The organism is Kitasatospora sp. MMS16-BH015, assembly GCF_002943525.1.
Classification (GTDB): Bacteria; Actinomycetota; Actinomycetes; order Streptomycetales; family Streptomycetaceae; genus Kitasatospora.
Window position 1 is genome coordinate 2692619 of sequence record NZ_CP025394.1, and the last position, 57159, is coordinate 2749777.

Sequence of the window (57159 nt, forward strand, 5' to 3'; positions counted from 1 at the left end):
CGACGCCCAGCTGCTGGACGGCGATCAGCTGCTCGGCCAGCTTCTTGGAGTCGACCAGGTCGGTCTTGGTGACGATGGCCACCTTGGGGGTCTTCTTGACCTCGGCGAGCTCCTTGGCGATGAACTTGTCGCCGGGGCCGAGCTTCTGGTCGGCGGGCAGGCAGAAGCCGATCACGTCGACCTCGGCCCAGGTCGAGCGGACGAGGTCGTTGAGCCGCTCGCCCAGCAGGGTGCGCGGCTTGTGCAGACCGGGCGTGTCGACCAGCACCAGCTGCGAATCGGGGCGGTGGACGACCCCGCGCACGGTGTGGCGGGTGGTCTGCGGACGGTCGGAGGTGATCGCGACCTTCGTCCCGACCAGCGCGTTGGTCAGGGTCGACTTGCCCGCGTTGGGGCGGCCGACGAAGCACGCGAACCCGGAACGGTACGGGGTGGAAGGGGCACTCATGCCCACCATTCTCCCTGATCGCTAGCGGCGCCCGCGCCGCGAGGTCAGCCCGCCGATCAGCGTCAGCACGAAGAGCGCGATCGAGCCGCCCAGCCACCAGGGCGAGCCGGTCTCCTCCCAGCGCCCCATTCCCATCACCACGACCAGCAGCGCGGCGAAGAATCCCAGTGCCCCCACAGCACAACACCCCCTCCCGGTCAGACTATCGACCTGGAGGGGGTGTGCCCACCGTCTCACTCGGCCCTGGCGCTCACTCCGCCTTGGCGGCGACCTTCAGCTCTCCGTCCGGCCCGGCCAGCAGCACCGGCGTGCCGGCCCCGCCCAGGTCCCGGACGGCGGCCAGGTCGGCCGCGGCGGGCTGCTCGGCCTCGGAGACCACGGCGGCCGCCTCCAGGCCGCGCGCGCCGCTGGCCACGGCCATCGCCACGGCCGTCTGGAGCGCCGACAGCTGCAGCGACTCCAGGGCGACGGTGCCGGCCACGTAGGTGCGGCCGGTCTCGTCGCGGACGGCCGCACCCTCGGTGACACCGTTCCGGGCCCGGGCGGAGCGGGCCAGGGTGATGATCTTTTTGTCTTCCGGGTCAAGGTCAGTCATGTGCCGAGCATAGGGCTCAGTGCCCGATCGGGTTCGGCGGCCCGGGCTTGAAGATCTTCACGAAGGCGGGCGGACCGGAGGGCAGCGGGGTCTCCTCCGCGTGCCGCTGCTTCCAGTAGGGGTTGTCGTGGGGCAGCCGGCTGCCCACCCGGCCGTACATCCCGAAGGTCAGCACCACGAAGCCGAAGACGAAGCTGAAGAGCACGTTCGACATCCGGAAGTTCAGGAAGTTGCCGCCCGGCGTGCCGAGCACGATCAGGCCGTAGAAGCCCGCCAGCAGGAAGAGCCCGCCGACGGCCATGTTGAGGTTCGAGGCGAAGTTGCCACCGATCACCGCCCCGGCGATCAGCACCAGGCCCACCACCACCGAGATCACGCTGAGCGCGCCGTTGGTGGTCATGCCGGCGATCTTGTCGCCGTGGGTGCTCAGGAAGCCGGGGTGCGAGGTCATCCCGAGGATCCCGAAGACCAGCAGGAAGACACCACCGAGGCCCGCGCCCACCCGGTAGACGGACGCGAGCTTGTGGTCCATGGGGAGTTCGTCTTGGAGTTTCATGTAGGCCTCCCACCAACACGGACGGGGTCGTCCGCACCGTCTTCCAACGTACGTCGGAGCGGGGTGGGCAACCACTCGTCAGCGGTGCGGGTCGCCCGGGTAGTGCGGGGCCTCGTGCATGTAGAGCGAGCCGCACTGCTGGCAGCCGCGCAGCCCGGTGCCCCACTCGGCCTCGTCCCGCGCCTCGGCGTCGGCCGCGATCTCGCGGCCGCACATCGCGGTCGGTTCGGCGTCACGCACGACGTGCCACTTCAGGACCTGCCCGTCGGGGCCGAGCTCTGCTCGTAGTTGGTGCGTCATGGCCCCATCGTGGGCAGCCCGGCCCGGCTCGGCAATCCGAACTGGTCCTTCCGGGCTGGTCCTTCCGGGCCCCGCGACCGGGCCCGGAAGGACCGGTCCGGCAGCCGGGCCCGGAAGGCGCCTCACTCCGGTTCGGGGGCCTGCTCCGGCTCGCCGCCCGGGCGGACCGGGGAGACCAGCACGGTGCCGATGCGGTTGCGCCGCCCGGCCGAGCTCTCGGCGGTCAGCCGCAGTGCGGCCAGCTCGCCCTCGGACTCCTCGGGCACCGGCACGTCGCAGGAGGAGCCGGGGATGGGCACCCGGCCCAGGTGCTTGGCCAGCAGGCCGCCCACCGTCTCCACGTCCTCGTCCACCAGGGCCAGGCCGAAGAGCTCGCCGAGGTCCTCCACCAGCAGCCGGGCGGTCACCCGGTAGCTGCCGTCGCCCAGGTCCTCGACCGGGGCCACCTCGCGGTCGTACTCGTCGGTGATCTCGCCGACGATCTCCTCCAACACGTCCTCGATGGTGACCAGACCGGCGGTGCCGCCGTACTCGTCGATCACGATCGCCACGTGCGAGCGCATCTGCTGCATCTCGCGCAGCAGGTCGCCGGCCGGCTTGCTGTCGGGGACGAAGACCGCCGGGCGCATCACGGCGGAGACCGGCTCGGATTCGGCGTCCCGGTTGATGTGGGTGCGGCGGACCAGGTCCTTGAGGTAGACGATGCCCACCACGTCGTCCTCGTTGTCGCCGACCACCGGTATCCGGGAGAAGCCGGAACGCAGCGCCAGGGTGAGCGCCTGGCGGACGGTCTTGTGCCGCTCGATCATCACCAGGTCGGTGCGCGGCACCATGACCTCGCGGACGATGGTGTCGCCCAGCTCGAAGACCGAGTGCACCATCCGGCGCTCCTCGTCCTCGATCAGGTCGTCCTTCTCGGCCAGGTCGACCAGCGCCCGCAGCTCGGCCTCGGAGGCGAACGGCCCCTCGCGGTAGCCCTTGCCCGGGGTCAGCGCGTTGCCCAGCAGGATCAGCAGCCGCGGGATCGGGCCGAGCACCCGGGCCAGCGGCAGCAGCACGAAGGAGGCCGCCGTGGCCGTGGTCAGCGGGTGCTGGCGGCCGATCGTGCGCGGGGAGACGCCCACCGCGACGAAGGAGACCAGCACCATCACCCCGAAGGCCAGCAGCACGGCCTGCCAGGTCTCGTGCAGGCTGCGCACGCAGACCACGGTGACCAGCACCGCCGCCGCCATCTCGCTGGCCACCCGGATCAGGGTGGCCAGGTTGAGGTAGCGGATCGGGTCAGAGGCCAGGGTCAGCAGCCGGTCGGCCCCGCGCCGGCCGGCCCGGACGGCCTCCTCGGCGCGGAACCGCGAGATCCGCGAGATCCCGGCCTCGGCGCAGGCCGCCAGCCAGCCGAGCACGACCAGCAGCAGAGCCCCGACCAGGAAGCTCGTACTCTCACCACTCACAGCGCGGGCCTCAGTGGACGGTCGGCGCCGGGGAGATCCCGGACAGCCCGCGACCGGCCCGCCAGTCGTCCAGGATCCGCTTCTGGAGGGCGAACATCTGCCGCTCCTCCTCCGGCTCCTCGTGGTCGTAGCCGAGCACGTGCAGCACCCCGTGCACGGTGAGCAGCTGCAGCTCCTCGTCCATGGTGTGCTTGGAGGGGGCCGCCAGGCCCTGGGCCTTGGCCACCTCGGGGCAGAGCACGATGTCGCCCAGCAGGCCCTGCGGGAGCTCCTCGCCCTCCTTGCCGGGGCGCAGCTCGTCCATCGGGAAGGACATCACGTCCGTGGGCCCCGGGAGGTCCATCCACTGGATGTGCAGCTCCTCCATCGCCGCGCCGTCGACCAGGATCACGGACAGCTCGGACTGCGGGTGGATGCGCATCTTGTCGAGGGCGAAGCGGGCGACGTCGAGGATGGCGTCCTCGTCGGCGTCCCAGCCGGACTCATTGGCGATGTCGATCGACATGGAGGGTTCGGTACTCAGCTTTCGGTGCGATGGGACTGTCGGGGGGTGCGGGCGCCCTTGCGCTGGACGGGCTTGCGCGGCTCGGCGGCGCTCGCCTCCTGCTGGGCGTCCCAGCGCTCGTACGCATCCACGATGCGGCCCACCAGCTTGTGGCGCACCACGTCGGTGCTGGTGAGCACGGAGAAGTGGATGTCGGGGACGTCCACCAGGATCTCCTGGACGACCTTGAGACCGCTGCGGGTGCCACCGGGGAGGTCGATCTGGCTGGTGTCGCCGGTGACGACCACCCGGGAGTTGAACCCGAGGCGGGTGAGGAACATCTTCATCTGCTCGGGCGAGGTGTTCTGGGCCTCGTCCAGGATGATGAAGGCGTCGTTGAGGGTGCGGCCGCGCATGTACGCCAGCGGGGCGACCTCGATGGTGCCCGCGGCCATCAGCCGGGGGATCGAGTCCGGGTCCATCATGTCGTGCAGCGCGTCGTAGAGCGGGCGCAGGTACGGGTCGATCTTCTCGTAGAGGGTGCCGGGCAGGAAGCCCAGCCGCTCCCCCGCCTCGACCGCCGGGCGGGTCAGGATGATCCGGTTGACCTCCTTGGCCTGCAGGGCCTGGACGGCCTTGGCCATGGCCAGGTAGGTCTTGCCGGTGCCCGCCGGGCCGAGCCCGAAGACGATGGTGTGCTTGTCGATCGCGTCGACGTACTTCTGCTGGTTGAGCGTCTTGGGCCGGATGGTGCGGCCGCGGTTGGAGAGGATGTTCGCGGTGAACACCTCGGACGGGGCCGGGTGGGCCGGGTCCTCGGCGGCGCTCCTGAGCATGCTGATGGAGCGCTCCACGGCGTCCTCCGTCAGGGGTTGGCCGGTGCGCAGCACCAGCATCATCTCGTTGAACAGCTGCTTGACCAGGGCGACCTCGGCGGGGCTGCCGGTGGCCGTCACCTCGTTGCCGCGGACGTGGATGTCGGCCTCGGGGAAGCCCTGCTCGATCACCCGCAGGAGGGAGTCGGTGGCTCCGAGCAGGGTGACCATCGGGTGCTTCTCGGGGATCACGATCCGGGCGTTGGCCGCACGGTCGGGGCGCGGCTGTCCGTTGGCGGGGGTCTGCGTTGTCTCAGTCATGGGTCGGCGCTGCGGCCTGCCTCATCCCATCCGTCGTCGGGGTGCCGCCCGGTCTGCCCGGGGTCACCAGGGTACGCCGCACGGATGATCGCCGCGGCGGCGCGTGGGGCCGCCGCGGGGGCCGGCGGCCTGTCGATGCTGCGTCACCCGCACGGGTGTGCGCGACTGGTTTTACCCGCCGCCGGCCCTATCCACCGGGATGGCGTGGGGCCGGGCTCACCGGTCTGCCCGGCGTGGCGGCACCGAAACCCGCATCAGGTCCTCGGCGACCACCAGCCGGCCGTCGAAGTGGGCCCGGGCCTCGGCCAGGTGGCCCTCCAGGTCCGGGTAGCGCTGCGAGAAGTGGGTGAGCACCAGGGTGGAGACCCCGGATTCGGTGGCCACCTTGGCCGCCTGGGCGGCGGTGAGGTGGCCGTGCTCCTCGGCCAGGGCGGCGTCCGCGCTGAGGAAGGTCGCCTCGATCACCAGCAGGTCGGCGCCCTCAGCCAGCTCGTACACCCCGTCGCAGAGCCGGGTGTCCATCACGAAGCCGAACCGCTGCCCCGGCCGGTGCTCGCTGACCTCGGCCAGGGTGACCCGCCGCCCGTCCACCTCGACCGCGCCCTCGCGCTGGAGCCGGCCCACCGCGGGGCCGCGCAGGCCGTGCGCGGCGAGCCGCTCGGGCACCAGGCGGGTGCCGTCCGGCTCGACCAGGCGGTAGCCGAAGGAGTCGACCGGGTGGGAGAGCCGGGCCGCGTGCAGCTCGAAGGGCGCGCCCGGGGCGGCCAGCCGGCCGGGCTGCTCGATCGGGCGGGGGCGCAGCTCGGCGGTGCGGTGGAAGGCGCTCGCCTGGGTGAGGCGCTCGTAGAACGCCTCACCGGTGGCCGGGTAGTACACGTCGACCGGGTGCGGCACCCGGTCCAGGTTGATCCGCTGCACCACGCCGGGCAGGCCCAGGCAGTGGTCGCCGTGGAAGTGCGTCACGCCGATCCGGGTGATCCCGGTAGCGGAGACCCCGGCGTGCAGCATCTGCCGCTGGGTGCCCTCGCCCGGGTCGAACAGCAGGCCCTCGCCGTCCCAGCGGAGCAGGTAGCCGTTGTGGTTGCGGTGCCGGGTGGGCACCTGGCTGGCGGTGCCGAGGACGACGAGTTCGCGCACGGACACCGAATCAGACCATGTTCTCGGTCATCGGCTTGCCGCCCAGCAGGTGCACGTGCGCGTGGAAGACGGTCTGGCCCGCGCCCGCACCGGTGTTGAAGATCAGCCGGTAGTCCTTCAGGCCCGCCTCCTCGGCCACCCGGCCCGCCTCGGCGAGCAGCTCGCCGGCGACGGCCGGCTCGGCGGCGGCCAGCTCGGCGGCGTTCGGGTAGTGCAGGTGCGGGATGACCAGCACGTGGGTGGGGGCCTTGGGCGCGATGTCGCGGAAGGCGAGGGTGCGCTCCGTCCTCCTCAGGACCGTCGCCGGGATCTCGCCCGCCACGATCTTGCAGAACAGGCAGTCGGACTGTGCCTCGCCGGCCATCTCGCTCTCCTCACACAGGTTCAGGACACAGGCTCAGGGGCCCGCCAGTGAAAGCCTATCGGGCCAGCCGGGCCAGCTCGGCCGGGTCGTGGGCGCAGAACAGCGTGACCTCCCGCTCGTGCTCCCGGCGCAGTGCCCGCAGCCGCTCCTGGTTGTGCCGGCGGGCCGCGTCGTCCACCGCCAGCGCCCGCTGGAAGAGCGCCAGCCCGAGCGGGGCCCGGCCCACCGCCGGGTCGGCCTCGCCGTGGTGGAAGTAGGCGTCGCCGCAGTGCAGCAGCCAGGAGTCGCCGCTGCGCACGGCCACCGCGCTGTGGCCCCGGGTGTGGCCGGGCAGCGGCACCAGCAGCACCTCGGGCGCGTCCAGCACCCGGGTGGCCGCGAAGCCGTACCAGTGCTCGCCGTCCGGCTCGTGCGCCACCCACTTCGGGCCGTGCGCCCACTGGGCCGTGCGGTAGCGCTGCCGCTCGTTCCGGTTGCGCGGCACCACGGCCGCCGCCAGCTCCTCGCCGAAGACGTGCACCCGCGCCCAGGGGAAGTCGGAGAGCCCGCCCGCGTGGTCCGGGTCGAGGTGGGTCAGCACGATGTCCCGCACGTCCCGGGGGTCGTGGCCGAGCGCCCGCACCTGGTGCAGCGCGGTGCGGGCCAGGCTCAGCCGGGGCCGGGACATCACGGTCAGCCCCGGCCCGAGCCGCTTCGGGTCGGCCACGTCGGCCGTGCCGAAGCCGGTGTCCACCAGCACCAGCCCCTCCGGGCCCTCGACCAGCAGGCAGTGCCCCACCAGGTGGTCGCCGCCCAGCAGGGCCCGGCCGCCGCGCGGGCACATCGTCGCGCAGTCCAGGTGATGGATCGTCATGCTCTTCTCCCCCGAGTCTCCGGCCGGGGCACCACCTTGCCCGTGCCCCGGCGGCTTGGCAACGGGGTCAGGGCAGCGGCGGCGGGGTGAGCGCCGGACGCTCGGCCAGCGCCGCCAGGGCCAGCCGGACGCCCTCGGCCAGCTGGGTGTCGCGGCCGGCCACCCAGTCCTGCGGGGCGATCGCCACCTCCACGTCCGGGTCGACCCCGTGGTTCTCCACGCCCCAGCCGTAACCCTCCAGCCAGTACGCGTACTTGGGCTGGGTGACCAGGGTGCCGTCGACCAGGGTGTACTTGCTGTCGATGCCGATCACCCCGCCCCAGGTGCGGGTGCCGACCACCGGGCCGATGCCCAGGGCCTGGATCGCCGCGTTGACGATGTCGCCGTCCGAGCCGGAGTACTCGTCGGCCAGCGCCACCACCGGGCCGCGCGGGGCGTCGTGCGGGTAGGAGTCGGGGTGGGCCAGGTCGCGGCCCCGGTCCCAGCCGACGATCCGGCGGGCCAGCTTCTCGACGATCAGCTGCGAGGTGTGGCCGCCCTGGTTCTCCCGCAGGTCCACGACCACGCCCTCCTTGGCCATCTCCACCCGCAGGTCGCGGTGGAGCTGCGCCCAGCCCGAGCCGACCATGTCCGGCACGTGCAGGTAGCCCAGCCGGCCGTCCGAGAGCGCGCGGACCTCGGCCCGCCGCCCGGCCACCCAGTCGTGGTAGCGCAGCGCCTCCTCACTGGCGAGCGGCACCACCACCGGGTGCCGCTCCACGCCGTCCGGCCCGGCCACGGTCAGCTCGACCGGCTGCCCGGCGGTGCCGGCCAGCAGCGGCGCGGGCCCGGTGACCGGGTCGACCGGGCGGCCGTTGACGGCCAGGATCGCGTCCCCGGCCCGCACGGCCACCCCGGGCGCGGCCAGCGGCGAGCGGGCCCGCGGGTCGGAGGACTCGCCGGGCAGCACCCGGGCCACCCGCCAGCGCTCGCCGTCCCGGGCCAGGTCGGCGCCGAGCAGGCCCTGCCGGCGCAGTGCGTCGGCGCCCCGGCCGGGCGGCACCACGTAGGCGTGCGAGGTGCCCAGCTCGGCGACCACCTCCCAGAGCAGGTCGGTCAGGTCGTCGTGCGAGCCCAGCTTCTCGACCAGCGGCCGGTAGCGCTCCAGCGTGCCCGCCCAGTCGAAGCCGCCCAGGTCGGCCCGCCAGTAGTTGTCCCGCATCAGGCGGCCGTTCTCGTCGAACATCTGCCGCCACTCGGCCGCCGGATCGACGGCCACCCGCAGCCGGGCGAGATCGACCTCGATCTCCTCCTCCTCGCCCGCCTTGTGCCCGGCGGGCAGCGAGCGCAGCGCGCCGTGGTCGTAGACGGTCAGCCGCTGGCCGTCCCCGCTGACCGCGAAGTCGTCCAGCTCCGCGACGAGTTCCTCCACCTTGAGCTTCTTCAGGTCGTACCGCTCCAGGCTGGCCCGGGGCTGCTCGTCCTCCAGCGAGGCCGCGCCGTCGCCGAGCTCGCCGACCAGCGGCAGCCTGGTCCAGAGCACCGCGTCCTTGGCCGCGAGCAGCTGGCCGAACCGGCCGCCCTCCACCGGGAACGGGATGATCCGGTCGGCGATCCCCTCCAGGTCGACCCGGGTGGCGGGCGGCGCCTCGGCGGCCTCCTCCTCGCCCTCCTTGACCTCCTTCTTCGGCTCCTCCTCGTCCCCCACCGGGCGGCCGGCCCGCTGCGGGCCGAACGGCGAGGGGGTGTCGGCGGCCAGCGTGATCAGGTACGGGCGGCAGCCGGTCGGGAAGGAGAGGTCGAAGACGTGGGCGTCGTAGACCGGGTCGAAGTGCCGCACCGAGAGGAAGGCCAGGTGCCGGCCGTCGGCCGTGAAGGCGGGTGCGTAGTCGACGAACCGGGCCGGGGTGGCCTCGGCCACCGTGCCGGCGGCCACCTCGGCGAGCATGATCTGCCGCAGGCTCCACGGCCCGAGCGCGGGCTGCGACCAGGCCAGCCAGGCGGAGTCCGGTGACCAGACCAGGCCGTGCACCTCGCCCTCGGTGCTGCGGGCCAACTCCCGCACCTCGCCGCCGTCCAGGCCCACCACCAGCACCCGGCCGTCGTGCGAGGCCACCGCCAGCCGGGCGCCGTCCGGCGAGACGGCCAGCTCCACCGCGCGGCCCAGCTGCCCGGCGGCCAGCCGCCGCCGCTCGGCGCCGAGCGCAGCCGGGGCGTACTCGACCGCGTCCTCGCCCTCGGCGTCGCTCACCCAGAGCGCGCCCTGCTCGCCGCCCTCCGGCGGGGCGGGCACCACGGCCACCAGCCGGGCCCGCACCCCGGGCTCCTCGCTGATCACCCGGGCCGGGCCCTCCCGGTGGGTCAGCCAGTGCACCGTGCCGCGCACCTGGGCCACCGAGGCCCGCCCGGTGTGGTCCGGCGCCGATTCGTCCAGCTGCCCGGCAAGCGGGTGCGGGCGCCGGCCCGTGCGCGGGCCGGCCAGGTCCACCTCGATCCGGCGCGGGGCGGCTCCCGCCAGGTCGTCCAGCAGCCAGAGCTCGCCCGCCCGGTGCCAGACCACCCGACGGCCGTCGGTGGTCGCGTCCCGGGCGTAGAACTCCGTGGAGTCGCCGTGCCGGCGCAGGTCCTCGCCCTCCGGCGTGCTGGAGTACAGCTGCCCCACGCCCTCGTGGTCGGAGAGGAAGGCGATCCGCTCGCCGATCCACATCGGCGCGGCGATGTTGCCGCCGAGCCCGGCGTGCACCCGCTCGAACTCGCCCGCCCCGATCCAGAGTTTGCCGACCTGCCCGCCCCGGTACCGCTTCCAGCGGGCCGGGTCCGTGCTCGACGCACTCAGCAGCAGCGCCCGCGGCCCGCCCGGCTCCAGCGCCAGCCCGCCGATCGGCCCGTACGGCAGCCGCTCCGGCTCGCCGCCGTCCAGCGGCAGGGCGTACGACCAGGTGCGGCGGGCCGTGCTGTGCCCGGCCGCCGTGACGGCGACCGGGCGGCCGTCGGGCAGCCACCCGCGCAGCGCGGTGGTCGCGCTCCCCCAGTACGTCAGCCGCCGCACCTCGCCCCCGGCCACCGGCGCCACGTGCACCTCGGGACGCCCGTCCCGCAGCGAGGTCCAGGCCAGGCTGGCCCCGTCCGGCGAGAACCTCGGCCCACGCACCGGCACTTGATCCGCCGTCACCCGCCAGGCCCGCCCCCCCTCCAGCGGAGCCAGCCAGACATCGTCCTCGGCGACGAAGGCGACCAAGTCGCCGGACACGTGCGGGTATCGCAGGTAAGAACTCACGAGCGCCACTCTAAGCAGCAAGTGTTTGCCGTATCCAGGAGTTGCACCATCCAGGGGCGCGGGGAACGGCGCGGCCAGCCATGCAAGGTCCGCACTCTTACACTCATGCCCTCGTTGCACTATCCGTTGACGGTGCAACTGGCTGCGCGGGCGAGATGACTCGAAGGCTTCTTCCGACTTCGCGCAGTTCCCCGCGCCCCTGATGTGCTGACCCAGAGTGCCTATTGCCAGCGTCCGGAGTGGGCCAAGAGCAGGGCACCCGCCGCCACGCCTGCCGTGGAGGTACGCAGGACGGAGGGGCCGAGGCGGTGGGGGTGGGCGCCGGCCTCGGCGAAGGCCGCCAGTTCGTCCGGGGAGATGCCGCCTTCGGGGCCGACGATCAGGACCAGGTCGCCGGCGGGCGGGAGGGAGGCCGTCGCCAGGGGGAGCGAGCCCTCCTCGTGGAGGACGGCCGCGAAGGCGGCCCCGGCGAGCAGGGGGGCGAGCTGACGGGTGGTCATGAGGTCGCGGACCTCGGGGAAGCGGAGTCGGCGGGCCTGCTTGCCGGCCTCCTTCGCGGTGGCGCGCCACTTGGCCAGGGCCTTGGCGCCGCGGTCGCCCTTCCACTGGGTGATGCAGCGGGAGGCGGCCCAGGGGATCACCACGTCGACACCGACCTCGGTCATGGTCTCGACGGCGAGTTCGCCGCGGTCGCCCTTGGGGAGGGCCTGGACCACCACGATCCGGGCCGGGGCCGGCGGCTCCTCGCGGACCTCGGCGACCAGCACGTCCAGCGCGTCCTTGCCGTGCACGGCCGCGACCGAGCCGTGCACGCCGAGGCCGAGGCCGTCCGCCAGGGTGACGGCCTCGCCGGGCTCCAGGCGCTTCACGGCGGCGGCGTGCCGCCCCTCGGGGCCGTCGAGCCGGAGCAGCACGCCGGGGGCGGCCCCCGCCAGCCGCTCGGTCTCGACGACGAACACGGGCGCGGTCATGGCACTCCTCGGTGCAAGGGCATCGGTACAGAAAAAACGGCCCCCGCACCGGACGTGCGGCGCGGGGGCTCGAAGCGGGACGGACAGCGGCGGCCTACCGGCCGTTGAACGCGTCCTTCAGCCGGGAGAACAGGCCCTGCTGGCCGGGGGCGAAGGTGCCCGAGGGGCGCTCCTCGCCGCGCAGCAGCGCGAGGCGGCGCAGCAGCTCCTCCTGCTCGGGGTCGAGCTTGGTGGGGGTCTGCACCTCGACGTGCACTATCAGGTCGCCCCGGCCGCCGCCGCGCAGGTGGGTGATGCCCCGGCCGTGTAGCGGGATGGACTGGCCGGACTGGGTGCCGGGCCGGATGTCCACCTCCTCGACGCCGTCCAGGGTCTGCAGCGGCACCTGGGTGCCGAGCGCCGCGGCGGTCATCGGGATGGTGACCGTGCAGTGCAGGTCGTCGCCGCGCCGCTGGAAGGTCGGGTGGGTGGTCTCGGCGATCTCGACGTAGAGGTCACCGGCCGGGCCGCCGCCGGGGCCGACCTCGCCCTCGCCGGCCAGCTGGATCCGGGTGCCGTTGTCGACACCGGCGGGGATCTTGACCGTGAGGGTGCGGCGGGCGCGGACGCGCCCGTCGCCGGCGCACTCGGGGCACGGGGTCGGGACGACGGTGCCGAAGCCCTGGCACTGCGGGCAGGGGCGCGAGGTCATCACGTTGCCGAGGAAGGAACGGGTCACCTGGGAGACCTCGCCCTTGCCGCGGCACATGTCACAGGTCTGCGCCGAGGTGCCGGGAGCGGCGCCCTCACCGGAGCAGGTGGTACAGGTGACGGCGGTGTCGACCTGGAGCTCCTTGGTGGTGCCGAACGCGGCCTCCTCCAGGCTGATCTCCAGGCGGATCATCGCGTCCTGGCCCCGGCGGGTCCGCGAGCGCGGTCCGCGCTGACCGGCCGCCGCGCCGAAGAAGGCGTCCATGATGTCGGAGAAGCCGAAGCCCGCCGCGCCCGCGCCGAAGCCGCCGGCGCCACCGCCGCCGTTCGGGGAGAGCGGGTCGCCGCCGAGGTCGTAGACCTGGCGCTTGGCCGGGTCGGAGAGCACCTCGTAAGCGGCGTTGATCTCCTTGAACCGCTCCTGCGTCTTCGGGTCCGGGTTGACGTCCGGGTGCAGTTCACGGGCGAGGCGCCGGAACGCCTTCTTGATCTCGTCCTGCCCCGCATCCCGTCGGACGCCGAGTACCGCGTAGTAGTCCGTGGCCACCAAATGCTCCGCTTGTTCCGCCTGTTGAAGTGCTGCGACTGGTCACCGGGCCCCACGGCCCGGTTGGTCCTCTACGATTCGGCCAGGATCTGGCCGACGTACCGTGCCACCGCACGCACCGCCCCCATTGTGCCCGGGTAGTCCATCCGGGTCGGGCCGATCACGCCCAGCTTCGCCACGCTCTCGTCGCCCGAACCGTAACCGACGGACACGACCGAGGTGGAATTCAGGCCCTCGTAGTCGTTCTCCCGGCCGATCCGGACCGTCACCCCGGCGTCGGGCGTCTCACCCAGCAGGCGCAGCAGCACCACCTGCTCCTCCAGGGCCTCCAGGACGGGCTGGATGGTGAGCGGGAAGTCGTGGCCGAACCGGGTCAGGTTGGCCGTGCCGGCCAGCATGATCCGCTCCTCGTTCTGCTCGGCGAGCGTCTCGAAGAGGGTGGCCAGCACGGTGGTGACGGTGGCCCGGTCGGGCGGCTCGAAGGCGGCCGGCAGGTCGTCGAGCAGGGCCGGCACGTCGGGCAGCCGCTGGCCGCCGGCCCGGCTGTTGAGCCGGGCCCGCAGGTCGGCCAGCACCGTCTCGCCGACCGGGCCCGGGCAGTCGACCATCCGTTGCTCGACCCGGCCGGTGTTGGTGATCAGCACCAGCATGACCTTGCTCGGGGCCAGCGCCACCAGCTCGACGTGCCGCACGGTGGAGCGGGAGAGCGAGGGGTACTGGACCACGGCGACCTGCCGGGTGAGCTGCGCGAGCAGCCGCACGGTGCGGGCCACGGTGTCGTCCAGGTCGACCGAGCCGTCCAGGAAGTGCCGGATGGCCCGGCGCTCCGGGGCGCTCATCGGCTTGACCTCGGCCAGCCGGTCGACGAACAGGCGGTACCCCTTGTCGGTGGGGATCCGCCCGGCGCTGGTGTGCGGCTGGTGGATGTACCCCTCCTCCTCCAGCGCCGCCATGTCGTTGCGCACGGTGGCCGGGGAGACGCCGAGGCTGTGCCGCTCGACCAGCGCCTTGGAGCCGACGGGCTCCTCGGTGCCGACGTAGTCCTGCACGATGGCGCGCAGCACCGAGAGCTTGCGGTCGTCCAACGGCCGCTCGCTGAACATGGCACGCACCTCCGTCTTCGTCCGTTGAGCTGACAGCGCTTCCTACTGCTTGCAGCGTCTCCTCTGGCACTCCGGAAGGCAGAGTGCCAGCACCGTACCAGCCAGTGTAAGGCCCGCCCACCACCGCAGGAACGGCCCGCCCGCGTGATCCTCGTCCGATTCGCGCTCGTTCCGCGCGGCATTCCTCCCGCTTTCGCCCGGCCCGGGCGCACCCCGGGATCCGTCCGGCGCGGGGCGGTGCCCGCGCGGTCGCGGGGTGGCAGCATCGAAGACGGACAGTGATATCGGCAGTTCTCACGAAGGAGCAGCGATGTCGGCGTCACCTCAGCACTCCCGTTTCGCCCCCGACCGCGGACTCACCGGTCGGATGGTCCTCACCATGTTCGTGATCGGGCTGCTCTATGTCGGCTTCACCGGGGTGCTGATCGTCCTGCTGCGCGGGGCGTGGCCGCTGGTGGTGCTGATCTCCGGCGGGCTCTTCGTCGCCCAGTTCTGGTTCAGTGACAAGATCACCGAACGGGCGATGGGCGCCCACGAGGTCACCCCCGAGCAGTACCCGCAGCTGCACGGCACCATTGACCGGCTCTGCGCCCTCGCCGACATGCCCAAGCCCCGGGTCGCGGTGGCCGACACCGACATGCCGAACGCCTTCGCCACCGGCCGCAACCCGCAGAACGCGGTGGTCTGCGTCACCACCGGCCTGCTCCGCCGACTGGAGCCGGAGGAGCTGGAGGGCGTGCTCGCCCACGAGCTCTCGCACGTCGCGCACCGGGACGTGGCGGTGATGACGGTGGCCGGCTTCCTCGGCGTGCTCGCCGGGATGATGACCCGGATCGCGCTCTACGGCGGCTTCTACGGGGGCAACAACCGCAACAACAACGACCAGAACGCGGCCATCGCGATGCTGATCATCCCGCTGGTCAGCATGGTGGTCTACGCGATTAGCTTCCTGCTCACCCGGCTGCTCTCCCGCTACCGCGAGCTGGCCGCCGACCGCGCCGCCGCCCAGCTCACCGGACGGCCCAGCGCGCTCGCCTCGGCGCTGACCAAGGTGACCGGCCAGATCGCCGCCATCCCGAGCAAGGACCTGCGCGCCTCACAGGCGTACAACGCCTTCTACTTCGCCCCCGCGCTGAGCGCCCGGGAGGCCGCCACCCAGCTGATGTCCACCCACCCCTCGCTGGAGAAGCGGCTGGCGCAGCTGGGCAAGATCTCCGCCGAACTCGGTCAGTGAGGATCACTTCATGGGTTTCCTGGACGCACTCTTCGGCCGCACCAAGCCGGTCAAGCCCGATCTCGACCAGCTCTTCGGCATCCCCTCGGCCGCCCTGACGCTCGAGGCCGGGGCCGGCTTCAAGCCCACCGGCCTCGGCTCGGTCTGCTTCGCCGCCGTCGAGGGCGGCGCCTTCGTCGAGGTCCAGCGCCAGGTCAGGGCCCTGCTCGACGCCGACACCGCCACCGGCGGCGTCCCGGTCGAGGCCAGCCAGGACGGCTACGGCTACTCCTGGCTGCTCGCCCGCCACACCCCCGAGGAGCTCCCCGACCTGGTCAACGACCTGCACGCCGTCAACAGCGAGCTCGAGGCCAACGGCTTTGGCCCCCAGCTGCTCTGCTCGATCGTGGGCTTCCGCAACGACTCCGGCCAGTCGCTCGGCCTGGTCTACCTCTACAAGCGCGGCAGCTTCTATCCCTTCGCCCCGATGCCGGGCGGCGGCGAGAAGCGCAACAGCCCCCTGGAGCTCCAGATCAAGGCCCTCCTCCCCAACGACCTCCGCCTCGAACCGGACCTCACCCGCTGGTTCCCGGTCTGGGGCGCACCGGGGCTCTGACTCATGACCCAGGTTGACCCTGACACGGTGTGAGGCGGTTGGCTGCTCCCACCGCCCGGTGACCACCGGCGCGGCTCCGACCGCCTCGAAGGGTCTCCCCGTGCTCGGCTACACCGGCTCCGGTCCGTACTGCTTCACCAACTCGCTGGCCATGGTGCTGGGGGCGGAGGCACCCTCCACCGCCGTGATCGAGACGCTGACCGGCTCGCCGTTCGGCGCCCAGCTGATCGCCGGCGAGCTGCCGCTGTTCGACCCGTACGGCTGGCACCCGGAGATCGGGCTGGACTCGGCGATCGAGCTGCTCGGCTGGGTCTGCGAGCGCAGCGCGGGCGGCGGCCCGGCCGGGGCGCTGGAGCGGCTGCGGGCCGCCTGCGCGAGCGGGCCCGCGCTGGTCGGGCCGGTGGACATGGGTCTGCTGCTCTACCAGCCGGGCACGCCGAACGCCGAGGGCGGGGACCACTACGTGGTGGTGCTCGCGGCCGACGAGCGGGAGGTGGAGCTGCACGATCCGCACGGCCACCCCTACGCGACGATGCCCACCCCGGCCTTCCTGGCCGCCTGGGAGGGGAAGTCGGTCGGCTACCTCGACGCGCCGTACGTGCTGCGCACCGGCTTCACCCGGGTGCGCGAGGTCACCGTCGCCGAGGCGCTCCGGCGGTCGCTGCCGGCCGCCGAGCGGTGGCTTGCGGGCCGCAGCGAGCTCCCGATGCCGCCCGGCTCGCTGGGTGGGGCGGCTGCCGTGGCGGCGCTGGCCGACCGGGTCGAGCGGGGGCTGCCGGCCGGCATCCGCACGCTGCTCACCGCCTTCGCCGTCCGGGTCGGCGCCCGGCGGCGCAGCGACGCGGCGGGCTGCCTGGCCGAGCTGGGGCTGGCGGAGGCGGCCGCCGTGCTGGGGCGGCAGGCCCGGCTGCTCGGCGGCCTCCAGTACCCGCTGGTGCAGGGCGAGGACGCGGTGGCGGCGGCCCGGCTGCGGGAGCTCGCCCCCAGCTTCGAGGAGTTGCGCGGCGCGTTGGGTCTCTGACGGGCCGTCGGTCGGCTCGTATGATCGCCGGGTGCGCAGCTACGGACCGGACCTGACCCCGCCCTGGAAGAACCAGGCCCCTGCCCCCGAGGTGGCCGCCGAGCGGGACCTGGTGGTGGAGGAGGCCGCGAGCGGGTTCTGCGGGGCGGTGGTGCGGTGCGAGAAGACGGCCGAGGGCTTCACCGTGACGCTGGAGGACCGCTTCGGCAAGCTCCGGGTCTTCCCGATGACCCCGCGCGGCTTCCTGCTCGAGGGCAAGGTGGTCACCCTGGTCCGGCCGGTGACGGCCGCCGCCCCGGTGAAGCGGGTGACGGCCTCCGGCTCGGTCGCCGTGCCCGGAGCCCGGGCCCGGGTGGCCCGGGAGTCGCGGATCTACGTGGAGGGCCGGCACGACGCCGAGCTGGTCGAGCGGGTCTGGGGCGACGACCTGCGGATCGAGGGCGTGGTGGTCGAGTACCTGGAGGGCATCGACGACCTGCCGGCGATCGTCTCCGCCTTCTCCCCCGGCCCGGGCCGCCGCCTCGGCGTGCTGGTCGACCACCTGCTGCCCGGCACCAAGGAGCACCGCATCGCCGCCCAGGTCACCGGCTCCGCCGTCCTGGTGGTGGGCCACCCCTACATCGACATCTGGCAGGCCGTGAAGCCCGCCAGCGTCGGCATCCCCGGCTGGCCCGACGTGCCCTACGAGGAGTCCTGGAAGGAGGGCATCTGCCGCCGCCTCGGCTGGCCGGTGGACACCCCCGCCGCCTGGAAGCGCATCCTCGCCTCCGTGAACACCTACAAGGACCTGGAGCCCGCCCTGCTCGGCCGGGTGGAGCAGCTGATCGACTTCGTGACCGCTCAGGACGAGTAGGTCTGGAACTCCGTGGTGTCGAGGGTGATGCCCAGCACCTCGACCGGGATGTCCGCACCGAACCGACTGGTCCGCTCGGAGCAGTAGTCGGGCAGCCCGGACACGGTCTCCTCGCTCGGCTCGGTGAGCAGCACACAGACGCCCTGGAGCGGGTCCACGATCAGGTAGACCGGGATCGCACCCTCGGCGTACATCAGCCGCTTGGTCCGGTGGTCACGGTCGACACTGGTCTTGGAGACGACCTCCACGACCATGGTCACAGCCGCTGCCGGGATCAGCCGCCCCGGGCCCTCGACCGCACCGCGCTCGTAGACCACCAGATCCGGCTGCGGCTCGCTGGCCTGCCCGGGAATGGCGATGTCCTGCGTCTGGGCCCGGTGCCAGCCCGCGCGGGGGATCTGATCGAGGATGGACTCCACGATCCAGTTGTGAACCCGATCGGGCCCGGCCAGCATCACGATTTCCCCCTTGATGAGCTCGGCCTTGAACCCTTCGGGGACTTCCAGGTTCTCGTAGATCGCTGTCACGCGGTCATCGACGGCAGTCATCACACGCTCCCTCAGACGGCTGCATACACCGTAACGACTATCAGTCCACGAGGTCACGCACGACGCCGTCCGCCAGCAGCCGCCCCTGGAGGGTAAGCACGGCCCGGCCGGCCGCGAAGGCCGTCTCGTCCAGCAGGCCGACCTTGACCGCGCGGCCAGCGGCGGCCAGGCCCTCGGGCGCCAGCAGGCCGAGCGGGATGCCCTCGCGCAGGCGCAGTTCGAGCAGGATGCGCTCGACCCGGCGGTCCTCCTCGGGCAGCACCTCGCGGCCGAGCGCCGGCGTGCGGCCCTCGGCCAGGGCCTGGGCGTAGGCGGCGGGGTGCTTGGCGTTCCACCAGCGGACGCCGCCGACGTGGCTGTGGGCGCCGGGGCCTGCGCCCCACCAGTCGGCGCCGGTCCAGTAGAGCTCGTTGTGGCGGCAGCGGCCGGCCTCGGTGGTGGCCCAGTTGGAGACCTCGTACCAGTGGAAGCCGGCCTCGCTCAGGGCCTCCTCGGCGATCAGGTACCGGTCGGCGTGCACGTCGTCGTCGATCATCGGCAGCTCGCCCCGCTTGACCCGGGCGGCCAGCTTGGTGCCCTCCTCGACGATCAGCGAGTAGGCGGAGACGTGGTCGGGACCGGCGCCGATCGCGGCGTCCAGCGAGGCCCGCCAGTCCTCGTCGGTCTCGCCGGGGGTGCCGTAGATCAGGTCGAGGTTGACGTGCTCGAAGCCGGCCGCGCGGGCCTCGGCCACGCAGGCCTCGGGGCGGCCGGGGGTGTGGTGGCGGTCGAGCAGCTGGAGCACGTGCGCCTTGGCGCTCTGCATGCCGAAGGAGATCCGGTTGAAGCCGCCCGCGCGCAGCTCGGCCAGGTAGGCCGGGCTCACCGTCTCGGGGTTGGCCTCGGTGGTGACCTCGGCACCGGGGGCCAGCCCGAACTCGTCGCGGATCGCGGCCAGTGCCCGGACCAGGTCGGCGGCGGGCAGCAGGGTCGGCGTGCCGCCGCCGAAGAAGACCGTCTGCACCGGCAGCTCGGCCTCGCCGAGCACCCGGCGGGCCAGCCGGATCTCGCTCACCAGATTGCCGGCGTAGGTCTCCTGGGAGGCGACGGCGCCGGAGGAGCGCAGCTCGGTGGCGGTGTAGGTGTTGAAGTCGCAGTAGCCGCAGCGGCTGGCGCAGTACGGCACGTGCAGGTAGAAGCCGAAGGGCCGCTCGCCCAGCCCGGTGAGGGCGTGGGCGGGCAGGGAACCGTCGTGCGGCACGGCTTCGCCGTCGGGGAGTGCGGAGGGCATGCCCCCATTGTCCGGTACGGCGCGCCGTGCTCCTCCAAGCCGACGGCCGGACCGGACCTCGGGACGGGCTCAGGCCTCGTTGGTGCCCGCGTACATCCCGGCCACCGCCTCGGCGTAGTTCTTCTCGACCACCGGGCGCTTGATCTTGAGGCTCGGGGTCAGCTCGCCGTGCTCCACGTCCAGGTCGCGCGGGAGCAGGGTGAACTTCTTGATCGTCTGCCAGCGCTGGAGCTCGCCGTTGAGGCGCTTGACGAAGCCATCGATCAGCGCGACCACCTGCGGGTCGGCCACCACCTCGGCGTAGCTCTTGCCGGCCAGGCCGTGCTCGGTGGCCCAGGCCATGATCACCGGCTCGTCCAGGCCGATCAGCGCGGTGCAGAAGTTGCGGCCGTTGCCGATCACCAGGATGTTGCTGGCGAACGGGCAGATCGCCTTGAACTTGCCCTCGACCTCGCTGGGGGCGACGTACTTGCCGCCGGAGGTCTTGAACATGTCCTTCTTGCGGTCGGTGATCCGCAGGTAGCCGTCCTGGACCAGCTCGCCGATGTCGCCGGTGTGGAACCAGCCGTCGGCCTCCAGCACCTCGGCGGTCTGCTCCGGGAGGTCGTGGTAGCCGCGCATCACGCCGGGGCCGCGGAGCAGGATCTCGCCGTCCTCGGCGATCCGCACCTCGGTGCCGGGCAGCGGCTTGCCGACGGTGCCGACCCGGACGTCCTCGGCCCGGTTGACGGTGGAGCCGGCGCTGGTCTCGGTGAGGCCGTAGCCCTCCAGGATCGGCACGCCGGCGCCGAGGAAGAAGTACCCGATCTCGGGGGCCAGCGCGGCCGAGCCGGAGACCGAGCCGCGCAGCCGGCCGCCGAAGGCGGCGCGGATCTTGGCGTAGACCAGCTTGTCGGCCAGGGTGTGCTGGAGCCCGAGGGCGAACGGCACCTGCTCCCGGCCGGTGGCCACCCGGGTCTGCTGGGCGGTGCGGGCGTGCTCACGGGCGACCTTGGCGGCCCACATGAAGATCTTGTACTTGGCGCCGCCCTCGGCCCGGGCCTTGCCGGCGATGCCGTTGTAGACCTTCTCGAAGATGCGCGGGGCCGAGGCCATCAGGGTCGGGCGGATCAGCGGCAGGTTGTGGATGATCCGGTCGACCCGGCCGTCCACCGCCATCACGTGGCCGGTGGCGATCTGGCCGGAGATCAGCGTCTTGCCGAAGACGTGCGAGAGCGGCAGCCACATGAACTGCACGTCGTCCGAGCGCAGCAGCCCGCTCTCCTGCTGGGCCACCCCCTCGTACGCCCAGCAGTCGTGCACCAGGCGCACGCCCTTGGGGCGGCCGGTGGTGCCGGAGGTGTAGATCAGGGTGGCCAGCTGCTCGCGCTCCAGCGCCGCCACCGACTTCTCGATCGCGTCGGGGTGCTCGGCCAGGTACGCGGCGCCGGCCGCCTCCAGCTCGGCCAGCGAGAGCACGGTGAGGCCGGGGGCCTCGGGCAGCTCGGCCGGGGCGTCGAAGAGGATCACGGTGGCCAGCTCGGGCAGCTGCTCGCGCTGCTCGATCACCTTGGCCAGCTGGCCGACGGTGTCGACGAAGAGCGCGCGGCTGCCGGAGTTGGCCAGGATGAAGGCCGTCTCCTCGGCGTTGGTGCTCGGGTAGACCGTGGTGGTCGCGGCCCCGGCACACATGTTGCCGAGGTCGGCGATGACCCACTCGACTCTGGTCGCCGAGGCCAGCGCGACGCGGTCCTCGGCACCGATGCCCAGCGACATCAGGCCGGCCGCCACCGCCTTGACCCGCTCGGCGGTCTGCGCCCAGGTCAGCGAACGCCACTGCTCGGCGCCCGGGGTGCTGTCGGCCGCGTGTTCGTCGACCGGAGCGGGGTACCGGTAGGCCTCACCCTGCGGAGTGGCCTCTACCCTGCTGAGGAACAGGTGCGCCACGGACACCGGGCGTCGCTCGATCATGGACTGCGCGGAACTCAACGAGGACCTCCGGGGGGCGGGTGGCCGAGGGTGAGCGGCGGCGGAAGGAAGGGGGGCCGGCCGGCCATCCTGTCAGCCGCTGTAGTTAACCAGCGAGTAACAAGAGGGCAATCAGCAGCCTAGGGGGTACGGAGCCGTTCCGTAAGGGGGTAGCCACAGCTGACACCTGAGCGGACCGGCAGTGCAGAGGACAGGCAGAGGACAGTACAAGGCCAGCGGGTCGGGCCCGGGTAAAGGCCCTCTGAAGCCCGCACACCGTATGAAAATGGGATGCGAATCACCGTGCCGACAACGAGAGTGTCTCAGTGCTGATCACAATCCTCCGGGCCAGGCTGGCCCGGTACCAGAAACCGATCATCCTGCTCGTCCTGCTCCAGCTCGTCGCCACCATCGCGGCGCTCTACCTCCCCACGCTCAACGCCGACATCATCGACAACGGCGTGGTCAAGGGCGACACCGGATACATCCTGGCCATCGGCGGAGCCATGATCGGGGTGACCGTCGTCCAGGCGCTCTGCTCCGTCGGCGCCGTCTACTTCGGCTCCCGCACGGCGATGGCCGTCGGGCGCGACCTGCGCGCCGAGGTCTTCGACCGGGTGCAGAGCTTCTCGGCCCGCGAGCTGGGCCAGTTCGGCGCCCCCTCACTGATCACCCGCACCACCAACGACGTCCAGCAGGTCCAGATGCTCACCCTGATGGGCTTCAACCTGATGGTCGCCGCGCCGATCATGTGCTTCGGCGGCATCATCATGGCGCTCAACCAGGACGTGCCGCTCTCGGCCCTGCTGCTGGTGGTCGTCCCGGTGCTCGGCACCGTGGTCACCCTGCTGGTGCACCGGCTGCGCCCGCAGTTCCGCACCATGCAGACCCGGGTCGACAAGGTCAACCGGGTGCTGCGTGAGCAGATCACCGGCATCCGGGTGATCCGCGCCTTCGTCAAGGACGGCCACGAGCAGGCCCGCTTCGGCGAGGCCAACACCGAGCTCACCGAGGTCTCGCTGCGGGTCGGCCGGATGCTCGCCTTCATGTTCCCGGCCGTGATGCTGGTGGTGAACGTCTCCAGCGTGGCCGTGATGTGGTTCGGCGGCCAGCGGATCGACAGCGGCGGGATGCAGATCGGCGCGCTCACCGCCTTCCTCTCCTACCTGATGCAGATCCTGATGAGCGTCATGATGGCCACCTTCATGTTCATGATGGTGCCGCGCGCCGAGGTCTGCGCCGAGCGCATCCAGGAGGTGCTCGGCACCGAGAGCTCCGTCGTGCCGCCCGGCGCGCCGGTCACCGAGCTGCGCCGGCGCGGCCACCTGGAGCTGCGCGGGGTCGACTTCCGCTACCCGGGCGCCGAGGCCTCGGTGCTGCGCGAGATCGACCTGCTGGCCGAGCCCGGCCGCACCACGGCCGTGATCGGCTCCACCGGCTCCGGCAAGTCCACCCTGCTGGGCCTGGTGCCCCGGCTCTTCGACGCCACCGGCGGCAGCGTGCTGGTGGACGGCGTGGACGTGCGCGAGCTCTCCCCCGCGCTGCTGGCCGAGACGGTCGGGTTCGTGCCGCAGAAGCCGTACCTGTTCTCCGGTACGGTCGCCAGCAACCTGCGCTACGGCCGTCCCGACGCCACCGACGAGGAGCTCTGGCACGCGCTGGAGGTGGCCCAGGCCAAGGACTTCGTCGAGAAGCTCGACCTCGGCCTGGAGGCCCCGATCGCCCAGGGCGGCAGCAACGTCTCCGGCGGCCAGCGCCAGCGCCTGGCCATCGCCCGCGCCCTGGTGCGGCGGCCGGAGATCTACCTGTTCGACGACTCCTTCTCGGCCCTGGACTACGCGACCGACGCCAGGCTCCGCAAGGCGCTGGCCCGGGAGACCTCCGAGGCCACCGTGGTGATCGTCGCCCAGCGCGTCTCCACCATCCGCGACGCCGACCGGATCATCGTGCTCGACGAGGGCGCGGTGGTCGGCAGCGGCACCCACCACGAACTGATGGCCGACAACCCGACGTACCGGGAGATCGTGCTCTCCCAGCTCACCGAGCAGGAGGCGGCATGAGCGAGCGCACCGGCGGTGGAGCCGGTCCCTCGAAGGGCGGCCCCGAGCTGTCCAAGGGCGGCCCCGGGCCGTCCAAGGACGCGCCCAAGGCGCCGTCCGACTCCCAGACCGCCGCGGCCCGCCGCGGCCCGGCCGGCCCCGGCCGGTTCATGGGCGGCCAGGGCGCCGAGAAGTCGATGGACTTCAAGGGCTCCAGCCGCCGCGTCCTGAAGCTGCTGCGTCCCGAACGCGGCACCCTCTACGGGGTGTTCACCCTCGGCGCGCTCAGCGTGGCCTGCGCGGTGATCGGCCCGAAGATCCTCGGCCACGCCACCGACCTGATCTTCGCCGGCTACATCGGCAAGCAGCAGCCGGGCGACGTGACCAAGCAGCAGGTCATCGAGGGCCTGCGGGCCAGGGGCCAGGGCACCATCGCCGACGTGCTCAACGCGGTGCCCTTCACCCCCGGCCACGGGATGGACTTCGACGCCATCGGCTCGGTGCTGCTCTGGGTGCTGGCGATCTACGTGGCCTCCGCCGTGCTCGGCATCCTCCAGGGCCGGCTCGCCGCCCGGGTGATCCAGCGCACCGTCTTCCGGCTCCGCGAGTCGGTGGACGCCAAGCTCTCCCGGCTGCCGCTGAGCTACTTCGACCAGCAGCCGCGCGGCGAGGTGCTCAGCCGCGTCACCAACGACATCGACAACATCGGCCAGTCGATGCAGCAGTCGATGGGACAGATCGTCAACTCGCTGCTGACCATCGTCGGCGTGCTGGCGATGATGTTCTGGATCTCCCCGATCCTCGCGGTGATCGCGCTGGTCTCGGTGCCCGCCTCGGTGGTGGTGGCCACCAAGGTCGGCAAGAAGGCGCAGCCGCAGTTCATCGCCCAGTGGAAGACCACCGGCACGCTGAACGCGCACATCGAGGAGATGTACACCGGCCACGCGCTGGTCAAGGTCTTCGGCCGGCAGAAGGAGGCCGCCGCGACCTTCGCCAAGGAGAACGAGGAGCTCTACGCCTCCAGCTTCAAGGCGCAGTTCATCTCGGGCATCATCCAGCCCGCGATGATGCTGATCGGCAACCTCAACTACGTGCTGGTCGCCGTGGTCGGCGGTCTGCGGGTGGCCAGCGGCGCGCTCTCCATCGGTGACGTCCAGGCGTTCATCCAGTACTCGCGCCAGTTCAGCCAGCCGCTCACCCAGGTGGCCTCGATGGCCAACCTGGTGCAGTCCGGCGTGGCCTCCGCCGAGCGGGTCTTCGAACTCCTCGACGCCCCCGAGCAGTCCCCCGAGCCGGCCATGCCGGAGCGGCCGGCGGTGCTGCACGGCCGGGTCTCCTTCGAGGACGTCTCCTTCCGGTACGAGCCGGAGAAGCCGCTGATCGAGGGCCTCTCGCTCAAGGTCGAGCCGGGCCACACGGTGGCCATCGTCGGCCCGACCGGCGCGGGCAAGACCACCATGGTCAACCTGCTGATGCGGTTCTACGAGGTCAGCGGCGGCCGGATCACCCTGGACGGAGTGGACGTGGCCGCGATGTCCCGGGAGGACCTGCGCTCGGGCATCGGCATGGTGCTCCAGGACACCTGGCTGTTCGGCGGCACCATCGCCGAGAACATCGCGTACGGCGCCGAGTCCGCCACCCGCGAGCAGGTGATCGAGGCGGCCAAGGCCGCCCACGTCGACCGCTTCGTCCGCACCCTTCCCGAGGGCTACGACACCGTGATCGACGACGAGGGCACCGGCGTCAGCGCGGGCGAGAAGCAGCTCATCACCATCGCCCGGGCCTTCCTCGCCCAGCCCTCCATCCTGGTCCTGGACGAGGCCACCAGCTCGGTCGACACCCGCACCGAGGTGCTCATCCAGCGCGCCATGGCCACCCTGCGCACCGGCCGCACCAGCTTCGTCATCGCCCATCGCCTCTCCACCATCCGGGACGCCGACGTCATCCTGGTGATGGAGAACGGCTCGATCGTCGAGCAGGGCTCCCACGACGAACTGATCGCCGCGGACGGCGCTTACGCCCGCCTCTACCAGGCCCAGTTCGCGGAAGCGGTCGTCGAGGTCGACTGAGCAACCATCAGGGGCGCGGGGAACGGCGCGGCCAACCCTGCACTCTGAAGGTGTCTTACGCAGATGCCCACTTGCACTATCCGATGAGGGTGCAAGTGGGCATCTGTGCATCAGTGCACGGCCTGCTTCTCCCGCCCTCGCGCACGCAGTTGATCAGCAGAGCCCCGCGCCCCTGATGGCTGGACCCTGACCGCATCCTCCGGCAGGTGCTTCTCCAGCGTCAGCAACAACAGCGCCCCCGCCGCCACCGCGGCGGCCAGCACAAGCCAGGGCAGCCGCCCGTCCAGCGCCATCAGCCCGGTGAAGAGCGAGGGCGCGATCGCCGCCGAGAGCGACCAGGAGAGCTGGTAGGTGGCCATGTACCGCCCGCGCAGGGCCGGCGGGGCCGCCGCCGTGACCAGGGCCGAGGCGGCGGGGTTGTGCACCACCTCGCCGAGGGTGGCGAGCACCACCGCCCCGAGCACCCCGGCCGTCACCAGACCCGAACCGGGTGCCGCCAGCCCGAGCGCCGCGTCCGCCACGAACGCCACCGCGAACAGCCCCGCCCCAGTGGCCGCCGCCCGGTTGCGGCTGCCGAACCGGGCCACCAGCCGTCCGGCCGGCACCCCGAGGCCCGCGCACAGGACCGTGTTGACCGCGAAGGCGACACCGGTGAGCGACTGCGGCTCCCGCAGCACCTCGGTCAGGTAGACCGGCAGCAGCACCGAGAGCGCCGCGTACCCGTGCGAGATCAGGAGGTTGGCGGCGCTCAGGCCGAGGACCGGCCGGTCCGCCAGCACCGCCCGGTACCCGATCTGCGGGGCCCCGCCCTTGTTCGGGACGGCCCGCGGCGCACCGTTCTCCGGCACGCCCCAGGCCAGCACCCCGGCCACGAAGAAGCTCGCCGCGTTCACCAGCGCCGCGACGGTGTACCCCGTCCCGCCCGCGTAGCCGACCAGCAGCGCGGCCAGCAGGCTGCCCGCGCCGAGCCCGCCGTTGACCAGGCTGCGGCCGAGCGCGTTCAGCCGCTCCAGGTCGGCGCCCGAGACCAGCTCGCCGATCCGGGCCTGCTGGGCCGCCGGGAAGCCCCGGGTGGCCCCTGCGGCGACCAGCGAGACCAGGAAGAAGGCGGCCAGCGAACCCGAGAACGGGTACGCCAGGAAGGCCAGCCCGCGCACCAGGTAGAGCGCGAGCTGCACCCGCCGGGCGCCGTAGTGGTCCACCAGCGAACCGACCACCGGCAGCGCGGCCATCCCGGCCAGGCCGGTGATCGTGAGCACCAGGCCGATCACCGGCAGCGGGAGGTCGGTGACGTGACGGAAGAAGACGATCGTGAAGGGCACGTACATGCCGTTGCCGACGGCATCGACGGCCATACCGGTGAGCAGCCGGCCCTCGCCGGGGAAGCGGCGACGCTGATTCGAACGCATGTAAGTAACTTAGCATCAAGTTAATTATTTGTAAGCTACTTTCTCGCAAGCGACCACCATGCGAGACTTCTCCCATGAGCACTCCTCCCGCAGACCCCTCGCCCGCAGGTCCCTCACCCGCCAGTGGCGACCCGGACGCGGTGGACGTCATCACCGCCCAGTGGCAGCGCGTCCGCCCGGACCTGGAGACGGCGGCGATGGCCACCTTCGGCCGGGTCTACCGCCTCGCCAAGGCGGTCGGCGACCGCACCGAGCGGGCCTACGCGGCGTACGGCATCGGCCGGGGCGAGTTCGACGTGCTCGCCACGCTGCGCCGCTCCGGCGAGCCCTACACGCTCTCGCCCCGCGAGCTCACCGCCACCCTGATGCTCACCACCGGCGGCATGACCGGCCGGCTCGACAAGCTGGAGAAGGCCGAGCTGCTCACCCGCTCCCCCGACCCCACCGACCGCCGCGCCCTGCGCGTCACCCTCACCCCGGCCGGCCTCGACCTGATCGACCAGGCGGTCGGCGCCGGCCTGGTCGCCCAGCAGGCCGTCCTCGACGGCCTCACCCCGGCCGAGGTCGAGACCCTCAACGACCTGCTCCGCCGCCTGCTCACGGCGGCCTCCTGAAGACCGCCCCGGCACCTCGGCCCGGGCACGCGAAAGGACCCGGAGCGATCCGCATCGCTCCGGGCCCTTCCCCTGCTACTACCTCTGCCTCACCGTCGGACTACTTCTTCGCGTCCTTCGGGGCGTCCGCGTCGGTGGACAGCGCGGCGATGAAGGCCTCCTGCGGGACCTCCACGCGGCCGACCATCTTCATCCGCTTCTTGCCCTCCTTCTGCTTCTCCAGCAGCTTGCGCTTGCGCGAGATGTCGCCGCCGTAGCACTTGGCGAGGACGTCCTTGCGGATCGCGCGGACCGTCTCACGGGCGATCACCCGGGAGCCGATGGCGGCCTGGATCGGCACCTCGAACTGCTGGCGCGGGATCAGCTTCTGCAGCTTGCCGGCCATCATGACGCCGTAGTTGTACGCCTTGTCCTTGTGCACGATGGCGGAGAAGGCGTCCACCGCGTCGCCGTGCAGCAGGATGTCGACCTTGACCAGGTCGGCGGTCTGCTCGCCGATCGGCTCGTAGTCGAAGGAGCCGTAGCCACGGGTCTTGGACTTCAGCTGGTCGAAGAAGTCGAAGACGATCTCGGCGAGCGGCAGGGTGTAGCGCAGCTCGACGCGGTCCTCGGAGAGGTAGTCCATGCCCTGGAGGTTGCCGCGGCGGGACTGGCAGAGCTCCATGATCGCGCCGACGAAGTCGTTCGGCGCCAGGATGGTGCCGCGCACGATCGGCTCGTACACCTCGGCGATCTTGCCGGTCGGGAACTCGCTCGGGTTGGTGACGGTGTGCTCGGTGCCGTCCTCCATGACCACCCGGTAGATCACGTTCGGGGCGGTGGAGATCAGGTCGAGGTTGAACTCGCGCTCCAGGCGCTCCCGGATGATCTCCAGGTGCAGCAGGCCGAGGAAGCCACAGCGGTAGCCGAAGCCGAGCGCCACCGAGGTCTCGGGCTCGTAGACCAGCGCGGCGTCGTTCAGGCGCAGCTTGTCGAGGGCGTCGCGCAGCAGCGGGTAGTCCGAGCCGTCCAGCGGGTAGAGGCCGGAGAACACCATCGGACGCGGGTCCTTGTAGCCGCCCAGCGGCTCGGTGGCACCCTTGTGCATCGAGGTGATCGTGTCACCGACCTTGGACTGCCGGACGTCCTTCACACCGGTGATGATGTAGCCCACCTCGCCGACGCCGAGGCCGTCCGCGACCTTGGGCTCGGGCGAGATGACGCCGATCTCCAGCAGCTCGTGGGTGGCGCCGGTGGACATCATCGCGATGCGCTCGCGCTTGGTGAGCTGGCCGTCGACCACGCGGACGTAGGTGACCACGCCGCGGTAGGAGTCGTAGACCGAGTCGAAGATCATCGCGCGGGCGGGGGCGTCCTTGACGCCGACCGGGGCCGGGATGCGGTCGACCACGTGGTCGAGCAGGTCCTCGACACCGAGACCGGTCTTGGCGCTGACCTTGAGCACGTCGTCCGGGTCGCAGCCGATGATGTGCGCGATCTCGGCGGCGTACTTCTCCGGCTGGGCGGCCGGGAGGTCGATCTTGTTGAGGACCGGGATGATCGTGAGGTCGTTCTCCAGCGCCAGGTACAGGTTGGCGAGAGTCTGCGCCTCGATGCCCTGGGCCGCGTCCACCACCAGGATGGTGCCCTCGCACGCGGCGAGGGAGCGGGACACCTCGTACGTGAAGTCCACGTGGCCGGGGGTGTCGATCATGTTCAGGATGTGGGTGCTGCCCGCGTGCTCACCGGTCTTCGGCGCCCACGGGAGACGGACGGCCTGCGACTTGATGGTGATGCCGCGCTCGCGCTCGATGTCCATCCGGTCGAGGTACTGGGCACGCATCTGCCGGGGGTCGACGACGCCGGTGATCTGGAGCATCCGGTCGGCGAGGGTCGACTTGCCGTGGTCGATGTGGGCGATGATGCAGAAGTTGCGGATCAGCGCCGGGTCGGTACGGCTGGGCTCTGGCACATTGCTGGGGGTCGCGGGCACCTTGGTCCGATTCTCCGTGGGTCCGGGGGCCGGGAGCCGGGTCAGTTGACCGGAATGGTCACTTGATCGGGTGCCCGGAGACCGGACGTTCTCGTCCGATCGACATGGTTCCGCCCATTCTCCCACGACCGGCGAGCGGCTCGCCGGTCAGCTCTCCACACCCGTTCTCCGCACCCGCCCTCCGCCTCCTCGTTCTCGCTCGTCCCCGGCCGCTCCCGGCCGTTCCGCCCTCCGCACACGCTCTCCACCTCCCCTTCGCCGGGCGCGCCTTCTCCCGGGCGGCGGGATCGGCGAGGATCACGTCCCATGATTCTCGAGAACGCCATCCTCGACGTCGTCCCCGGCCAGGAGGACGCCTTCCTGGCCGCCTTCGCCCAGGCCAGGCCGCTGATCGCCAAGCAGCACGGCTTCCGCTCGCTCGCGCTGCGGCGCTGCCTCGACGAGGGCCAGGGCTCCCGCTTCCTGCTCCAGGTCGAGTGGGAGACGCTGGCCGACCACACCGAGGGCTTCCGCAACTCGCCCGAGTACCAGGAGTGGCGGGCCCTGCTGCACCACTTCTACTCGCCCTTCCCGGTGGTCGAGCACTACGGCGAACCGGTGCTGCGGGATTAGCCGGGGGCCGGCCGGTTTGGGGCCGCTCGGGCTCCCCTGGTAGCGTGGGGCGCTGCACCTGGTTTCGGCATGCCCTCTCAGCACGCCCGGGGCCGCCGGTGCAGCCCGTTCATTCAGACCCGTTTCACAGACTGAGGCTATTTCGTGGCGAACATCAAGTCCCAGATCAAGCGCAACAAGACCAACGAGAAGGCGCGCCTGCGCAACAAGGCCGTCAAGTCCTCGCTGAAGACCGCCCTCCGCAAGGCCCGTGAGGCCGCTGCCGCCGGCGAGACCGAGAAGGCCACCGTGCTGGCCCGCGAGGCCTCCAAGGCCCTCGACAAGGCCGCCAGCAAGGGCATCATCCACAAGAACCAGGCCGCCAACAAGAAGTCCGCGATCACCAAGATCGCGACCGCTGCCTGATTCGGTCCTTCCCGGACCTGTCGGTGACGGCGGCCCTCTACCCGCCCTGCCGACACCCCCTCAGGTCAGCCCGGCCCTCTACCCGGAGACCTGAGGCACACGGACTCTCCGTGCCGCACGCGGCCTGCGTTCGCCACGCCCATCGTCTCCGAACGGTGGTCCACTGGCCGCAGCGGTAAGCCTCAGAGGCCCCCAGTACTCCACTGGGGGCCTCTTGCTTTTCCCCTCCGCCTCGCGCCATCCTGCTTTCCCCTTGTGCGGCTTGGCCCCGTTCACCCTTGGGTAGGTCAGCCGGGTGACGCGCCGGGCTCCTCACGTTCCGTACCCATCCGGTCACCGATAGGGTTCGCTGGTCAGCTCGGCACAGCCAGTTGGGGGCTCAGCAGCATGTCGACACCGACGGACACCGGCTCCTCCGCATCGGTGCCCGGCACGCCCGCCTCGTACGGCGCCTTCCCCGGGCCCACGTCCTCCTTCGGCCCGCCGCTACCGCCCGCGCCGCCCACGCCGCCCACACCCACGCCGCGGCCGGCCCGGATCACCCGGCGGGGTCTGTTCTGGGCCCTCGGCGGAGCCGTGGTCGCCTCGGCGGTCTGGGCCACGGCCGTGCTCACCGTGCCCGATCTGGTCACCCCCACCCACCAGGTGCCGGATTCGCACGGCTACCACCTCGTCCCCGACCTCTGCGCGGCGGCCCGCTTCAACCGCTTCAGCCAGCTCTACCCCGCGCAGTCCGGCCAGCCATACCACTACACGACCCGGCACCCGGCGCTGGACGACATGTACTGCAGCGAGTACCTGAAGAAGAGCCCCGGCGACACCGAGTACTACTCGCTCTACCTGGAGGCCCAGCTCCACAAGGAGATGGACCCCGCCCCGGAGTTCGCCGCCCAGAAGGAGAGCCTGCGCCAGCGCAGGTACCAGATCACCGAGGTCCCCGCCCTCGGCAACGAGGCCTACGTCGGCTTCCTCGACGACCCCAGCACCTCGGACCGCACCTGGCACTACCTCACCCAGGTCATCTACGTCCGCGACGGCGGCCTCACCTACTACCTGAGCTGGTCCGGCTCCTACCAGGACGGCCACTCCGCCCCGCCCGACCGCGACAGCATCCGCCAGGCGCTGATGATGGACACCCGCGACGTCCTCCGGGCCCTCGGCCCGACCGTCCCCGCGAACCTCTAGCCCCGGGGCAGCGGGGCCGGTGCAGGGTCGGGAGCGGCCACCGATCGGAAGCGGCCACTGATCGGGAGCAGCCGCCGTTGGGAGCGGCCACTGATCGGGCTCCGCTCCCAGTCGGCTCTGCACCGCCCAGGGTGCGAGGGGCTGCGCGGGGCAACCGGGCTGCAGGCCCGGCCCGTGGGCGGCTGGGCGCGCCGTTCCCCGCGCCCCGATCGGCTCGCGTCGTCAGTACTGCCGGGCGCCGGAGCGGGCCGCGCGGGCGACCGCGACGACGCAGCGTTCGAGGGCGAACGCCGGGTCGTCGGAACCGCCCTTGACGGCGGCGTCGGCCTGGGCGATGGCGGTGAGGGCGGTGGCGACCGCATCGCCCGTCCACCCACGCATCTGCTGGCGGACCCGGTCGACCTTCCAGGGCGGCATGCCGAGCTCGCGGGCCAGGTCGCCCGGTCGCATGTTGCGGCCGGCGGTGGCGAGGCGGCCGATGCTGCGGACGCCGGAGGCCAGGGCGTAGGTGATGCCGGTGGGCGGCTGGCCGACAGCGAGGGCCCAGCGCAGGCGCTCCAACGCTTCGGCGGCGCGGCCGGTCACGGCGAGATCGGCCACCTCGAAGCCGGTGGCCTCGGCACGGCCGGAGTAGTAGCGGGCCACCACCGACTCGTCGATCGTGCCCTCGACGTCGGAGGTGAGCTGGCTGCAGGCCGCCGCGAGCTCGCGCAGATCGCCGCCGAGCGCGTCGAGCAGGGCCTGGCAGGCCTCCTGGGTGGCCGAGCGGCCCAGCGTGCGGAACTCGCCCTTGATGAAGGACAGCCGCTCGCCCGCCTTGGTCATCTTGGCGCAAGTCACCTCGCGTCCGCCGAGCTTGCGGCCCGCGTCCAGCAGGCCCTTGCCCTTGGCGCCACCGGCGTGCACCAGCACCATGATGACCTCCTCGGCGGGGGCCTCCAGGTACGCCTTGACCTCCTTGACCGAATCGGCCGAGAGATCCTGCGCAGCCCGGACCACGATCACCTTCCGCTCGGCGAAGAGCGAAGGCGTCGTCAACTCGGCCAGACCGCCTGGCTGGAGCGCACCGGGCGCGAGATCCCGCACGTCGGTCTCCGGATCCGCCGCCCTCGCGGCGGCCACCACCTGGGCGACCGCGCGGTCGAGCAGCAGCTCCTCCTGGCCGACCGCGAGGGTCAGCGGGGCGAGCAGGTCGTCGGGTGCACTCTTCCTGGCCATCACCTACCAGGATCGCACGGGCCGCCGACACCTCCGGCCCGAGCCGTACCCGACCGGGGTCGGCTGAGTCCGGCTGAGCCGCGCTGCGTCCGACCGTGCCCGGCCGGGCGGGCCCAGCCGCACCCGCCCGGACCCGACTGGACCCGACCGGACCCGGCTCGGGCATGATCCCCGGACCCAGGGGTGGTTACCGAACCGTACGGACGTTCTGGAGAATAGGGACCGTGACCACGAACTACTCCCGTCAACTGCTCGTCATGCCCGACCGCGACACCGCCGAGACCGCGATGGAGGAGCTCTCCGCCCGCCGTCCGGACCTGGGTGAGGTCGAACTCGTCCGCGACTCCCTCGCCGGGGAGGACGACGCCGAGGACGCCCAGTGGCTGGTCGTCCTGGAAGCCCCCGAGGAGGGCGGCTGGACCACGGAACAGCTGGCCGACCTCGACGCCTTCACCGCCGAGCACGACGGCTGGCGCGAAGAGGACTGACCACTCGACCGGCCGGGGCCACACCCACACTGGTACGCCGCCCCGGCCGACCCACTCACCCGTACAGTGGACAGGCCCCAGGGAGGTACGTGTGTTGTCACCCGACGGCACGGCGCCGGTCACCGCGTCAGCCGATCCCACTGCCCTTCCCTCCTCACGTTCCGCCCCCTTGCCCGCGAGCTCTGGCTCTGGCTCTGGCTCTGGCTGTAGCTCTGGCCCGGACGCCGGCTCCGGCTCCGGCTGGCTGGACGAGCCCTCCTTCGCCCCGCTGTCCCACTCCCCCGGGCCGGCCTCCCCGGACGGGCGTTGGAGCATCGGCGAACTCGCCGAACACGCGAACGTCACGGTGAAGACCGTCCGTTACTACTCCGACAGCGGCCTGCTGCCGGAAGCCGGGCGCAGCAGCGGTGGCCACCGCCGGTACGGGGCCGAGGCGCTGGAACGGCTCCGGCTGATCCGCTCCCTCCGGACGCTCGACCTACCGGTCACCGAGGTGGAGCGGGTACTGGACCGCGAGGACGCCCTGGAGGACGTCATCGCCGGCCAACTGCGCCAGCTCGGCTCCCAACTAGCCGCCCTCCGCTGGCGCGAGGCCGCGCTCCAGTTGCTCCACGACTGCACTCCCGAGGAACGCGCCGACCGCCTTCGGCTGATCGGTGCCGTGAGCAGCCCGCCCAGCACCGATGCGATGGCCCGCTTCTGGCGGCTGGTGCTGCCACCACGGCTGCCGGCCCGGCTGGTCTCCGCCATCATCGAGGCAGCGGTGCCGCAGCCGCCCGACGACCCGTCCCCCACTCAGGTGCTGGCCTTCGCCCGACTGCACGCCCTGACCGAGGCTGCGCGCCCAGACCTCTGCCGCCCGGGGCCCACCCGACCGTACGAGGGCCTGCACCCAGCCCTGCTCTACGACGGCCTCGCCGAGGCGTACGCACTCGCCTCCGCCGAACTCGCCGCCGGCCGCCCGCCTCGACCTGGCCAAGCCCTCGACTGCTTCGTCGCCGCACATGCCGCCGCCCACGAGTCCAAGGACTCCCCGAGCTTCCGCCGTCGACTCACCCCGACCCTGCTCCAGGCGGTGGACCCGCTGATGGCCCGCTACTGGAACCTGGCCGCCACCGTCACCCCGCAGGAGACCACCATGGGCTCCTCCCACACCTGGCTGCTCGCCGCCCTGACCGGCCACCCGGAGCCCCGGGACAACATCGAGGCACCGACCGGCTCCTGACCTCAGGCTTCCTGCGAGCAGCCGCTGACGATCGGTGCAGCGTGAACTGCTCAGGCCATGGCGGAGATCCGGGCGAAGCGCTCGGGGTCGCGTATGCCGACGCAGTCGTGGAGCCAGAAAGGTTCGGAGTAGACGAAGGTGCCGGTCATCCAGGGCTCGTAGGAGTCGAGCCGGGCGACCTGGAACGCCGGGTCCGGCATGCGGAGGGAGGGCGCGCGGAAGCCGCTGCTGCCGGCACGCTCGAACCCTCGGGAACCGTAGTAGTGCGGCGAACCTTCCACGAATACCAGAGGCACGCCTTGGTCTTCGGCGGCACGAAGGGCCGCGGCCACCAAGGCAGTGCCGAGACCTTGCCCTTGCCAGTCCGGGTGGACACCGAGCGGGGAGAGGCTGAGTACGTCGACCAGCCTGGTCTGGGCGTCCAACCGGCAAGCGCTGAGCATGACGTGACCGACCACCTCACCGGCCTGCTCCGCCACCAGCGAGATCGGAGAGATAGCAGCCGGCGCGGCACGCAGGCTTTCGACCAGCGCCGGAACGCTCTCCGAGTCGCCGAAGGCAAGGGCATGCAGCCGGCTCACAGCCCCGTGGTCGGCAGGCCGCTCGGGCCTGATCTCGTGCGCAGGGGTCGGCGTGGTTGTCGACCTCAATGTCATGGGCGGCAGAGTAAGCGGCAACTCTCCTACCTCCTAACGAATTTCGAAGGGCTGGGAAGGTGCGGGTTGCTCGGCGCAGGTGCGTCCAGAAGTGGTGGGTGGTGGGCCCCGGGGGGGAGTGACGTCAGAGGGCTACGTCAGGGGGGCGGGGTCGTGGGGGCGAGCCGTGGGGGTGTTGCGGCCGTGGAGTGGGGCGAGATGGGCGAGGCATGGGCGGGGAGCGAGCCGGTGCGCCGGCCAGGTGGCGGTGGGGGTGAGTGGCCGCGCGGAGGGTGCTGGAGCCACCGAGTACGGCGATGTCTCCCGCGCGGTCGGTCCGGAGCACGGTGGCGCCCAGCGCACGTAGGTGGTCGAGCGTCTGCGAGGACGGATGGCCGTAGGTGTTGCCTTCGCCGCAGGAGATCAGAGCCAGCCTGGGGTTGAGATCGGCGGCGAGCTCCCAGTCTTGGCTCGCCGAACCGTGGTGCGCCACCTTGAGGACATCCACTGAGGGCGGCCGGACACTCCCCCGGAGGGCGGCCTGAGCCGGGGCCTCGAGGTCACCGAGCAGAGCCAGTCGCAACGGATCCGCCGGGGGGCCTACGGTGGCGAGCAGGGTCACGCTCGCGTTGTTGGCCCCCGTGGCGACCCCGGTGGGATGAGCCTCCGGCCAGAGCACCTCCCAGGACAACTCCTTCCCAGCACTGCGGTGTTCGCCTTGGGCGGCCCGGACCACCGGGACGTGGGCGGCGGTGGCCCAGCCTTGCACTCGGGCCTGCTCCCCCACCGGTCCTTCCGGTGCAGTGACTTGGAGCGCGCCGACGGTCCGCCCGCGCAGCACTCCGGGCAGCCCTTCGGCGTGGTCGGCATGGAAGTGGGACAGGATCACCAACGGCACCCGGCTGACGCCAAGCGACCGCAGACAGGTATCTGCGGCACGCGGATCGGGACCGGCGTCGATGACGACTGCGGCATCGCTTGACGCTCCGTCCAGCGCGGCGACCGGGAGCACCGTCATGTCGCCTTGGCCGACGTCGCACATGACCAACCGCCAGCCGGCGGGCGGCCAACCAGTGGCGATCCGGGTGAGGAGAGGCGGGCGGAGCAGGACGGCGACCAGGACCGAGGTCGCGGTGGTGATGAGGGCGACGGGCGCGAGTCGGATCCGACGACGGGAAGGGGGATGGGGGTGGGGACGGGAAGCGGGGTGGCGATGCGAACGGGGGCCAGTGTGGGGTGGGCTCGATGCGCTGGAGCGCGAGTTCGGGCTTGGGCGGGAGCTGGCATCGCGGTGGCTGAGGAAGGCCCGGAGGAGAACACGGTTGCCGGGGCTGAGTGGGCGGGTCGACCAGACGAGGGCAACCGTGGCTACTGCGAGCAGCGCCGCACCGAAGATGCCTGCCGGGAGGTCGAGTTGAGCACCGGGGAGAGCAGCGCCGCGTCGGGCCACTGCGGTCAGCCATGCGGTGGGGAGGGCTGCGAGATCGGCGAGGACGCGGGCTGCAACTGGTGAGAACGGGGCGACTGCGAGGGTGGCGAACCCGAGCAGCGTGGCCGGGGCCACGGCTGCTTCCGCGAGTACGTTGCACGGGATCGCGACCAGGCTGACCCGAGGGGCGAGCAACACCGTGACCGGCGCGCAGAGTGCCTGAGCAGCGGCCGTAGCCGCGACGGCGGAGGCCAGGTGGTGAGGCCAGCGACGGGCCAGCAGCGCCGCCTGCCAGGGCGGGCCGAGCGTGAGGAGACCGGTGGTGGCCAGCGCGGAGAGCAGGAATCCGTAGGAACGGGAGAGGGCCGGGTCGAGCAGGACCAGGGTGAGGACCGCAGCGGACAAGGCGGTGAGGGCCCGGCGAGGACGGCCCGTGGCCAGGGCGAGCAGACCGATCAGCCCAGTGGCGGCAGCCCGGAGCACGCTCGGATCGGGTCGGCAGATGGTCACGAAGGCGAGGGTGAAGGCCGTACCGAGGAGGGCGGTGGTGCGGAGTGAGAGGCCGAGGAAACCGGCCAGACCCGACCGTCGCGGGAGTTCAGTAGCGGGAGCAGGAGTGCGGCCAGGAGCTGCTGTAGGGATGAGAGGTGGCGTTGGGGTGGGAGGTGACGTTGGGGTGGGAGTGGGAGCGTGGTGGGTGGTCGTGGAGGCCAAGTTGACGGTTGGCGCGAAGGGCGAGTCAGGGGCTTGCTCGGGTTGTCGGTGGCTCGGCGGGGTGGCGTGTCCGGAGATCGGTGGCCGGGGCTGGTTCGGGTCGTGAGGTGGGAAGGAGCTGAAGGGATCCGTCGGTGACGACTGGCCGAGAGTGGGGCGTGATCCGGAGCTGGTCGAGGAGCCGATCAGGACGGTCAGGATGATCGCGAGGTTGGCACCGCTGACTGCGGTGAGATGACCGAGGTCGGTGGCGCGGAAGGCCTCGGCGAGATCGTCGGGGAGCCGGGAGGTGTCGCCCACGACCAGGCCCGGCAGGAGGCCTCGGGTGTCGGCGGGGAGATGGTCGCTGGCTCGGCGGAGGCCCGCACGGAGGGTCCCGGCGAGGCGCTGGGCGAAGTTGGGCGGAGCCAGTTGCTGGGGCGGGGTGCGGGCGAGGAGGAGGGCGGCTGTGTTGGTGCTGGCGGCTGCGCCGGCTCGGGGGTCGGTGGGGAGCACTCGGACGGTGGTGCGGACGCGGGTGGACGGGAGCAGTGGTTGCCAGGCAGCCGCCTCCTGGGAGCGGACCATCAGGGTGACGGGGGTGCTGGTGCGGACGGGTGTGGGGAGCTCGACGCGGTCGACGGTGGCTCGGATGGTGAGGAGCGGCTGTGTCGGCGCGGTTCCTCGGGTGCGGGAGGAGTGGGGCTTGGGGTCGCCGGTGATGGTCAGGTCGACGGTGAGGTCGGGGGACGGGATGGGGTGCTCGGTCGGGTTCGGTGATTCGGCGGAAGTGGAGGACTCATTGGACGCCGAGGGCGAGGTGGGGCCGGAGGGCGCGGTGGGGACGGAGGGCGAGGTGAGGACGGACTGGTTGGGGTCGGAGGCGGGGAGCGGAGGCGCAGTGGGCCGGGACAGGGCGGGGATGGGGCCGCGGTGAAGGTCTGCCGTGTGGAGGAGGGTGGTGAAGGTCGCGGCGGAGGCGGTGAGGAGCGCTGCTGCGACTGTGGTCGCAGCACGGCGGTAGAGGCCGGTGACGGCCAGCAGGAGGAGGGCAGTCGCTGCAGCGGCGAGGGCAGCGATGGGGAGGAGGGCGCGGTGGGCGGGGGATGCGGTCAGAGTGAGAGCGGTGACGGCCCAGGCCGAGGCAGCGGGGGCCACGAGTCGGAGGTCAGAGGGCACGGCAGCCTCGTTCTGGGCAGGGTTGGTGAGGTAGATCGGGTCGGGGTGGATGCGTCTGGAGCAGGTCGCAGGTCGGGGCGGGTCGGGGTGGGGTCAGGTCGGGGCGGGGCGGGGCGGGGCTCGGGGCTCGGGGCGGGACGGAGCGGGGTGAAGACGGACAGTGCGGAGAGCGGATTTCGGGCCGACGAAGCCTCTCGGCTTCCCGGATGGGGGCGGCTAGAGGGTGAGGAAAGGGCGGAGATCGAGGAATTTGCGGTCACCGATGCCGGTGACTTGGCGAAGTTGGTCGAGGGATTGGAAGCCGCCGTGTTCGCGGCGGAAGAGGGTGATGCGTTGGGCGAGGGTGGGGCCCACGCCGGGGAGGGTGTCGAGTTGTTCAGCGGTGGCGTGATTGAGGCTGAGCGGGGTGGTGGGAGCGGCTGAGGTGGTGGGAGGGGGCGGGGCACCGACGATGAGCTGCTCGCCGTCGGTGAGGACCCTGGCCAGGTTGAGAGTGGCGGTATCGGTACCGGGCAGGGCACCGCCGGCTGCGCGGAGGGCGTCGGCAACGCGGGAGCCGGCGGGGAGGGTGAGCAGGCCAGGGTGCTGGACCTTGCCTGCGACGTCGATGACCAGATCGGGGATGGCGGAGCGACCGGCAGCGGGTTTGGCGGCCGACTTGGTCGAGGAGGATGCGGGAGCGGCCGAGGCCGAATCGGTGGCGAGGGGTGGAACAGCGACCTCCTGCGGGCGACCGAGCCAGAAGTGCTGGACGGCGTAGCCCAGCGCGAGGGTGAGGAGGACGGCCAAGCCGAGGATGGTTCTTCGGTCCAGCAGCAGCCCGTGGCGGAGCCCCAGGCGAGGTGTCACCGGCGGCAGACCCAGCGGCTCCTCGACGTGGACAGCAGGTGGCGGCGCGGGCCGCCCGCGAGGTCCGCCGGAGCCGGCACCAGGCCCGTGGTCGGCACCACTCCCGGCACTGCTACTGGCACCTCCGGTCTGCGGGCCGGGGCCGTCACCCCACTCGTCGTCAGGTGCGAAGGCGGGCAGACAGACGGGGGTGAACAGGAGAGCCATCCGGTCTCGAACGGTCTCAGTGTTCATTCGGCGCTTCGTCGCGCTCAAGCTCATCGTCTTCATGGCGAGGACGCTAGGGCACTAAGCCTGAGCCGCCACGCCCCGTCAAAAAGCTGTGGATAAACGGGTGAAGACAGCTCCACCCCTTGAGAAATCCACAGCCGTTAATCACCCGAACGAGTGGGTTTGCTGGAAGGCGGAACAAGGGTGAGATGGCAGAACGTCAACAGGGTGCGACGACCACCGCGAGCAGTCCCGGGCCGACGTGGGCACCGATCACGGCTCCGACCTCACCGACGTACAGCTCACGCAGACCCGGGATTCGCTCCCGGAGCCGTTCGGCAAGCGGCTCCGCGCGGTCCTCGGCAGCAAGGTGATGGACCACGATGTCCACAGGGGCGTCACCCGCCTGGGAGACGGCGATCTCTTCCAGGCGGGCGATCGCCCGAGAGGCGGTGCGGACCTTCTCGAGGGGCTCGATCCGACCGGCGGAGAGGTGCAGGAGGGGCTTCACCGCCAAGGCCGAGCCGAGAAGAGCGCGGGCAGCACCGATCCGGCCACCCCGGCGGAGGTGTTCGAGGGTGTCGACGTAGAAGAAACTCGTGGTGCGGGCGGCCCGGTATTCGGCAGCAGCGGCAACTGCCTCGGCGTCGAGGCCTGCGGCGATCGCCTCGGCAGCAGTCAGGACGGAGTGGCCGAGGGCCATGCCGACCAGGCGGCTGTCGACCACGCGGACCGGGATCGGGGCCTCGGCAGCGGCCAACTGGGCGGCCTCGTGGGTGCCGGAGAGCTCAGCGGAGAGGTGGATCGAGACGGCAGAGGTGGCCCCGGCCTCGGCGGCGGCACGGTAGGCAGCGGCGAAGGTCTCGGGGTTCGGACGGGATGTGGTGACCCGTTGCTTGGCCCGCATCGCCTCGGCGACGTCCTTCGGAGAGATCTCGACACACTCGGTCAGCACCTCGTCGCCGACCACGACGCTGAGCGGCACCACGGTGATCCGATGCCGGTCGATGGCGTCCTGCGGGAGGTAGGCCGTGGAATCGGTGACGAGTGCGAGCTGGTCGGGCATGAGGCGGAGGTTACTCCCCGTCCGCCCGAGAAGACAGCGGCTCACGACCGGACCGACCCCGCGCCGCCGGGCGGTCGGCGATCGAACCGGGGTCGACGAACAAGGTGGCGCGCGGCAGAGCAGCAGCATCCGAACCGGAGCCGGCATCCCTGTCGAAGCCAGAACCATGACCAGCATCAAGCCCGTGAGCACGACCATGACCACGACCGGAGGAAAGACCATGACCAGCCCCACCACCGGCAGCGAAGCCAGGGCCGAGGTCGGAACCAGGTTCCGAACCCGAACCCGAATCCGAACCCGAGCCCGAGTCGGGTTCGGCGCCGGGGCCCGAATCGGAGTCGGCGCCGGAGCCGGCACCCGCTCCCGCTCCCGCTCCCGCTCCCGCTCCCGCTCCCGCTCCCGCTCCCGAGTGAGGCTCGGAGCCAGACTCGAAGCCCGATTCGGACCCGGAGCTGATGGCCGCGTCAACGATGGCGCCGGCGCCGGCATCCGCACCTGTTCCTCCGTCAGCACCACGCCGCCCGGCCGGTGGCCGAATCGCCAGAGCGGCGAAGCCCAAGCCGGCCGCGAGGAGGTGACCGATGGTGGTGAAGTCCGGGAGCGGGCCGGGCCACTCCGCACCGCCCAGCGGCCAAACCAGCACCAGAGCCACCCAGAGCGGGCGGTACCGCCGCGGCAGGGCGGTGGTGGAGGCCGCCAGGACGGCCTGGGCGCCGTAGCTGATGCCGTAGTCGAGACTGTTCCGGATGTCCTCCTCGTACCAGCCGTGCCGCAGGGCGAGGGCGATCACCCCGGCGGTGAGCAGCGTGGCACCGACGTGGCCGCCGAGGAAGACGCCGAAAGCCCGGCGCGCACCCCATCGCCGCTCGGCCCGGGCGAGCAGCCAGCAGATGCCGACGCCGAAGGTGAGCACGGTGGAGGCGAAGCCCAGCGAGGTGATGTCGGTGAAGGTCCCCGCAGGGAAGAGCGCGCTGCCGAGGAGGGCTTGCACCGGATGGTCGGCGAGGTTGTCCAGGTTGGTGCTCACGTACTGCAGCACCGAGTCGGCCTGCGTACCCGACAGCACGTGGCCGACCCAGTAGTGGGTGATCAGCAGCAGGCAGACGTAACCGAAGGTGAACGGCGAGCGCCTCGGGTACCTGCGGAGAGCGAGGGCCACTCGACGAGCTCCGCCACGGGCCTTGTGGGACATCACCCGGCGGAGCTCCATCGGACGGGACGTCAGCTGCAAACCCGTCAGCCCGTCTGCTTGCGCAACCGCTGCTTGGTGAGCCCGAGGAACTCCTCCGTGCTCAGCTGCTGTCCACCGAAGCCGATCCCCTTCCGGGTGGAGTCCACCGGAGTGGCTCCTGCTGGAGCAGAACCCGCTGAAGCGGAGCCGGTACCCGAGGCAGCAGCCTGGGCGGAAGCGGACGCGCCGGCGGCAGCCGTGTCCCAGTGGCGCAGGGCGCCGGCCTCCTGCTCGCACTCCTCCGCGAGCCGCGAGAGCTCGTCAGCGGCGAAGCGGTGGAGGCGGTCCTGGGCCGCCCAGCGCATGGACTCGGCGGCGTGGGTGATGCGGTCGGCGCGCTCGGACAGCTCGGGGAGCTTGGTCTCGATCCGGACCGGGTCGGGCTCGCGCTCGAGCAGGCGGAGTTCGCGGTCGAGTTCAGCCGCGTGGTCGTCGAGGCGGGCGAGGAGCTGGAGCGGCTCGGCGAGCTGGGAGTCCTGCGGGAGGCCTGCCTCCAGGACCTTGCGGGTGCTGTCCAGGGTGGTGCGAAGGCCGAGCCGGACGGCGGAGAGGCGACCCTGGGCGCCGGGCTTGGTGAAGCTCTTGGCCTTGAGGGTGACGTTCTCGACCTGGCGGCGGGCGTTCGCCTCGGCCCGGTCGACCTTGGCGGCCACCGCCTTGGCGGCCTTGACCCCGGCCACCACCAGCATGCTCAGTACCGCTACTCCGAACAGCAACATCAGTCCGAACACCACTCCCAGTGCGTCCATCGTCCGCCACCCTCCACCGCTGACCCGGGCCTCCACCGTAGCCCGCCGGAGCGGGAACGAACGCTCGGTACGGGGGATTCCCGGCAGAGATCAGGGACGGCTCAGGGCTCTCCCTGACCACCTCAGGGGTCAGGGAGACCGACTCGGGGGTCGCCGTGGAGACCGCAGGCACCACCCCGGAGACCGCGCGGCTCACCTCAACCCCATCGGCACCGCCCCCGACCGCCACAGCGCTGCCCCCGATCCCCTCGAGGCTTCCCTCAACCGTCTCGGGGCTCTCCTCGACCTGGGTCGAGGAGAGCCCCGAGAGCGGAGCAGGGCGTCAGCCCGTGACGATGTTCACCAGCTTCGGCGCCCGGGCGATGACCTTGCGAACCGGTGCGTCACCGATCGCGGCGACCACGGCCGGGTCGGCCAGGGCCAGCGCCTCCAGCTCGGCGTCGGAGATGGTCGGGGCGACCTGCAGCCGGGCCTTGATCTTGCCCTTGATCTGCACCACGCACTCGACGGCCTCGTCCACCACGTACGCCGGGTCGGCGACCGGGTAGTCGGTGTGCGCCAGCGAGCCCTCGTGGCCCAGCTTGCGCCACAGCTCCTCGGCGATGTGCGGGGCCAGCGGGGCGATCATCAGGACCAGCTGGTCGGCCACCTCGCGCGGGGTCGAGCCGCGCTTGACCAGGAAGTTGTTCAGTTCGATCGCCTTGGCCACGGCGGTGTTGAACCGCAGGCCGGCCATGTCCCCCCGGATGCCGTCGATCGCCTTGTGCAGGGCGCGCAGGGTCGCCTCGTCGGGCGTCTCGTCGGTGACGACCAGCTCGCCGGTCGCCTCCGAGACGATGTTGCGCCACAGACGCTGCAGGAAGCGGTACGAGCCGACCACCGCGCGGGTGTCCCACGGGCGGGAGACGTCCAGCGGGCCCATCGACATCTCGTACAGGCGCAGCGTGTCGGCACCGTACTCGTCGCAGATGGAGTCGGGCGCGACGGCGTTCTTCAGGGACTTGCCCATCTTGCCGGCCTCGCGCTTGACCTCCTCGCCCTGCCAGAAGTACTTGCCGTCCCGCTCCTCGATCTCGGCGGCGGGCACCGGGAAGCCCCGCTCGTCGCGGTAGACGTCGGCGGTGATCATGCCCTGGTTGAACAGCTTGTGGAACGGCTCGACCGAGGAGACGTGGCCCAGGTCGTGCAGCACCTTGTGCCAGAAGCGGGCGTACAGCAGGTGCAGCACCGCGTGCTCCGCGCCACCGACGTACAGGTCGGCGCCGCCGCCCGGCTTCTGCGCGGTCGGGCCCAGCCAGTAGCCCTCGTTGGCCGGGTCGACCACGGCAGCGGAGTTGGCGGGGTCGATGTAGCGCAGCTCGTACCAGCAGGAGCCGGCCCAGTTGGGCATGGTGTTGGTCTCGCGGCGGTAGCTGCGCAGGCCGTCACCCAGGTCCAGCTGGACGTTGACCCACTCCTCGTTGCGCGACAGCGGGGTCTTCGGCGAGGAGGTGGCGTCGTACGGGTCGTAGGTGTGCGGCGAGTAGTCCTCGACCTCGGGCACCTCGACCGGCAGCATCGACTCGGGCAGCGCGTGCATCGCGCCGTCCTCGTCGTAGACGATCGGGAAGGGCTCGCCCCAGTACCGCTGGCGGCTGAACAGCCAGTCGCGCAGGCGGTAGTTGACGGTGCCCTCGCCCAGCCCGTTCGCGGTCAGCCAGGCGGTCGCGGTGGCCTTGGCCTCCACCACGCTCAGGCCGTCCAGCGACAGGCCCTCGCGAGCGGAGGCGACGATCACCGAGTCGTAGGTGTCGAAGGCGTCGTCCCAGGTCGACGGGTCGTCGGAGCGGCCGTCGGTCGGGGCCACCACGCAGCGCATCGGCAGGTCGAAGGCGCGGGCGAAGGCGAAGTCGCGGTGGTCGTGCGCCGGCACCGCCATGATCGCGCCGGTGCCGTAGCCCATCAGCACGTAGTCGGCGATGAAGACCGGCACCTGCTCGCCGCTGACCGGGTTGGTCGCGTAGGCACCGGTGAAGACACCGGTCTTGACCTTGGCGTCGACCTGGCGCTCGACGTCCGACTTGGCGGCGGCCTCCGCACGGTACGCGGCCACGGCCTCGGCGGGGGTGGCGTGACCGCCCGTCCAGTCGCCGTGGGTCTCCGTCGGCCATGCCGCGGGGACGATCGAGTCGACCAGCGCGTGCTCGGGGGCCAGCACCATGTAGGTGGCGCCGAACAGGGTGTCCGGGCGGGTGGTGAAGACGGTGATCGCGTCCGTACCGACCGCGAAGTCGACCCGGGCACCCTCGGAGCGGCCGATCCAGTTGCGCTGCTGCAGCTTGATGGCCTCGGGCCAGTCCAGCAGGTCCAGGTCGGCGATCAGGCGGTCGGAGTACGCGGTGATCCGCATCATCCACTGACGCAGGTTCGACTTGAAGACGGGGAAGTTGCCGCGCTCGGAGCGACCGTCTGCGGTGACCTCCTCGTTCGCCAGCACGGTGCCCAGCCCGGGGCACCAGTTGACCGGCACCTCCTTGCTGTACGCCAGCCGGTACTCGCCCAGCAGCTCGTCCCGCTCGACACCGGACAGCTCCGACCAGGCGCGGCCGCCGGGGACGGCGCGCGAGCCGTCGGCGAACTGCGCGATCAGGTCGGCGATCGGGCGGGCCTTCTGGGCCTCGGTGTCGTACCAGGAGTTGAAGATCTGCAGGAAGATCCACTGCGTCCAGCGGTAGTAGTCCGGGTCGATGGTGGAGATCGACCGGCGCGGGTCGTGGCCCAGGCCCAGGCGGCGCAGCTGCTGGCGCATGTTGGCGATGGCGGCATCGGTGGTGATGCGGGGGTGCTGGCCGGTGGCCACGGCGTGCTGCTCGGCGGGCAGGCCGAACGCGTCGTAGCCCAGCGTGTGCAGCACGTTGTGGCCGGTCATCCGCTGGAAGCGGGCGTAGACGTCGGTGGCGATGTAGCCCAGCGGGTGGCCGACGTGCAGGCCCGCGCCCGAGGGGTACGGGAACATGTCCATGATGAAGCTGTGCGGCTTCGCGGCGACGTCACCGGCGGCTGGGTCGGCCAGGGCGCCGGTCGGGTTGGGGGCGTTGAAGGTGCCCTCCTTCTCCCAGACGTCCTGCCAGCGGGACTCGATCTCGGCGGCCAGCGCAGCGCCGTAGCGGAAGGGCTCGGTCGCGGCCTCGGCCGCAGGGGTCGTCTCGCTCATGGTCCTTCGGGCTCCATCGATGTCAGATTGCGAACCGGCGACGAGGGCGGGTGCTCACCGGGACAGGGGCGTAGCGGGGGCGGAAAACAAAAAAGCCCCTCGCAGGAGGGGACGCCACGCCGACTCCGGCACCCGGGCCGGTCCTGGTCAGCGCGGCCGGCTAAGGAGCAGGCACACGGTTCGCATGGCCTCAGGGTACCGCACGCCCCGAAGTCGCAGGGCAGCCCGTCCGACAAGGCCCTCTCCCAGCCGACCGCAGCACCCGCACGGCCGGTCAGCCCGGCCCGGGACGGCACCGCCGACCCACTGTCCGCTCCCGCCCACTCGACACACCCCGATGCACCCGGATACCCCGACACCCCCGGACACCCGAACGCACCCAGCCGCCCCAGACGCCCCGAACACTGCGAGTACCGCGAGTACCGCGAGTACCGCGAGTACCGCGAGTACCGCGAAAGCCCCTGCGGATCGGCCTCAGACCGGCTCCCGGACGGCCGCGTCGAAGTCCCGAAGCGCCCGGGCCACCCGGACGGACTGCATGCCCGCCGCCAGCGCCCGCGCCTCGTCGGCGGTCCGGGCGGCCTCGGCGTCCGCGCCGGTGCGGCGATAGGAGTCGGCCAGCCGCACCATCAGCAGCGCCTTGACCCGGGCCCGTTCGGGCGAGAGGGCGGCGACGGCGCTGTGCAGCAGGTGCTGGGCGCGGTCGTGGTCGCCGAGGAAGAGGTAGCCCTCCCCCACCATGCCCTCCAGGTCGGCCAGCTCCTGGCTGTGCCCGGCCTCGCCGTCGAGGGCGAGGAAGGCCCGGTCGGCGACCGCCTCGCAGCTGATCTGCTCGCCCTTCTTGCCGTGCGCCCGGGCTATCCGCCCCAGCTGCAAGGCCCGCTCGCGCGGGGTGAGCACACCGTCGGCCGCCCGCAGCGCGGTGGAGAGCATCGCCACCGCGTCCAGTCCGCGCCCGCCGGAGTTGTGGGTGGCCTGAGCAGCCAGGCAGCCGACCACGCTCACGCCGAGCCGCGGGTCCCCGGAGACGTGGGCGGCCCGCAGCGCGGCCACGAAGGCCCGCTGGGCGGCGGCGTCGTGCCCGAGGTCGTAGTTGGCCCAGCCGACCAGCCGGGCCAGCCGGCTGGCCGCGCCGTAGAGCTCGCGGCCGAGCCGCTCGTCGTAGGAGCCGAGTTCGAGCAGCTTGCCGGTCATCGCGAGCTCGGCCTTGACCAGGTCGAGGATCAGGCCGCCACCGTAGGTGCGTTCCAAGCGCTGCTTGCTCTCGTAGCTGAGCCGCAGGTCGGTGAGCTGTTCGGCCGCGATCCGCAGCGCGCCCTCGCCGCCGGTCACCTCGGGCGGGGGCGAGGCCCAGTGCCGGGCGGCCTGTTCGAGCTCGTCGCCCCGGAAGAGGTCGGTGAGGCGGACGGGCACGGCGTCGGCGCCGGCCTCGCGGAGCGCGGTCTGGGCGGTGTCGGCCGTCCACGGGTCGGTGAGCAGCTTGGGCGAGAGGATCTTGGCTCCCCGGTTGCTGCCCATCTGCCCCCAGAGCTGCTCGTACGTGACGGCAATGCCCAGGGTGCGGCCGAGCACCTCGCAGACCGCCTGGTCGTGCGGGGCTCGGGGCACCATGCCCCGGTCGCGCCACTTGTAGGGGGCGGTGGAGCTGATCGCCAGCGCGGCGGGGAGGGCTGCGTTCACCTCGCGGGCCAGCCGCTCGGGGCTCCAGCCGAGCTGGTGCAGTATCCGGGCGAGCTCTTCGTTGCGTTTGCGCGCCAGATCGGCCATGCGACGACCGTAACCGTCGGTGGCCGCCGAGCGAAAGCTCCCCCGGCCCGGGGAAAGCGGAAAGCCGCCTCCCGAATGCGGGAGACGGCTTCCGAACTGTGGAGCTACGGGGAATTGAACCCCGGACCTCTTGCATGCCATGCAAGCGCTCTACCAACTGAGCTACAGCCCCTTGACCTGCGGTGTCACCGGCGTTTCCCCCGGCGACACCGATTACTTTACACGGTCATCGGGCTGGCCCCTAATCCGTTCCCGTAACCCTCCGTCCCCCTCCGGATCAGAGCCCGGTCACACGCAGCCGACACCCACCCGCCCGGCAACCCACCCCGGCAACCCACCCCGGCACCCCGAGCGCGACCGGGCCCCCGGCCGCTACCGGACTCCGGTTCTCCCGCCCCTCCCGCCCCGCTCCGCCCACGCCATCTCCAGCGCCACCTCCATCGCCATCGCCATTGCCTACGCCACCGCCCGGTGGGTGCGGGCCGCGAAGAAGGCCGCCGAGGCGAAGGAGGCGGCGATGGCCGCGCAGGTCACCAGCAGGGCCGCCCCCGAGGAGGCCACCGTGGCCGGGTAGCTGACCCGACCGAGGAAGACGGTGCCGAGCAGGGCCACCCCGACCACCTGGCCGAGCTGGACGATGGTGACCATCACGCCGCTGCCGTCGGCCGCGTCCGCCGGGTCGACCTTGCCGAGGGCGCGGCCGAAGAGCGGGCTGTAGGCGCAGCCGGCGGCCAGGCCGGCGAAGGTGAGCAGCACCTCGGCGAGCAGGCCGATCTCGGCACCGTGCCGCAGCAGCAGCCCGAGGGCCAGGTACGCCGGAGCGATCACCGCCAGCGCGAGCACCGGGAGCGGGCGGTGCAGCCGGGCGGGCAGCCGCTGCCAGTGCAGGCTGGAGAGGCCGAACCCGACCGCCACCGGCCCGGAGAGCAGGCCCGCGCGCAGCGCGCTGTGGGCCAGGCCCGCCTGCTGGTGCAGGGCGAAGGCGAACATGAAGCCGGAGAAGCCCGCCATGATCAGGAAGATCGCCCCGGCGGCCGGCAGCAGCCCCAGCGAGCGCAGCACCCGCCCGGCCACCAGCGGTTGCCCGCCGCGAGCGGCGATCCGCCGCTCGACCACCGCGAAGAGCGCGAAGAGCAGCGCGCTCAGCCCGAGCAGCACCCACCCCCAGGCCGGCCAGCCCAGCTCGTGCCCGAGCACCAGCGGCACCACCAGGGTGCCGATCGCCGCGGCCAGGACCACCAGGCCGGGCACGTCGAAGCCGCGCGAGCGGTCGCCGGGCAGCGTGGGCAGCAGCCGGCGCCCGGCCACCAGCAGCACCGCACCGATCGGCACGTTGATCAGGAAGACCGGCCGCCAGCCGGTGCCGAGCAGGTCCGCGCTGACCAGCAGCCCGCCGACCACCTGTCCCACCGCCATGCCCCCCGCGAGCACGGCGGAGTAGAACCCGAGCGCCCGGGTGCGCGCGGCTCCGGTGAAGGTCTGCTGGACCAGGCTCATCACCTGCGGCACCATCACGGCAGCGCCGACCCCCTGGGCCAGCCGGAAGCCGATCAGCGAGCCGGTGTCGGGCGCCAGCCCGCAGGCCAGCGAGGCGGCGGTGAACCCCGCCAGGCCGTACCGGAACAGCCGGCCGTAGCCGTAGCGGGCGCCGAGCCGGGCTCCGGTGATGAGCAGCACCGCGTACGCGATGGTGTAGCCGGCGATGACCAGTTGGAGGCCGGCGCCGGTGGCGTGCAGGTCGGTGCGGATGGTCGGTACGGCGACGTTCACCACCGAGATGTCGAGCACGGCCATGAACTGGCCGGTGAGGACGAGCACAAGGAGCAGTCCGGGCCGCACCTGACGGGCTGTCGGTGGGGCGGCGGTTGGCGCGGCGGCGGTTGCGCCGGCCGATGTGGATCTCGTCTGAAGGTCCGTCATATGACCATCGTCCAGGGGTCCGGGTACCCGTGGTTAGAGCCTGTCGATCCTGGTACTGGCAGCACCCTGTTACGGGTACCGGGGATCCGCCACGATGGTCGCATGACCGTGCTGGACGAACGTACCAAGTCGGCCCCCGCCACGGGCCGGGACCAACGCCGCACCGAGCTGGCGAGCTTCCTACGGGCCTGCCGCTCCCGGGTCACCCCCGAGGCCGTCGGGCTGCCGCCCGGGCTGCGACGCCGCACGCCGGGGCTGCGCCGGGAGGAGGTCGCCCAGCTCTCCGGGGTCGGGGTCACCTGGTACACCTGGCTGGAGCAGGGCCGGCCGATCAACGCGAGCGAGCAGGTGCTGGAGGCAGTGGCCCGGACGCTGCTGCTGGACCGCGCCGAACGCGACCACCTGTACCGGCTGGCCGGGCTCACCCCGGCGGCCGGCGACGAGCAGTGCCCGGTGCTCGACCCGGCGATCCAGCTGATCCTGGACCAGCTCTCCCCGCTGCCCGCCGGGGTCTTCAACATGCGGTACGACCTGCTGCGGCACAACGCCGCCTACGACGCCCTCTTCCCCGGCGCCACCCGCCCGCGGGACCCGAACGGGCGGCGCAACAGCATGTGGTGCGCCTTCACCGTGCCGGACTGCTGCAACCCGTTCCTGAACCGCGAGGAGGAGCTGCCCCGGATGGTCGCGGTGCTGCGCGGCGCGTACGGCAAGCACGTGGGCGAGCCGGCCTGGGAGGAGTACATCCGCGACCTGGCCGACGCCAGTCCGCTCTTCGCCCGGCTCTGGGCCCGCCAGGAGGTCGGGCCGCCCCGGACGGCGCTGAAGGTGTTCCGGCACGCGGCCGTCGGCGAGCTCCGCTTCCGGACCTCCTACCTGGCCATGACGGCCGCGCCGGAGACCCACCTGGTGGTCTACACCCCCGAGGGCCCGCAGGACCGGGAGCGGATGGAGTACCTGACCGCCCACCCGGCGGCCTCACCGGTGCCCGCCGGCCACACCTGCGGCTGAGCACCGGCAAGGCCGAGCACCAGCAAGGCCGACCACCGACCAGAAGGAGCAGGCCCGGAAATGCCAGAAGGCCGCCCCCCGGGATCCGGGAGGCGGCCTCTGCCGCTGTGGAGCTACGGGGAATTGAACCCCGGACCTCTTGCATGCCATGCAAGCGCTCTACCAACTGAGCTACAGCCCCGCGTCGCAACCGACCCGAACGAACGGACCGGCGGTGCGGAGTGGAGCTACGGGGAATTGAACCCCGGACCTCTTGCATGCCATGCAAGCGCTCTACCAACTGAGCTACAGCCCCGCACTCTCAGGACTTCCCGCCTCCCTCTCGGTCGGCGTTCTTTCCTGCGAACGAGGAAGACTCTAGCTGGTCAGGCCCGGATCTACGAAATCCGCTCCCCCGGGGTCACCCCCGAGGCTCAGGTCTCGTCCCCGATCACCGGCTGCGGCAGCGTCCCGGCGTTGTGTTCGAGCAGGCGCCAGCCGCGCGAGCCCTCGCCCAGGACCGACCAGCAGCAGTTGGAGAGACCGCCGAAGCGCTCCCACTGCGCGGGCTCCAGGTCGAGCAGCCGGCCGATCATGGTGCGGATGGTGCCGCCGTGGCTGACCACGACGACCGTGCCGTCCTCGGGCAGCTTCTCGACCGCCGCCAGCACCAGCGGCACCGAGCGGTCCGCCACCTCGGTGCTCAGCTCGCCGCCGCCGCGCCGCACCGGCTCGCCCTTCGCCCAGGCCGCGTACTGCTCCGGGAAGCGCTCGCGGATCTCGGTGTTGGTCAGGCCCTGCCACTCACCCGCGTACGTCTCCCGAAGGCCCTCGTGGTGCTGCACGTCCAACCCGGTGATCTTCGCCAGCTCGGCGGCCGTGCGGGCCGCCCGCTTGAGGTCGGAGGAGATCAGCAGGTCGGGCTGGAGCCCGGAGAGGAGTCGGGCCGCCCGACGGGCCTGGAAGACGCCCTGGTCGGTCAGCTCGATGTCGGTGCTCCCCTGGAACCGGTTCTCCAGGTTCCAGGAGGTCTGGCCGTGCCGCCAGAAGACGATGCGCGGCCCCCGCGCGGCGCGGCTCAGCTCGCGTCCTCGGCGTCGGCCACCGCGTTGCCCGCGGCGTCGGTGACGGCGTTCTCCGGACGGTTGCGGGTGGCCAGGGCGTCGGCCGGGATCTCCAGCTCGGGGCAGTCCTTCCACAGGCGGTCGAGCGAGTAGAAGGAACGCTCCTCGGAGTGCTGGACGTGCACCACGATGTCCAGGAAGTCGAGCAGGATCCAGCGACCCTCGCGCTCGCCCTCGCGGCGGACGGGCTTGACGTCCAGCTGCTCGCGCAGCTGGTCCTCGATCTCCTCGGCGATCGCCTTCACCTGGCGGTCGTTGGGCGCCGAGACGATCAGGAAGGCGTCGGTGATCGACAGCACGTCGCTGACGTCGAAGGCGATGATGTCGTGCGCCAGCTTGTCGGCGGCGGCCTGCGCGGCGACCTTGACGAGGTTCTGGCTGTGGTCCGTGGCAGTCACTGTGTTCTTCCGGATCGACGGCGGTGATTCGCCTTCCAGGATCTCACGAACGACGCGCGGCCCCGGCCGGTTGTCCGGCCGGGGCTGCGTGCGGGCTCCGCCTACTGCTGCTGCTTCGGTACCTGGTAGTCCTTGCCGAGCACGACCACGATGTCGGCGTTCTGCACGTCGGTGGTCTTCTTCACCGCCGACTCGGGCAGGCCGAGGCTGCTCGCGAGGCTCTTGGCGGCGCCCTGCCGGGCGTCGTCGGTGTAGCGGATCTCACTGGTCGGCTGGGTCGAGGACGCCTTGTCGCTGCCCGGCACCAGGTTGAGCCCGGAGTTGGTGACCTGCACGCCGGCGCTGTCGCGCGCCTTGTCGTCCCCGGAGGCGTTGACGATGCTCACCCGGGCCGTCTGGCCGCCGGCCTGCGCGCTGTGCACGGTACCGCCGAGCACCTCCTTGACCTGCGGGCCGGCCACCGACTCGTTGAGCGTGCCGTCCGGCTGCACCTTGAGGGTGCTCACCGCGAAGTGCCCGTTCTTCGCCTGCTGGGCGAGCTGGGCCAGCACCCCGGCCAGCGCCTGCTCGGGCAGCGAGGGGTCGAGCACCTGGTTGAGCCGGTGCACGGTGTCCTGAGCGTCCGGGAGCTCGGTGGGCATCGCGTTGACGATGCCGTTCAGCACCTGGCCGAACCGGGCCAGCTGGGCGTCCCGGGTCTCGTTCGGTCCCTGGTAGGTGGCGTAGAGCAGGGCGGCCCGGCCGTTCAGCCGGATGTCCTTGCCGACGGCGGCCAGCTGCTTGCCCGCGTCGTTGATCTCCACGTTGGTGTCGACCTTGACCCCGCCGATGCCGTCCACCAGCAGCGGCAGGTACGGGGTGTCCACCCGCCAGGTGCCCGCGACCGGGGCGCCGAGCACGGTGGAGAGGCCGTCCCGCAGGCCGGAGTCACCGAGCGTGCCCGCGCCCTGGGAGACCGGCACGGTCGAGCCGTCGCCACCGCCCGGCAGCTTCAGCCCGTCCGGCAGCAGCAGGGCCGAGCCCTTGCCGCCCGCCTCGTCGTCGACCAGCAGCGCGGTGGAGACCTTGCCGTTGAGGTCCTTGAGGTAGACCACGTTGACCTGCCGCTTGCCCACGGCCTTGGCCACCGTGGACGGCCCGCCGCCGAGCTTCCCGCTCCACCACAGGTACCCGCCCGCACCGGCCGCGGCTACCAGCAGCGCCACCGCGCCGGCGATCGCCCGGGTGCGCAGCTTGCGCCGCCGCTCGTCCCGGCGTTCGGAGCGCGACTCGGCGAACTTCAGCCAGTCGATGACGTCCTCGGTCTCCTCCGCCGGTTCGTCGACGAAGGTGAACTCACCCGTGGCGTAGTCGTCCTCGGCCCCGCTCTGCGGCGCGCGCGGCCGCGGGGCCGCCGGACGGGCGGCCGTGGCCGTCGCCCGGGGCGCGGCGGGCGGGGCCGCCGGGGCCTGCACCGGCTGGACGGGTTGCGGCGCGACCGGCTGCGGCGCGACCGGCTGCGGCGCGACCGGCTGGGGCGCGACGGGTCGCGGTGCGACCGGCTGGGGAGCCGGCGGCTGCACCGGCTGTTGGTAGTACTGCTGCGGCGGGTACTCCTGGTACGACGGCTGCTGCTCGTGGCCGGGCTGCTGGTAGCCGGACTGGTCGTAACCGGGCTGCTGCTCGTGGCCGGGCTGCTCGTAGCCGGGTTGCCGGTAGCCGGACTGTTCGTAGCCGGGCTGCTGCTCGTAGCCGGACTGCTGGTAGTGACCGGGCTGCTGGTAGCCCTGGTAGGACTGCTGCGGGTACTCCTGGTACTCCTGATAGTCCTGGTACGGCTGCTGCTGCCCCTGGTGGGGCTGCTGCTGGTAGTACTGCTGCCCGTAACCGGTCTGCGGGTACTGCTCCTGCGGCGGGTACTCCTGGTACGGGTAGCCCTCGCCCTCCGGCTGTCCGGTCACGTCCTGCCTCCCGTGGTCGCACCCCGGTCCGACGCGTAGAGCGCCCGCTTGTCGATGTAGCGGACCACACCGTCCGGGACGAGGTACCAGACCGGCTCGCCCTTGGCGACGCGCAGCCGGCAGTCGGTGGAGGAGATGGCCAGCGCCGGAACCTCTATCAGCGAGACCCCGCCGACCGGAAGGCCCGCGTCGGAGAGGGTGTGGCCGGGCCGGGTGCAGCCGATGAAGTGGGCGAGCGAGAAGAGCTCCTCGGAGTCCCGCCAGGAGAGGATCTGGGCCAGCGCGTCGGCGCCGGTGATGAAGAAGAGGTCCGCGTCGGGGTGGAGCGCGCGGAGGTCACGCAGCGTGTCCACCGTGTAGGTGGGACCCTCGCGGTCGATGTCGATCCGGCTCACCGAGAACTGCGGGTTCTCGGCGGTGGCGATGACCGTCATCAGGTAGCGGTCCTCGGCCGAGGTGACGTCGCGGTCGCTCTTCTGCCAGGGCTTCCCGGTCGGCACGAAGATCACCTCGTCGAGGTGGAAGGCGCTGGCCACCTCACTGGCCGCGACGAGGTGCCCGTGGTGGATCGGATCGAAGGTGCCGCCCATCACGCCCAGGCGCTTCCTCGGCGGTGCGTCGGCCTGCTGTCCCATGCCGCCACACCTTACGCGACGCGCGTGACGGCGGGGCAAGCCGTGTCACCGCCACGCAGCGCGCGGGAGCTCCGGCTCAGCGGTCGCGGTTGAAACGCGTGGTGACGTAGAGCAGCAGGAGGAGGATGAAGAGCGCCGCGCCACCGGTCAGGTACGGGTTCAGGCTCTCGTGGTTGCCGCCCTCGGCGATCGAGGTCAGGGCGGGCGTCAGGGCAAGGCTCATGGTCGGCGGGCTCTTCTCGGCTCGACGGGCGGGGCAGGGTACGAGCCGCTGCGGCTCGCGCGCTCATCGTACGGGGGCGGCGCTCGCAACCGCGCGGCGGCCCACCGCGTCTGACTCCCGGTGAGGAACCGCCCCGGGACTGCGTCAGCTCCGGCGGCCCGGCGCCGCGCCCGCGGGGTCGGCCACCGCGAGCCCGGTCAGTTGTTGCGGCCGGCCCGGACCAGGATCCAGGCCAGCAGGCCCACGCCGACGATCGAGCCGATCACGACCAGTCGCAGGAAGAGGCCCGGGCCGTTCTCGGTGGAGATCGGGGCGGCCAGCTGCGCGGCGACGACGGCGTTCATGGACGGGCTCCTCGGAGGCGGTGCGGTACGGCCCCGGACGTCGGACCGTACCGCCAGGGTAGACCGGCTCACGCCCGGCTCCCGCGCGGCCCCCCGGGCGTAGCGTGGTGGCGGGGACGAGTACGCACGGCAAGTCGTTCAGTGGACAACCGACCGGTACCAGGAGGCACCTGACCATGACCGACCCGACGAACGAGAAGTCCCCCAGCCGCCGCCGTCAGCGCTTCCCCGAGATCTCCACCCGGGCCTGGGAGCACCCGGCCGACCGCTCGGCCCTGGTGGCCCTGCGCAGGCTCACCGGCTTCGACGAGGTGCTCAAGAAGCTCGCCGGGCTGGTCTCCGAGCGCAGCGTCCGGCTGATGTACCTGGCCACCGCCGTCCGGGTCTCCGAGCGGCAGTTCCCCGAGCTGCACGCGATGGTCCGGGACGCGGCGTACGTGCTCGACCTGGAGAAGGTCCCCGAGCTGTACGTCACCCAGGACCCGACGGTGAACGCGATGTGCGTGGGCATGGACACCCCCGTCATCGTGCTCACCACCGGGCTGGTGGACCTGCTGGACGAGGAGGAGCTGCGGGCCGTGATCGGCCACGAGGTCGGGCACGCGATGTCCGGCCACGCGGTCTACCGGACGATGCTGCTGGTCCTCACCAACATCGCCACCCGGATCGCCTGGCTGCCGCTGGGCAACCTGGCGATCAGCGCGATCATCACGGCGCTCAAGGAGTGGTTCCGCAAGGCCGAGCTCTCCTGCGACCGGGCCGGGCTGCTGGCCGGGCAGGACCTGCAGGCCTCGATGCGCGGCCTGATGAAGCTGGCCGGCGGGCACGACCTGGCCGAGCTGAACGTGGACGCCTTCCTGGAGCAAGCCGAGGAGTACGAGCGGGCCGGCGACCTGCGGGACGGCGTGATCAAGCTGCTGCAGGTGCTGCCGCAGACCCACCCCTTCGCCGTGGTGCGGGTGGCCGAGCTCAAGAAGTGGTCCGAGACGCCGGAGTACCGGGCGATCCTGGCCGGCGAGTACCCGCGCCGGGGCGACGACCCGTCCACCTCGGTGGGTGAACAGTGGAAGGCCGCGGCCGACTCCTACGCCAAGTCGGTCAAGGAGAGCAAGGACCCGCTGATGGGCCTGGTCCGGGACATCGCGGGCGGGGTCGGGAACGTGGGCGGCAAGATCCGCGACACCTTCACCAAGTAGCAGCCGCCCGGGCGGCGGTCACCGCAGCGTCGCGCAGAGCTGCCAGGCCGGGACGGTGTGGTCGGCCGGGTCCACCGCCGGCGGGGCGGGCGGCAGGCCGGTCAGCACCGGCTGGAAGTGGTCGGCCTGCCGGGCCGCGCAGGAGGTGGGGCCGGCCTGGGTGGCGGCGTCCACCAGGCGCAGCCGGCCGGCCGAGAGGTCGGTGCGGTCGAACTCCATCCGCAGCGCCCGCCGGACGGAGTAGAGGCTCACCTGGAGCGGGCGCTCCGTCCCGGCCGGCCGCAGGGCGTAGACGAAGGTGTGGTCGGTGGTGACCTCCAGGGTGCCGCTGTCAGCCTCGGCGAAGGCCATCGTGCCGGTCACCTTGACGGTGTCGGTGGCCAGCGCCACCTGCCCGGGGTCGAACCGCACCTGCCAGCCGGTGGCCGCGTGGTGCTCGTCGTCGCGCGGGCTGTTCATGCTGTCGTCGTACTGCGCCTGCTCACCGGGGGTGAGCACCGCCCGCACCTGGGCGGTGTCGCCCTCGGTGAGCACGGCCGGGGTCAGGTCGGCCAGCGTGAGGTAGCGCTCCGCCACGTCCAGCGCGCGCATCACCTCGATCCGGGTGAAGTGCGCGGTCGCGGCGGGCACGGGCTCGCCGAAGCCGGCCGAGCCGTCGCCGTAGCCGGTGGGCAGCGCGGCGAACGGGTTGCGGTAGTCGGCCACCGGCCGGACGGGTGAACTCGGGGACAGCGCCGTGAGGCTGACGGTCAGTTGGTCACCGCTCGGCGCGGCCACCAGTCGCCGGGGCGAG

General features: G+C 72.0%; 51 protein-coding genes and 3 tRNA genes (2 of these 54 only partly in view). 14 read left to right on the forward strand and 40 right to left on the reverse strand.

The window, feature by feature from the left end; translation table 11 throughout:
• The 15 genes from era to hrcA form a co-directional block, all read right to left on the reverse strand.
• Window positions 1-448 carry the start of a GTPase Era gene (gene era, locus CFP65_RS11675; RefSeq protein ID WP_104816041.1) on the reverse strand. It extends 482 nt beyond the left edge of the window, so the window shows 448 of its 930 coding nt (coding positions 1-448); its start codon is at window positions 446-448; its stop codon lies off the left edge, out of view.
• A gap of 21 nt (window positions 449-469) precedes the next feature.
• The gene (locus CFP65_RS38865) at window positions 470-625 is read right to left on the reverse strand and encodes a hypothetical protein (RefSeq protein WP_158702140.1); all 156 of its coding nucleotides are present in this window, start codon (window positions 623-625) and stop codon (window positions 470-472) included.
• Between the two features lie 73 nt (window positions 626-698).
• Window positions 699-1043, reverse strand: coding sequence for a cytidine deaminase (locus CFP65_RS11680; RefSeq protein WP_104816042.1), 345 nt, complete (start codon window positions 1041-1043; stop codon window positions 699-701).
• A 16-nt stretch (window positions 1044-1059) separates the two neighbouring features.
• A complete protein-coding gene (locus tag CFP65_RS11685; protein WP_104816043.1) occupies window positions 1060-1599 on the reverse strand; it encodes a DUF4383 domain-containing protein in 540 nt (179 codons plus the stop codon).
• Between the two features lie 78 nt (window positions 1600-1677).
• Complete coding sequence (locus CFP65_RS11690) at window positions 1678-1899, reverse strand: hypothetical protein (protein ID WP_104816044.1); 222 nt, start codon at window positions 1897-1899, stop codon at window positions 1678-1680.
• Between the two features lie 122 nt (window positions 1900-2021).
• The gene (locus CFP65_RS11695; RefSeq protein WP_104816045.1) at window positions 2022-3350 is read right to left on the reverse strand and encodes a hemolysin family protein; all 1329 of its coding nucleotides are present in this window, start codon (window positions 3348-3350) and stop codon (window positions 2022-2024) included.
• A gap of 10 nt (window positions 3351-3360) precedes the next feature.
• Complete coding sequence (gene ybeY, locus CFP65_RS11700; RefSeq protein ID WP_104816046.1) at window positions 3361-3855, reverse strand: rRNA maturation RNase YbeY; 495 nt, start codon at window positions 3853-3855, stop codon at window positions 3361-3363.
• 14 nt (window positions 3856-3869) lie between these two features.
• The gene (locus tag CFP65_RS11705) at window positions 3870-4970 is read right to left on the reverse strand and encodes a PhoH family protein (RefSeq protein WP_104816047.1); all 1101 of its coding nucleotides are present in this window, start codon (window positions 4968-4970) and stop codon (window positions 3870-3872) included.
• Window positions 4971-5186: 216 nt separating this feature from the next.
• A complete protein-coding gene (locus CFP65_RS11710; protein ID WP_104816048.1) occupies window positions 5187-6113 on the reverse strand; it encodes a ribonuclease Z in 927 nt (308 codons plus the stop codon).
• Window positions 6114-6117: 4 nt separating this feature from the next.
• Window positions 6118-6471, reverse strand: a complete 354-nt coding sequence (locus tag CFP65_RS11715) for a histidine triad nucleotide-binding protein (RefSeq protein WP_104816049.1) — start codon at window positions 6469-6471, stop codon at window positions 6118-6120.
• Between the two features lie 55 nt (window positions 6472-6526).
• Window positions 6527-7324 (reverse strand): MBL fold metallo-hydrolase, encoded by a 798-nt coding sequence (locus CFP65_RS11720; RefSeq protein ID WP_104816050.1) that lies wholly within the window; start codon window positions 7322-7324, stop codon window positions 6527-6529.
• A 67-nt stretch (window positions 7325-7391) separates the two neighbouring features.
• Window positions 7392-10589: a S41 family peptidase gene (locus CFP65_RS11725; RefSeq protein WP_104816051.1), complete on the reverse strand. Its 3198-nt coding sequence runs from the start codon at window positions 10587-10589 to the stop codon at window positions 7392-7394.
• Window positions 10590-10801: 212 nt separating this feature from the next.
• Window positions 10802-11551, reverse strand: coding sequence for a 16S rRNA (uracil(1498)-N(3))-methyltransferase (locus CFP65_RS11730; protein WP_104816052.1), 750 nt, complete (start codon window positions 11549-11551; stop codon window positions 10802-10804).
• Between the two features lie 94 nt (window positions 11552-11645).
• Entirely contained in the window at window positions 11646-12788 is a 1143-nt protein-coding gene (gene dnaJ / locus CFP65_RS11735) for a molecular chaperone DnaJ (protein WP_104816053.1), read from the reverse strand.
• 71 nt (window positions 12789-12859) lie between these two features.
• A complete protein-coding gene (hrcA, locus tag CFP65_RS11740; protein ID WP_104816054.1) occupies window positions 12860-13891 on the reverse strand; it encodes a heat-inducible transcriptional repressor HrcA in 1032 nt (343 codons plus the stop codon).
• A gap of 310 nt (window positions 13892-14201) precedes the next feature.
• On the opposite strand from hrcA, the gene htpX reads away from it, so the two are divergent.
• The 4 genes from htpX to CFP65_RS11760 all read left to right on the forward strand — a co-directional run bounded on the left by htpX (window position 14202) and on the right by CFP65_RS11760 (window position 17594).
• Window positions 14202-15125, forward strand: coding sequence for a zinc metalloprotease HtpX (gene htpX, locus CFP65_RS11745; protein WP_104816055.1), 924 nt, complete (start codon window positions 14202-14204; stop codon window positions 15123-15125).
• Between the two features lie 10 nt (window positions 15126-15135).
• Entirely contained in the window at window positions 15136-15720 is a 585-nt protein-coding gene (locus CFP65_RS11750) for a hypothetical protein (RefSeq protein WP_104816056.1), read from the forward strand.
• A gap of 100 nt (window positions 15721-15820) precedes the next feature.
• Entirely contained in the window at window positions 15821-16741 is a 921-nt protein-coding gene (locus tag CFP65_RS11755; protein ID WP_104820804.1) for a hypothetical protein, read from the forward strand.
• 31 nt (window positions 16742-16772) lie between these two features.
• Window positions 16773-17594 (forward strand): DUF3097 domain-containing protein, encoded by an 822-nt coding sequence (locus CFP65_RS11760; RefSeq protein WP_104816057.1) that lies wholly within the window; start codon window positions 16773-16775, stop codon window positions 17592-17594.
• On the opposite strand, the gene CFP65_RS11765 is transcribed toward CFP65_RS11760, so the two are convergent.
• From CFP65_RS11765 to CFP65_RS11775, 3 genes are all read right to left on the reverse strand, one after another.
• Complete coding sequence (locus tag CFP65_RS11765; RefSeq protein WP_104816058.1) at window positions 17582-18142, reverse strand: Uma2 family endonuclease; 561 nt, start codon at window positions 18140-18142, stop codon at window positions 17582-17584. The genes CFP65_RS11760 and CFP65_RS11765 overlap by 13 nt on opposite strands.
• 40 nt (window positions 18143-18182) lie before the next feature.
• On the reverse strand, window positions 18183-19412 hold the full coding sequence (hemW, locus tag CFP65_RS11770) for a radical SAM family heme chaperone HemW (RefSeq protein WP_104816059.1): 1230 nt from the start codon (window positions 19410-19412) through the stop codon (window positions 18183-18185).
• A 69-nt stretch (window positions 19413-19481) separates the two neighbouring features.
• On the reverse strand, window positions 19482-21380 hold the full coding sequence (locus tag CFP65_RS11775; RefSeq protein WP_104816060.1) for a long-chain fatty acid--CoA ligase: 1899 nt from the start codon (window positions 21378-21380) through the stop codon (window positions 19482-19484).
• A 305-nt stretch (window positions 21381-21685) separates the two neighbouring features.
• Between CFP65_RS11775 and CFP65_RS11780 the strand changes: the two genes are divergently transcribed.
• Window positions 21686-23419, forward strand: coding sequence for an ABC transporter ATP-binding protein (locus CFP65_RS11780; RefSeq protein ID WP_104816061.1), 1734 nt, complete (start codon window positions 21686-21688; stop codon window positions 23417-23419).
• Window positions 23416-25467, forward strand: coding sequence for an ABC transporter ATP-binding protein (locus CFP65_RS11785; protein ID WP_104816062.1), 2052 nt, complete (start codon window positions 23416-23418; stop codon window positions 25465-25467). The genes CFP65_RS11780 and CFP65_RS11785 overlap by 4 nt, the downstream gene beginning before the upstream one ends.
• A gap of 110 nt (window positions 25468-25577) precedes the next feature.
• On the opposite strand, the gene CFP65_RS11790 is transcribed toward CFP65_RS11785, so the two are convergent.
• Complete coding sequence (locus CFP65_RS11790; protein WP_254552348.1) at window positions 25578-26876, reverse strand: MFS transporter; 1299 nt, start codon at window positions 26874-26876, stop codon at window positions 25578-25580.
• Between the two features lie 74 nt (window positions 26877-26950).
• Here CFP65_RS11790 and CFP65_RS11795 point away from each other — a divergent pair, with 74 nt between their 5' ends.
• Window positions 26951-27490, forward strand: coding sequence for a MarR family winged helix-turn-helix transcriptional regulator (locus tag CFP65_RS11795; RefSeq protein WP_104816063.1), 540 nt, complete (start codon window positions 26951-26953; stop codon window positions 27488-27490).
• Window positions 27491-27590: 100 nt separating this feature from the next.
• On the opposite strand, the gene lepA is transcribed toward CFP65_RS11795, so the two are convergent.
• Entirely contained in the window at window positions 27591-29462 is a 1872-nt protein-coding gene (lepA, locus tag CFP65_RS11800; protein WP_104816064.1) for a translation elongation factor 4, read from the reverse strand.
• A 306-nt stretch (window positions 29463-29768) separates the two neighbouring features.
• Between lepA and CFP65_RS11805 the strand changes: the two genes are divergently transcribed.
• The 3 genes from CFP65_RS11805 (at window position 29769) to CFP65_RS11820 (ending at window position 31664) form a co-directional block, all read left to right on the forward strand.
• On the forward strand, window positions 29769-30074 hold the full coding sequence (locus CFP65_RS11805) for an antibiotic biosynthesis monooxygenase (protein WP_104816065.1): 306 nt from the start codon (window positions 29769-29771) through the stop codon (window positions 30072-30074).
• Window positions 30075-30218: 144 nt separating this feature from the next.
• The gene (gene rpsT / locus CFP65_RS11810) at window positions 30219-30479 is read left to right on the forward strand and encodes a 30S ribosomal protein S20 (protein ID WP_104816066.1); all 261 of its coding nucleotides are present in this window, start codon (window positions 30219-30221) and stop codon (window positions 30477-30479) included.
• Between the two features lie 387 nt (window positions 30480-30866).
• Window positions 30867-31664 (forward strand): hypothetical protein, encoded by a 798-nt coding sequence (locus CFP65_RS11820; protein WP_158702141.1) that lies wholly within the window; start codon window positions 30867-30869, stop codon window positions 31662-31664.
• Window positions 31665-31886: 222 nt separating this feature from the next.
• Here CFP65_RS11820 and holA read toward each other — a convergent pair whose 3' ends face one another.
• A complete protein-coding gene (gene holA, locus CFP65_RS11825) occupies window positions 31887-32882 on the reverse strand; it encodes a DNA polymerase III subunit delta (RefSeq protein ID WP_104816069.1) in 996 nt (331 codons plus the stop codon).
• Between the two features lie 257 nt (window positions 32883-33139).
• On the opposite strand from holA, the gene CFP65_RS11830 reads away from it, so the two are divergent.
• Both CFP65_RS11830 and CFP65_RS11835 read left to right on the forward strand, forming a co-directional pair.
• A complete protein-coding gene (locus tag CFP65_RS11830; protein WP_104820806.1) occupies window positions 33140-33370 on the forward strand; it encodes a hypothetical protein in 231 nt (76 codons plus the stop codon).
• Between the two features lie 268 nt (window positions 33371-33638).
• Window positions 33639-34595 (forward strand): MerR family transcriptional regulator, encoded by a 957-nt coding sequence (locus CFP65_RS11835; RefSeq protein WP_104820807.1) that lies wholly within the window; start codon window positions 33639-33641, stop codon window positions 34593-34595.
• Between the two features lie 50 nt (window positions 34596-34645).
• On the opposite strand, the gene CFP65_RS11840 is transcribed toward CFP65_RS11835, so the two are convergent.
• From CFP65_RS11840 to CFP65_RS11885, 10 genes are all read right to left on the reverse strand, one after another.
• On the reverse strand, window positions 34646-35251 hold the full coding sequence (locus CFP65_RS11840; protein WP_104816070.1) for a GNAT family N-acetyltransferase: 606 nt from the start codon (window positions 35249-35251) through the stop codon (window positions 34646-34648).
• A gap of 124 nt (window positions 35252-35375) precedes the next feature.
• On the reverse strand, window positions 35376-38531 hold the full coding sequence (locus CFP65_RS11845) for a ComEC/Rec2 family competence protein (protein ID WP_254552351.1): 3156 nt from the start codon (window positions 38529-38531) through the stop codon (window positions 35376-35378).
• 216 nt (window positions 38532-38747) lie between these two features.
• On the reverse strand, window positions 38748-39380 hold the full coding sequence (locus CFP65_RS11850; RefSeq protein ID WP_217368156.1) for a ComEA family DNA-binding protein: 633 nt from the start codon (window positions 39378-39380) through the stop codon (window positions 38748-38750).
• A gap of 430 nt (window positions 39381-39810) precedes the next feature.
• On the reverse strand, window positions 39811-40656 hold the full coding sequence (locus tag CFP65_RS11855; RefSeq protein WP_104816071.1) for a DegV family protein: 846 nt from the start codon (window positions 40654-40656) through the stop codon (window positions 39811-39813).
• Between the two features lie 10 nt (window positions 40657-40666).
• The gene (locus tag CFP65_RS11860; RefSeq protein WP_104816072.1) at window positions 40667-41815 is read right to left on the reverse strand and encodes a rhomboid-like protein; all 1149 of its coding nucleotides are present in this window, start codon (window positions 41813-41815) and stop codon (window positions 40667-40669) included.
• A 77-nt stretch (window positions 41816-41892) separates the two neighbouring features.
• The gene (locus CFP65_RS11865) at window positions 41893-42636 is read right to left on the reverse strand and encodes a hypothetical protein (protein ID WP_104816073.1); all 744 of its coding nucleotides are present in this window, start codon (window positions 42634-42636) and stop codon (window positions 41893-41895) included.
• A 322-nt stretch (window positions 42637-42958) separates the two neighbouring features.
• A complete protein-coding gene (gene leuS / locus CFP65_RS11870; protein ID WP_104816074.1) occupies window positions 42959-45829 on the reverse strand; it encodes a leucine--tRNA ligase in 2871 nt (956 codons plus the stop codon).
• A gap of 474 nt (window positions 45830-46303) precedes the next feature.
• Window positions 46304-47596 (reverse strand): hypothetical protein, encoded by a 1293-nt coding sequence (locus tag CFP65_RS11875; protein WP_104816075.1) that lies wholly within the window; start codon window positions 47594-47596, stop codon window positions 46304-46306.
• A 99-nt stretch (window positions 47597-47695) separates the two neighbouring features.
• Window positions 47696-47768 (reverse strand) — tRNA-Ala (locus CFP65_RS11880).
• 284 nt (window positions 47769-48052) lie between these two features.
• Window positions 48053-49414: an MFS transporter gene (locus CFP65_RS11885; protein ID WP_254552352.1), complete on the reverse strand. Its 1362-nt coding sequence runs from the start codon at window positions 49412-49414 to the stop codon at window positions 48053-48055.
• Window positions 49415-49618: 204 nt separating this feature from the next.
• Between CFP65_RS11885 and CFP65_RS11890 the strand changes: the two genes are divergently transcribed.
• Entirely contained in the window at window positions 49619-50527 is a 909-nt protein-coding gene (locus CFP65_RS11890; RefSeq protein ID WP_104816077.1) for a helix-turn-helix transcriptional regulator, read from the forward strand.
• 108 nt (window positions 50528-50635) lie between these two features.
• Here CFP65_RS11890 and CFP65_RS11895 read toward each other — a convergent pair.
• The 8 genes from CFP65_RS11895 to CFP65_RS39700 form a co-directional block, all read right to left on the reverse strand.
• Window positions 50636-50708, reverse strand: a tRNA-Ala gene (locus CFP65_RS11895).
• 41 nt (window positions 50709-50749) lie between these two features.
• Window positions 50750-50822 (reverse strand) — tRNA-Ala (locus CFP65_RS11900).
• Between the two features lie 118 nt (window positions 50823-50940).
• A complete protein-coding gene (locus tag CFP65_RS11905) occupies window positions 50941-51588 on the reverse strand; it encodes a histidine phosphatase family protein (RefSeq protein WP_104820810.1) in 648 nt (215 codons plus the stop codon).
• Window positions 51585-52028: a ribosome silencing factor gene (rsfS, locus tag CFP65_RS11910; protein WP_104816078.1), complete on the reverse strand. Its 444-nt coding sequence runs from the start codon at window positions 52026-52028 to the stop codon at window positions 51585-51587. Before rsfS ends, CFP65_RS11905 begins: the two co-directional genes overlap by 4 nt.
• Before the next feature lie 101 nt (window positions 52029-52129).
• Window positions 52130-53968, reverse strand: a complete 1839-nt coding sequence (locus CFP65_RS11915) for a LytR C-terminal domain-containing protein (RefSeq protein WP_104816079.1) — start codon at window positions 53966-53968, stop codon at window positions 52130-52132.
• Window positions 53965-54603 (reverse strand): nicotinate-nucleotide adenylyltransferase, encoded by a 639-nt coding sequence (nadD, locus tag CFP65_RS11920; RefSeq protein ID WP_104816080.1) that lies wholly within the window; start codon window positions 54601-54603, stop codon window positions 53965-53967. Before nadD ends, CFP65_RS11915 begins: the two co-directional genes overlap by 4 nt.
• A 76-nt stretch (window positions 54604-54679) precedes the next feature.
• Entirely contained in the window at window positions 54680-54826 is a 147-nt protein-coding gene (locus CFP65_RS39695; RefSeq protein ID WP_168219592.1) for a hypothetical protein, read from the reverse strand.
• A 197-nt stretch (window positions 54827-55023) separates the two neighbouring features.
• Window positions 55024-55170, reverse strand: a complete 147-nt coding sequence (locus tag CFP65_RS39700; RefSeq protein WP_168219593.1) for a hypothetical protein — start codon at window positions 55168-55170, stop codon at window positions 55024-55026.
• A gap of 176 nt (window positions 55171-55346) precedes the next feature.
• On the opposite strand from CFP65_RS39700, the gene CFP65_RS11925 reads away from it, so the two are divergent.
• Entirely contained in the window at window positions 55347-56366 is a 1020-nt protein-coding gene (locus CFP65_RS11925; protein ID WP_104816081.1) for a M48 family metallopeptidase, read from the forward strand.
• Window positions 56367-56384: 18 nt separating this feature from the next.
• Here CFP65_RS11925 and CFP65_RS11930 read toward each other — a convergent pair whose 3' ends face one another.
• On the reverse strand, window positions 56385-57159 hold the 3' portion of the coding sequence (locus tag CFP65_RS11930) for a hypothetical protein (protein WP_104816082.1). The gene runs 269 nt beyond the window's last position; the window shows 775 of its 1044 coding nt (coding positions 270-1044); its start codon lies off the right edge, out of view; its stop codon occupies window positions 56385-56387.

Bases quoted from the DNA above. Each gene is read 5' to 3' on its own strand.
- CFP65_RS11865 (WP_104816073.1), bottom strand. From the start codon at position 42,636: ATGGACGCACTGGGAGTGGTGTTCGGACTGATGTTGCTGTTCGGAGTA.
- CFP65_RS11890 (WP_104816077.1), top strand. From the start codon at position 49,619: ATGACCGTGCTGGACGAACGTACCAAGTCGGCCCCCGCCACGGGCCGG.
- CFP65_RS11790 (WP_254552348.1), bottom strand. From the start codon at position 26,876: ATGCGTTCGAATCAGCGTCGCCGCTTCCCCGGCGAGGGCCGGCTGCTC.
- CFP65_RS11805 (WP_104816065.1), top strand. From the start codon at position 29,769: ATGATTCTCGAGAACGCCATCCTCGACGTCGTCCCCGGCCAGGAGGAC.
- nadD (WP_104816080.1), bottom strand. From the start codon at position 54,603: ATGGGACAGCAGGCCGACGCACCGCCGAGGAAGCGCCTGGGCGTGATG.
- CFP65_RS11925 (WP_104816081.1), top strand. From the start codon at position 55,347: ATGACCGACCCGACGAACGAGAAGTCCCCCAGCCGCCGCCGTCAGCGC.
- CFP65_RS11840 (WP_104816070.1), bottom strand. From the start codon at position 35,251: ATGACATTGAGGTCGACAACCACGCCGACCCCTGCGCACGAGATCAGG.
- htpX (WP_104816055.1), top strand. From the start codon at position 14,202: ATGTCGGCGTCACCTCAGCACTCCCGTTTCGCCCCCGACCGCGGACTC.
- CFP65_RS11690 (WP_104816044.1), bottom strand. From the start codon at position 1,899: ATGACGCACCAACTACGAGCAGAGCTCGGCCCCGACGGGCAGGTCCTG.
- CFP65_RS11855 (WP_104816071.1), bottom strand. From the start codon at position 40,656: ATGCCCGACCAGCTCGCACTCGTCACCGATTCCACGGCCTACCTCCCG.
- CFP65_RS11730 (WP_104816052.1), bottom strand. From the start codon at position 11,551: ATGACCGCGCCCGTGTTCGTCGTCGAGACCGAGCGGCTGGCGGGGGCC.
- CFP65_RS11750 (WP_104816056.1), top strand. From the start codon at position 15,136: ATGGGTTTCCTGGACGCACTCTTCGGCCGCACCAAGCCGGTCAAGCCC.
- hemW (WP_104816059.1), bottom strand. From the start codon at position 19,412: ATGCCCTCCGCACTCCCCGACGGCGAAGCCGTGCCGCACGACGGTTCC.
- CFP65_RS11720 (WP_104816050.1), bottom strand. From the start codon at position 7,324: ATGACGATCCATCACCTGGACTGCGCGACGATGTGCCCGCGCGGCGGC.
- ybeY (WP_104816046.1), bottom strand. From the start codon at position 3,855: ATGTCGATCGACATCGCCAATGAGTCCGGCTGGGACGCCGACGAGGAC.
- CFP65_RS11785 (WP_104816062.1), top strand. From the start codon at position 23,416: ATGAGCGAGCGCACCGGCGGTGGAGCCGGTCCCTCGAAGGGCGGCCCC.
- CFP65_RS39695 (WP_168219592.1), bottom strand. From the start codon at position 54,826: ATGAGCCTTGCCCTGACGCCCGCCCTGACCTCGATCGCCGAGGGCGGC.
- CFP65_RS11705 (WP_104816047.1), bottom strand. From the start codon at position 4,970: ATGACTGAGACAACGCAGACCCCCGCCAACGGACAGCCGCGCCCCGAC.
- CFP65_RS11820 (WP_158702141.1), top strand. From the start codon at position 30,867: ATGTCGACACCGACGGACACCGGCTCCTCCGCATCGGTGCCCGGCACG.
- CFP65_RS11680 (WP_104816042.1), bottom strand. From the start codon at position 1,043: ATGACTGACCTTGACCCGGAAGACAAAAAGATCATCACCCTGGCCCGC.
- CFP65_RS39700 (WP_168219593.1), bottom strand. From the start codon at position 55,170: ATGAACGCCGTCGTCGCCGCGCAGCTGGCCGCCCCGATCTCCACCGAG.
- CFP65_RS11685 (WP_104816043.1), bottom strand. From the start codon at position 1,599: ATGAAACTCCAAGACGAACTCCCCATGGACCACAAGCTCGCGTCCGTC.
- CFP65_RS11875 (WP_104816075.1), bottom strand. From the start codon at position 47,596: ATGGCCGATCTGGCGCGCAAACGCAACGAAGAGCTCGCCCGGATACTG.
- leuS (WP_104816074.1), bottom strand. From the start codon at position 45,829: ATGAGCGAGACGACCCCTGCGGCCGAGGCCGCGACCGAGCCCTTCCGC.
- CFP65_RS11715 (WP_104816049.1), bottom strand. From the start codon at position 6,471: ATGGCCGGCGAGGCACAGTCCGACTGCCTGTTCTGCAAGATCGTGGCG.
- holA (WP_104816069.1), bottom strand. From the start codon at position 32,882: ATGGCCAGGAAGAGTGCACCCGACGACCTGCTCGCCCCGCTGACCCTC.
- CFP65_RS11765 (WP_104816058.1), bottom strand. From the start codon at position 18,142: ATGACTGCCGTCGATGACCGCGTGACAGCGATCTACGAGAACCTGGAA.
- CFP65_RS11795 (WP_104816063.1), top strand. From the start codon at position 26,951: ATGAGCACTCCTCCCGCAGACCCCTCGCCCGCAGGTCCCTCACCCGCC.
- CFP65_RS11830 (WP_104820806.1), top strand. From the start codon at position 33,140: ATGCCCGACCGCGACACCGCCGAGACCGCGATGGAGGAGCTCTCCGCC.
- hrcA (WP_104816054.1), bottom strand. From the start codon at position 13,891: ATGTTCAGCGAGCGGCCGTTGGACGACCGCAAGCTCTCGGTGCTGCGC.